This window comes from Streptomyces sp. NPDC053474 (assembly GCF_044544845.1).
Taxonomy (GTDB): Bacteria; Actinomycetota; Actinomycetes; order Streptomycetales; family Streptomycetaceae; genus Streptomyces.
This window is the reverse complement of record NZ_JBITXV010000009.1, coordinates 168532-225226: the sequence shown is the minus strand read 5'-3', so window position 1 is coordinate 225226 and position 56695 is coordinate 168532. Positions and strand designations below refer to the sequence as shown.

Genomic DNA, 56695 nt, shown 5'->3' with positions numbered 1-56695 from the left:
GACCGCGCTCGCGGCCCGCCACCGGCCCGGGATCTCCGCCTACACGATCGGGTTCCGCGCCGAGGACGCCAGGTTCGAGGCGATGCCGGACGACCTGCGCTACGCCCGGCAGGTGGCGCGGCGGTTCGGCGTCGATCTGCACGAGATCGAGATCGCTCCGAACGTGCTCGACCTGCTGCCGCGGATGACGTACCACCTGGACGAGCCGATCGGCGACCCGGCCGCGATCAACACGTTCCTGATCTGCTCGGCCGCCCGGGAGGCCGGGGTCAAGGTGATGCTCTCGGGGATGGGGGCCGACGAGCTGTTCGCCGGGTACCGCAAGCACCTGGCCAACCTGATCGCGCTGCGCTACCAGCGGGTCCCGCGGCCGCTGCGGCGCGGGGTGTCCAGGGCCGTGGACCGGCTGCCGGTGGCCACGGCACGGCGGGGGTACCGGTCGGTGCGGTTCGCGAAGCGGTTCCTGTCCTTCGCGGAGCTGCCGGAGGAGACCGCGTTCCGGCGCAGCTACACCATGTACGACCAGGACGAGCTGCTGGCCCTGGTCGATCCGGACCTGGCGGGAACGGTCGACGACGTGCTGACCGAGCACGCGGACGTCTACCGGGACAACGACCTCGACGACTTCGTCAACCGCATGTGCCTGGGCGACGCCCGGATGTTCCTGCCGGGCCTGAACCTCACGTACACGGACCGCTCCAGCATGGCCGCGTCGACCGAGGTGCGGGTGCCGTACGTGGACGTCGAGGTGGTCAGGGCGGCGTTCGCCGTGCCCGGCGAGCGCAAGATCGTCGGGCGGCAGGGCAAGGCCGTGCTCAAGGAGGCGGCCACCTCGATCCTGCCCCGGGAGATCGTCTACCGGCCCAAGGGCCTGTTCAGCGCCCCGCTGAGGGCCTGGATGAGCAGGGACCTGGCGCCGCTGGTGCGCGAGGTGGTGCACGACGGCGAGCTGGTCCGCTCCGGGCTGCTGCGCCGGGACGCGCTGGCGCGCATGGTCGCCGAGGACGCCGCGGGGCAGCGGGACTTCTCCAAGCATCTGTGGCATGTGCTGACCCTCGAGTACTGGTATCGCGACGCGACCTCTGGGTCCGGCCAGAGCACTCGGTTAACGGCTTAGGAATTCAGAGGAGTTCGGGTGAAACAAGTGGTACAGAACTACAAGAGCGGCGAGCTGGCGGTGCTCGACGTGCCGGTGCCGGGGTGCAAGCCGGGTGGGGTGCTCGTGCGCAGCGCCTTCTCGCTGATCTCCACCGGGACCGAGCTCATGAAGGTGTCCGAGGCCGGCATGTCGATGCTCGGCAAGGCCCGTTCCCGGCCCGACCAGGTGGCCAAGGTCATGCAGAGCGTGGCCACCAACGGGGTGCCCGCCACCTACCGCAAGGTGATGGGCAAGCTGGACTCCTACACGCCGCTCGGCTACTCGCTGTGCGGGGTGGTCGAGCAGGTGGGTTCCGGGATCGACGACGTGAAGGTCGGCGACGTCGTGGCCTGCGCGGGCAACGAGCACGCGCTGCACGCCGAGCTGAACTGGGTGCCCAAGAACCTCTACACCCCCGTGCCGGACGGCCTCGCGCCGCGCCATGCCGCCTTCGGCACCGTCGGGTCCATCGCGATGCAGGGGGTGCGCCGCGGCGAGCCGCACCTCGGCGACGTGGCCCTCGTCATCGGGCTCGGTCTGATCGGGCAGCTGGTGGTGCAGCTCCTCGCCGCCTCGGGGGTCCGCGTCGTCGGGGTCGACCCCGACCCGGCGCGCTGCGAGCTCGCCGAGCGTCTGGGCGCCGCGGCCTGCGGGGATCCCGGGGCCGCGGCCGTGGAAGCGGCCGTCGCCGAGCTCACCGACGGGCACGGCGTGGACCAGGTGTACCTGGCCGCCGGTGGCGGCAGCAACCAGCCCGTCGAGCTGGCCGCCCGGCTGTGCCGGGACCGCGGCCGGGTCGTCGACATCGGCAAGTGCCGCCTCGACCTGCCGTGGAACGCGTACTACGAGAAGGAGCTCGACGTCCGGTTCTCCCGCAGTTACGGTCCCGGGCGCTACGACCCGGAGTACGAGCTGGAGGGGCGCGACTATCCGATCGGCTATGTGCGCTGGACCGAGCGCCGCAATCTTGCGTGCTTCCTCGATCTCGTCGCGCGCGGCAGCGTCGACGTGGAGCCCCTGGTCTCCCACGTCGCCGACTTCGACGACGCCGTCGAGACGTACCAGCGGCTGAAGGACGGCGAACTCAAGGCCGTGGCCGTGCTGTTCCGGTACCCCAACGCGCACGCGACGGAGGTGGAGGCACCAGCGGTGGCCGTGCCCGCGGTGCCCGTGCGCCAGGGCCGGGCACGGGCCGCCGGTTCGCCGGTGAAGCTGGCGTTCGTCGGCGCGGGGAACTACGCGACGTCGATGCTCCTTCCGCACCTGACGCGGCGCGAGGGCGTCGAGCTGTCGACCGTCGTCACCACGACGGCGCTGTCGGCGGCCAACGCGCGGCGCAAGTTCGGCTTTGCCGATGCGACGACCGATCTGGACGCCGTGCTCGGCGACAAGTCCATCGACGCGGTGTTCGTGGTCACCCGGCACAGCTCGCACGCCGAACTGACCCGCAAGGCGCTGCACGCGGGCAAGGCGGTGTTCGTGGAGAAGCCCCTGGCCCTCACCGAGGACGAGCTGGCCGGGGTGCTCGCGGCGGTGGAGGAGTCCGGCAACGACCGGCTGCAGGTGGGGTTCAACCGCCGCTTCGCGCCGCTGCTCCAGGAGGCCAAGGAGCGGTTCGGCGCCCGGACCGGCCCGGCGAGCCTGCGCTACCTGGTGAACGCGGGCCGCCTCCAGCACGGCAGCTGGTACCTCAAGGAGGGCACCGAGGGCTCGCGGTTCGCCGGTGAGGGCGGGCACTTCATCGACACGGCGAGCTGGCTCCTGGGAGCCGACCCGGTCTCGGTGTACTCCGTCGCCGCGTCGGGCAACGAGGACCTCCAGGTGGTGCTGCGCTACCCGGACGGGTCCACCGCCACCATCAGCTACGTCACCACCGGTTCGGCCGCCTTCCCCAAGGAGACGCTGGACCTGGTGGCGGACGGCAAGGTGCTGCAGCTCGACGACTTCGTGCGGGCCTCGGTCTACGGGCGCAAGAAGTGGGTCTCCTCGCGGCTGCCCAAGGCCCGGGACAAGGGCCAGAACGCCGAGCTGGCCGCGTTCGTCAAGGCCGTGCGGACCGGCGGGCCGATGCCGGTGCCGCTTCAGTCCCTCGTCGCCACCACGGCGGCCACCCTCGCCGTGCGGGCGGGCCTGGCCGGTGGCGCCCCGGTGACGTTGGCGAGGACGCGATGACGGTGAGCTCGGGGAGCGCGGGCTGGTACCTGCGCCGCCTCTCCCGGATGGGGCCGCGGGAGGTCGGCGGCCGGGCGGGCGACGCGGTGCGCAGGCGGCGGTGGCGGTCGGCACGGCCGCGCTGCCCGCGCGTGACCGGCGCCCGGTTCACCGCGGCACTGCCCGCGGGGACGCTGGCCTCGGTGGCGCCGGACGCCGCGAAGCGTCTGGTCGCCGAGGCCGACCGGCTGCTCGACGGGCACGCCACGTACTTCGGGGTGGACCGCGACGACCTGGTCGACCCGGACTGGTGGTACGACCCGAAGACCGGGCGCCGGGCCCCGTGGGGCTACGCCTTCGACGTGCCGTACCGCGACGAGGAAGCGGCCGGGGACATCAAGCAGATCTGGGAGCCGTCCCGGCATCAGTACCTCACCGTGCTCGCCGCCGCCTACGCGGTCACCGGGGACGAGCGGTACGCCGAGCGCGTGGCCGCGCACCTGCGGTCGTGGTGGGCGGCCAACCCGCCGCTGCGCGGGGTGCACTGGGTGAGCGGCATCGAGCTGGGCATCCGGCTGCTCTCCTGGGTGTGGGTCCGGCGGCTGCTCGACGGCTGGGCCGGCGCGGCCGGGCTCTTCGAGGACAACCCGGTGGCGCAGAACCAGATCTGGCACCACCAGCGCTGGCTCGCCGCCTTTCCCAGCCGGGGTTCCTCGGCGAACAACCACGTCATCGCCGAGGCCGCCGGGCAGTTCGCCGCTGCCTGCGCGTTCGGGTGGTTCCCCACGTCGGCACGGTGGCGGGCCGACGCGCTGCGCTCGCTGGAGCAGCAGCTGCGCGCCAACACCTTCCCCTCCGGCCTCAACCGCGAGCTGGCCACCGAGTACCACGGGCTCGTCCTGGAGCTGGGCCTGGCCGCGGTGGCCGAGGCGGACGCCGCCGACGTGCCGGTGCCCGCGTCGATCCGCCTGGTGCTGCTGCGGATGACCGACGCGCTCGCGGCCGTCGTGGACAACCGGCTGCGGCCGCCGCGCCAGGGGGACGCCGACGACGGACACGGTCTGGTCGTCGACGGCGCGGGCACCCACCGCTGGGGCTCGCTCCTGGCCACCGGGGACGCCGTGTTCGGGCGGCTCGCCTGGTGGCCGGAGGTGACCGGCACCGATGTGCGCACCCCGCTGCTCGCCGCACTCATCCGGCCGTACCCGGGCACGGGAACCGCGCGCCCGGCGAGCCGCCCCGCCCACTTCGCCGACGCGGGCATGACCATCCTGCGCGGCCCGGAGGAGATCTGGTGCCGCTGCGACGGCGGTCCGCACGGCTTCCTGTCCATCGCCGCGCACGCCCACGCGGACGCCCTGTCCGTGGAGGTCCGGCACGACGGGGTCGACGTGCTCGCCGACCCGGGGACGTACTGCTACCACGGGGAGCCCGCGTGGCGGCGGTACTTCCGCTCGACCCTCGGCCACAACACCCTGGAGCTGGACGGCACTGACCAGTCCGTCTCCGGCGGCCCGTTCCTGTGGACCCGGCACGCCCGCACGCGCGTGCTGGCCACGGACCCGTCCGACGAGGCCGTGGCGCGCTGGTGCGCCGAGCACGACGGGTACGAGGGCTCCGTGCACCGCCGCCGGGTGGAGCTGTCGGCCGCGAGCCAGGAGCTGACGGTGGTCGACGAGGTGCGCGGACCGCGCCGGGCCGTGCGCCTGGCGTTCCACCTCGGTCCGGCGATCGCCGCCGACCTGGTGGGGAACTGGGCGCTGCTGACCTGGACGCGGGACGGCGAGGAGCGCTCCGCGGTGCTCGACCTGCCCGGGGAGCTGTCCTGGCGGGCGCACCGCGGCGAGAGCGAGCCGCCGCTCGGCTGGTACTCCCCCGGCTTCGGGCGCAAGGAGCCCGCCACCACGCTGGTCGGCACCGGATTCACCGACGGCGCGGAGGGGTTCACCACCGTGCTCAGGTTCCGCGGCTAGGGGGCATGTGGTGATCAAGAGGCGGCCCTTGGCGTCGGCGGCGGCAGCGCTGGCGCTGGCCCTGCTCGCGACGACCGGCTGCGACAGCGACAGTGGCAGCGACAGCACGTCCGGCTCGCGGGCGAAGGCGTCCGCCGCGAAGCCGTCCACGCCCGTCGCCCGGGTGTGCGCCAAGCCCGCGGCCGGGCCGACGAAGGCTCCCGCGGGCGCGGTGACGGTCGACCCGGCGGTGGTCGGTGACCTGGCGGCGAAGACGAAGAGCAACCCGCCGCACACGACGTTCTGGCTGCGCCCGGGCAGGCACCGCCTTGAGCGGGACCGCTACGCCCAGGTCATGGCCAAGAAGGGCAACCGCTACCTCGGCGCGCCGGGCGCGGTGCTCGACGGACGGAAGGTCAACCAGTACGCGTTCAGCGGTACGGCCCGCGACGTCACCATCCGCCATCTGACCGTGGAGCACTTCGTCGCGCCCAACAACGAGGGCGTGGTCAACCACGACATGGCCGACGGGTGGGTCATCGAGCACGCGAGGATCCAGTACAACTCCGGTGCCGGGCTGATGGCCGGTGCCCGCCAGCGGGTCCGCGCCAGCTGTCTGCGCGGCAACGGGCAGTACGGGATGAACGCGTACAAGACCGGTGACTCCATCAAGGGCCTGGTGGTCGAGGGCAACGAGGTGGTGGGCAACAACACCGACGACTGGGAGCGGCGCAAGCCCGGCTGCGGCTGCACCGGAGGCATCAAGTTCTGGGCCGTCAACGGCGCCGACGTCCGCGGCAATTGGGTGCACGACAACCGCGGCGCCGGGTTGTGGGCGGACAACAACAACAACGACTTCCGCATCGAGAACAACGTCCTCGAAGCCAACGACGGTGCCGCGCTGATGTACGAGACCAGCTATAACGCGGTCATCCGGAACAACACGATCCGGCGCAACAACTGGGTCGAGGGCCGTAAGTACGCCGAGCGCGACGACGACTTCCCGTATGCCACGATCTATGTGTCGGAGGCCGGTGGCGAGCCGCGGATCAGGGCCCGCACGAACAAGATAGAGATCTACCGGAACGTCCTGGAGGACAACTGGTCCGGGATCACCCTGTGGGAGAACGCCGACCGGTTCTGCAACAGCCCGGCCAACACCTCGACCGGCTACTGCACCTTGCTGGTGAAGGACACCAAGCGCTGCGCGAAGCCGGGGATCGCCACCGCGCCGCTGTACGCCGACTGCCGGTGGAAGACCCAGCGGGTGGACATCCACGACAACCGCTTCGTCCTGGACACCTCCGTCGTCAAGTGCACGGAGGAGTGCGGCCGCATGGCGGTCCTCGCCAACTACGGCACGTATCCGAAGTGGTCGCCGTACAAGGGCAAGCGGGTCGCCGACGCGATCACCCACAAGCAGCGCAACCGCTGGCACGACAACGTCTACCGCGGGCCGTGGAGCTTCGTGGCGGGCGATCCGAGCCGGAAGCTGGAGCCGGGGCAGTGGCAGAGCGCGCCGTACCAGCAGGACACCGGCAGCACCTTCGACGCCCAGGCCGGTGGTTGAGATGGGCGGGGACCTGATGCGCGGCGGGCCGGACGCGCGGCCCGAGGGGGAACAGCGCCCTGAGGCGACGCCGAAGGCCGTCGGGATCGTCTGGGCGCTGCTCGGACTCAACACGCTCGGCTCCGCCGGGGCGAAGACCATCCTGCCGCTGCCCCGCTCCCTCATCCAGATGGCCACCATGGGCGCGCTGGTCTCCGCCTTCGCGCTGGCGCTCGCGCTCAACCTCCGGCTGCGCATCCGGCCGAGCGCCTTCGTGTTCCTGCTCACCCTGCTCCTCGTGCCGAGCGTGATCTCCAGCGCGGATCTGGAGGGCGGGTTCGGCGCGCTGTTCCGCTGCTTCCGGTTCGCGCTCTTCGTCGGCACGCTGTGGCTGCTCAGCCGCTGGTGGGACGGCGGCATGACGTTCGTCCGCCATCACATCCGGATGTACTTCGCGGTGCTCGTCCTGGTGGCCGCGGGCCTGGTCGTCGCCCCGGGCACGGCGAGGCCGGAGTACTACGGCGGGCGCCTCGTCGGCGCGTTGTGGCCGCTCACCCCGCCGCAGATCGGGCAGTACGCCGCAGTGATCATCGGGCTCACCGTGCTGCTCACCCTCGGCCGTCTGACGACCGGGGCCAGCGCGGCGATGATCATCGTGCCGTCGCTCGTCCTGCTCGCGCTGACCCACACCCGCACGGCCACGCTCGGTCTGATCGTCGGGTTGGTGCTCGCGATCGGCTCGCTCGTCCTGACCAGTGCCGCCGCCCGCCGGTTCTTCGCCTGGACGGTGGTGTGCGCGACGGTGGCCACGGTGGCGTTGAGCTCCGCGCTGCAGGCGTGGTTCATGCGCGGGCAGAGCAAGGAGGGCCTCTCCAACCTCACCGGGCGGGCCAAGGTCTGGGACGCCCTGCTCGCCGCGCCCCGGACGACCGGGGAGAAGGTGTTCGGCACGGGCCTGGGCGACAAGTCCTTCGGCGGCCTCCCGATCGACAACAGCTGGCTGGCCGTCTACCACGAGCAGGGCCTGATCGGCATCACTTTGGTGGCGGCGTTCATCGGCGTCCTCGGCGGGGTCGCGCTGCTGCGGCCGCCGTCGGTGCCGAGGGCCTGCGCGATCTTCCTGATCAGCTACTGCGCGATGTCCTCGTACACCGAGGCCGGACTCGGTGACGCCTCGCCGTATCTGCTGCATCTGGCCCTGGCCGCCTCGCTGTTGGTGCCGGGCGCCGCTGCGCCGCCCCTCGCGACGGCCGAGGTTCCCGGTCCGAGGGCCGAAGTCCCTCGACGACGCATCCCGCGATGGGCCCGGAGGTAAGGGTGAGCATGCACGTCCTTGTAGTACACAACCGTTACTCGTCGGCGCAGCCGAGCGGCGAGAACAGGGTCGTCGACGAGGAGGTGGGGCTGCTGCGCGCGGCCGGTCACCGGGTCGACGTGTTCGAGCGGCGCAGCGACACCATCGCCGACCGGTCCCTGCTCGCCAAGGCCGCGGTGCCGCTGCTCGTGCCCTGGAACCCGAAGGTCCGCTCGGAGCTCGGCGCCCGGCTCCGCGCCTCGCGCCCCGACGTGGTGCACGTCCACAACGTCTTTCCGCTCCTGTCGCCCGCGGTCCTCGCCGCCTGCGCCGACGCCGGTGTGCCGACCGTCGCCACCCTGCACAACTACACCCAGGTCTGCCCGCCCGGCACGCTCCAGCGAGACGGCCGGGTGTGCACCGAGTGCGCCGGGACGAGGATGGCGCTGCCCGCCGTCCGGCACGGCTGCTACCGCGACTCGCGGCTCGCGACGGTGCCGCTCGCGGTCAGCCTGTCGGTCAACCGGCGGCGCTGGTGGTCCGGCGTGGAGCGGTTCTTCTGCATCTCCGCGGCGCAGCGCGACGTCTTGGTGCGCACCGGCATGCCGCCGGAGCGCCTCGCGGTGAAGCACAACTTCGTGCCCGACCCGGGCGGCTGCCGCACGGGCGACGGGGAGCACGTGCTCTTCCTCGGGCGGCTCGCGGAGGCCAAGGGCGTGCGGCTGCTCATGTCCGCGTGGGACGAGGTCGCGGCGCGCGGCGGTGTGGGTGTGCCGCTCGTGCTCGCGGGCTCGGGGCCGCTGGAGCCGGAGGTGACCGCCTGGGCGTCGGGCCGTGACGACGTGCGCTACGTCGGCCTGTACGACCCACAGGAGTGCCGGGAGGCCGTCGCGCGGTCGGTCGCCGTGGTGGCGCCCTCGATGTCCATGGAGACGTTCGGCCTGGTGGTCGCGGAGGCGATGGCGGCGGGCGTCCCGGCCGTCGCCGCCGGTCACGGCGCCTTCGTCGAACTCGTCGAGGACGGGGTGACCGGCCTCCTTCACCGGCCGGGCGAGGCCGCCTCGCTCGCGGAGAGCATCCGCCGGGTCGCGGCCGACGCGGGCCGCAACCACGAGATGGGCCAGGCGGCCCGGCGCCGTTACGAGAAGGACTTCAGTCCTGCCGTCGGCCTGGAGCGCCTGGTGGAGGGGTACCGCGCCGCGATCGCGGGGCGGTCGGGCGGCGGCGACAGCGCGCCGCCGTCAGGAAACACGAGCACTGGCTCGCGGCGGGGCATCCGCGCGAGCAGGGATGGGGGCAGTAGATGACACGATGCCGACTCTGCGGCTCGGCGGCGCTGGCCAGCGTCGTCGATCTGGGGGCGACCCCGCCGTGCGAGAGCTTCCTCGCCGCGGACCAGCTGGACGAGCCGGAGCCCGCGTACCCGCTGCACCTGCGGGTCTGCACCGACTGCTGGCTCGCGCAGATCCCCGCGCTGATCACGCCGGAGGAGACGTTCAAGGAGTACGCGTACTTCTCCTCCTTCTCGACCTCCTGGGTGGAGCACGCGCGCGCGTTCGTCGCCGATGCCGTGCGGCGGGTGGGGCTCGACGCCGAAGGCTCCGACGCCTTCGTGGTCGAGGTGGCGAGCAACGACGGGTACCTGCTGAAGCACGTGGTGGACCGGGGGATCCGCTGCCTCGGCATCGAGCCGTCGGTGAACGTCGGCGCCACGGCGCGGGACGCGGGCGTGCCCACGCTCACGGAGTTCCTGTCCCCCGAGACCGGCGCGGCCGTGCGCGCCGAGCACGGCCCGGCGGACCTGGTCGTGGCCAACAACGTGTACGCGCACATCCCCGACGTGGTCGGGTTCACGCAGGGGCTGCGCGCCCTGGTCGCCGACGACGGCTGGGTCTCCATCGAGGTGCAGCACCTGCTGACCCTGATCGAGGAGAACCAGTACGACACGATCTACCACGAGCACTTCCAGTACTACACGGTGGCGTCCGCGATCAGGGCCCTCGCCAGCGGCGGACTCGCGCTCGTGGACGTGGAGCTGCTGCCCACGCACGGCGGCTCCATCCGGCTGTGGGCCCGGCCGACGGAGGTGGCCGGTGAGCCGTCCCGCCAGGTGTCCGACGTGCTGGCCCGGGAGAAGGCCGCCGGGCTCCAGGAGCTGTCCGGGTACACCGAGTTCGGCGCGCGGGTGGCCAAGGTGCGCCGGGACCTGCTCAGGTTCCTCATCGAGGCGGCCGAGCGCGGCGAGACGGTGGTCGGCTACGGCGCCCCGGGCAAGGGCAACACGCTCCTGAACCACTGCGGCATCCGGCCCGACCTGCTCGCGTACACGGTCGACCGCAACCCCTACAAGCACGGCAGGTTCACCCCCGGCACCCGCGTCCCGATCCTGTCGCCCGAGCGGATCGCCGCCGACAAGCCGGACTACGTCCTCGTCCTGCCGTGGAACCTGCGGGCCGAGCTGGTCGAGCAGCTGTCCTACGTGCACGACTGGGGCGGCCGCCTGGTCTTCCCCATCCCGGAACTGAGCATCGTCGAGGCCACGTCGTCGAAAGAGGGCACAGCATGAAGGTCGTACTGTTCTGCGGCGGTTACGGGATGCGGATGCGCAGCGGCGCCTCCGACGACGTGCCCAAGCCGATGGCGATGGTCGGCCCGAGACCGCTGATCTGGCACGTCATGCGCTACTACGCGCACTTCGGGCACACGGAGTTCATCCTGTGCCTGGGGTATGGGGCGCAGCACATCAAGGACTTCTTCCTCACCTACGAGGAGACGGCGTCCAACGACTTCGTGCTGCGGGGCGGGAAGACCGAGCTGCTCTCCACGGACATATCCGACTGGACGATCACGTTCGCGCAGACCGGCGTCGAGTCGCCGATCGGGGAGCGCCTGCGCCGGGTGCGCCACCACCTGGACGGCGACGAGATGTTCCTCGCCAACTACGCGGACGTGCTCACCGACGCTCCCCTGCCGCAGATGATCGACTCCTTCGCCCGGCGCGACGCCGGTGCGTCGATGATGGTGGTGCCGCCGCAGTCCTCGTTCCACTGCGTGGAACTGGGCGAGAACGGCATGGTCGGGGGCATCACGGCGGTGAGCGACATGCCGCTGTGGGAGAACGGCGGCTACTTCGTGCTGCGCCAGGAGGTCTTCGACCACATCCCCGAGAACGGGGACCTGGTCGCCGACGGCTGCGCCCAACTGGCCAAGCAGGGCAGGCTCGTGGCGCACCAGCACCGCGGCTTCTGGAAGCCGACCGACACCGTGAAGGAGCGGGCCGCGCTGGACGCCGCCTACGCCCGGGGCGACCGGCCGTGGGCCGTGTGGGAGCGGGACAGCTCAGGGGCCGTCACGCTCGGCGGCGGGGTCGGCGCCGAAGCGAGGACCGCGTGATCCGGCTCGGCGCCGGGCGCCTGGACCGGATCGCGGCGGTGGGCGCGCACTGCGACGACATCGCCATCGGCGCGGGCGGCACCCTCCTGACCCTGTGCCTCGCGCGGCCGGGCCTGCGCGTCGACGCCCTGGTGCTCTCCGGCGGCGGCAGCGAGCGCGAGCAGGAGGAGCGGGCCGCGCTCGCCGCCTTCTGCCCGGGCGCCGACCTGCGCCTGACCGTGCTCAAGCTGCCGGACGGCCGGATGCCCGTGCACTGGGAGGAGGCCAAGGCCGCGGTCGAGGAGCTGCGCGGGCAGACCGACCCGGACCTGGTCCTGGCCCCGCGCACCGACGACGCGCACCAGGACCACCGGGGCCTGGCGCAGTTGATGCCCACCGCGTTCCGCGACCACCTGGTCCTCGGCTACGAGATCGTCAAGTGGGACGGCGACCTCGGCCGCCCGGCGGCGTACCAGCCGCTGACGACGGAGGTCGCCGAGCGGAAGGTGCGGCTGCTCCAGGACCACTACCCCTCGCAGCGGCACCGGCCCTGGTACGACCGCGAGGCCTTCCTCGGCCTCGCACGGATCCGCGGCATCGAATGCCACGCGCGCTACGCCGAGGCGTTCGCCGTCACCAAACTCACTCTGAACCTGGGGAACTGAACCATGCGCGTACTTCTGACCGGGCACCAGGGCTACCTGGGCACCGTCATGGCCCCGGTCCTCACGGCCGCCGGGCACGAGGTCGTCGGCCTCGACTCCGGCCTGTTCGCGGACTGCGTCCTCGGCCCGGCGCCCGCGGACCCGCAGGGGCACCGGGTGGACCTGCGTGACGTCACGGCCGAGCACGTGGCCGGGGTGGACGCCGTGATCCACCTGGCCGCGCTCTCCAACGACCCGCTGGGCTCGCTCGCGCCGGAGCTGACGTACGACATCAACCACCACGCCTCCGTGCGCCTGGCCGAGCTGGCCCGCGACGCCGGAGTGCGGCGCTTCCTGTACGCGTCGACGTGCTCGGTGTACGGCGCCGCGGGCGGTGGCGACCTGGTGACCGAGGACGCCCCGCTGCGCCCGGTGACGCCGTACGCGGAGTCCAAGGTGCGGGTGGAGGACGACCTGCACGCGCTCGCCGACGGCGACTTCACCCCGGTGTACATGCGCAACGCCACCGCCTTCGGCTACTCGCCCCGGCTGCGCGCCGACATCGTGCTGAACAACCTGGTGGGTCACGCGCTGCTGTCCGGCGAGGTCCTGGTGCTCTCCGACGGCACCCCCTGGCGGCCGCTGGTGCACGCCGCCGACATCGCCCGGGCGTTCGCGGCCGCGCTGACCGCGCCGCGCGAGGCGGTGCACGACCAGGCGTTCAACATCGGCAGCGAGGTCAACAACGTCACGGTCGCCGAGATCGCCGAGCAGGTCGCCGACGCGGTGGCGGGGGCGAAGGTGAACATCACCGGGGAGAACGGCGCCGACCCGCGCTCGTACCGCGTGGACTTCTCCCGGTTCCGCGCCGCGATCCCCGGCTTCGACTGCGCGTGGACGGTGCGCCGGGGCGCGCTCGAACTCGCCGAGGCCTACCGGCAGCACGGGCTGACCCGCGAGGACTTCGAGCAGCGCTTCACCCGGCTCGCCGTGCTGCGCGCGGCGTCCGACGCCGGTGCCGTCGACGACACCCTGCGGCGGCGCCGGTGACCACCACGCTCGGCGAACGGATGCACGCCCTGGTGGAGCGGATGTACCCGCTGTGCCGGAGCATCACCGGCGACGGCGTGCGCGCCACCCTGGACATCGTCGGGGAGTACATCCCGCTCCAGGTGCACGAGGTGCCGACCGGGACGCGGGTGCTCGACTGGACGGTGCCGCAGGAGTGGAACATCCGGGACGCGTACGTGGCCGACAGCTCGGGCAAGCGGGTCGTCGACTTCGCCGCGTCCAGCCTGCACGTGCTCGGCTACAGCGTGCCGGTGTCGAGGACCTTGCCCCTGGCCGAACTGCGCGCGCACCTGCACACCCTGCCGGACCACCCGTCCTGGGTGCCGTACCGCACCAGTTACTACAAGCCGCAGTGGGGCTTCTGCCTGGCGCAGGAGACCCTGGACGCGCTCCCGGACGGCGACTACGAGGTGTGCGTCGACTCCACACTGGCCGACGGCCACCTCACCTACGCCGAGCACGTGGTCCCCGGGCAGGTCGCCGACGAGGTGATCGTCTCCTGTCACGTCTGCCACCCGTCGCTGGCCAACGACAACCTGGCGGGCATCGCGGTGGCGACGTTCCTGGCCCGGGCCCTCGCCGAGACGACGCCGTACTACACCTACCGGTTCGTCTTCGCGCCCGGCACCATCGGGGCGATCACCTGGCTGGCCCGCAATCAGGAGCGGATCGACCAGGTCAAGCACGGCCTCGTCCTGGCCTGCGCCGGTGACCGGGGGGACCTGACGTACAAGCAGAGCAGGCGCGGCGACGCGGAGATCGACCGGGTGCTGCGGCACGTGCTCGCGACGTCCGAACGCCCGCACCGCGTCACCGAGTTCACGCCGTACGGCTACGACGAGCGGCAGTACTGCTCGCCCGGGTTCAACCTCGGTGTGGGCTCGCTCAGCCGGACCCCGTACGCCGGGTACCCCGAGTACCACACCTCGGCGGACAACCCGGACTTCGTCTGCCCGGAGGCGATGGAGGACACCCTCGCCGTCTGCCGCGAGGCGTTCACGGTCCTCGACCGCAACCGGCGGTACGTCAACCTCAGCCCGTACGGCGAACCGCAGCTCGGCCGACGGGGGTTGTACGACGCGCTCGGCGGCCTCAGCGACACCAAGCAGGCCCAGATGGCCATGCTGTGGGTGCTCAGCCTCTCCGACGGCGAGCACAGTCTGCTCGACGTCGCGGAGCGGTCCGGGCTGCCGTTCAGCGCCGTCGCGGCCGCCGCCGACGCCCTGGGCGCCGCCGAACTGATCAAGGCGTGACGCCGATGGCCACCGGGAGGGAGAAGCAGACGACGGCGGCGGCCCGGCCGACCGCGAGGCGGGCCATGGCCGGTCGGCTGTCCTGGGGCCTGGCCGACCAGGCGGTCTGCAGCATGACCAACTTCGCGGTGGGCATCTATGTGGCCCGCGCCCTTGGCCTGTCGGCGTTCGGCGTGTTCAGCCTGGCCTGGGTGACCTACGGCGTGGTGCTCGGCGTCTCCCGCGGACTTGCCACCGACCCGCTGGTGGTGCGCTTCAGCGGCGTGTCGACCGCGTCCTGGCGCGCGGCCGCGGCCCAGTCGTCGGGTACCGCGCTCGGCGTCGGCGGCGCGGTCGGCGCGGTGTCCCTGGTGGTCGGGCTGGGCGTCGGCGGCCGCGTGGGGCCCGCGTTCGCCGCCCTCGGCGTGGTGCTGCCGGGGCTGCTCCTGCAAGACGCCTGGCGGTACTCGTTCTTCGCCGCGGGCACCGGGCGGAAAGCGTTCGTCAACGACCTCCTGGGCGGCGTCGCGCTCGTCCCCGCGCTCCTGGTCGCGGCCCGTGTGGACAGCGTGGCGGCCTTCGTGCTCGCCTGGGGCACCGCCGCCGCGGTGGCCGCCGCGTACGGCTGCCTCCAGTCCGGCATCCGGCCCCAGCCAGCCGGGGCGCGCGCATGGCTGCGCGAGCAGCGCGACCTCGGCTACCGCTACCTCGTCGAGAACGTCGGCGTCAGCGGCGCGTCCCAGCTGCGGGCGTACGGGCTCGGCGCGATCGTCGGCGTCAGCGCGGTGGGGGTGGTCCGGGGTGCCGAACTCCTGCTCGGCCCGTTCCTGGCCATGCTCATGGGCCTTTCCCTGGTCACGGTCCCGGAGGCGGCACGCGTGCTGCGGCAGGCCCCGCACCGCCTCGGCACGTTCTGCCTCATGCTGTCCGGCGCCCTGGCCGGTGCCGCACTGCTGTGGGGCGTGGCACTGCTCCTGGTGCCGGACCGGGGCGGCGAGCTCGTGCTCGGCGACGTCTGGGGTGCCGCCTCGGACCTCATCGTGCCGGCCGCGCTCGGCGTCGCGGGCAGCAGCCTCGGCATCGGCGCGGCCGCCGGACTGCGCGCCCTCGCCGCCGCCCGGCGCAGCCTGCGCGCCCAGCTCTCCGCCTCCACCTGCTACGTCGGCGGCGGACTCGGCGGTGCCGCCCTGGGCGGCGCGGTCGGCTCGGCCTGGGGCGTCGCCGCCGCGACCGTCATCAGCTCAGCCGTGTGGTGGCTCCAGCTGAGGTCCGCCCTGCGCGAGCGCCACCACTCCCCCATCCCCGAAGTGAGGACGTCATGACCGCCCATCCCCGGTTGAGCATCGGCCTGCCCGTGTACAACGGCGAGGAGTACCTCGCCGAGGCGCTCGATGCCCTGCTCGGCCAGACCTACGAGGACTTCGAGCTGGTCATCTCCGACAACGCCTCGACCGACGGGACCCAGGAGATCTGCCGCGAGTACGCCGCGCGGGACTCCCGCGTCCGCTATCTGCGGCTGCCCCGGAACATCGGCGCGGCGCCGAACCACAACTACGTGTTCACCCAGTGCCGCGGCGAGCTGTTCAAGTGGGCCTCGCACGACGACCTGTACGCCCGTGATCTGCTGCGGCGCTGCGTGGAGGCCCTGGACGAGCGCCCCGAGGTGATCCTCGCGCACGCCGACCAGGCCGTCATCGACGAGGAAGGGCGGGTGAAGGTCCCGTACGCGTACACGCTCGCCACCGACTCGCCGCGCGCGCCGGAGCGGTTCCGCAGCATGCTCTTCGAGCCCGGCGGCGACGACTTCTACGGGGTGATGCGGGCCGACGTGCTGCGCCGGGTCAGGCCGCACGACAGCTACCACCACGCGGACCGCACGTTCGTCGCCGAGATCGGCCTGCGCGGGCCCTTCCACCAGGTGCCGGAGCTGCTGTACTTCCGCCGCGACCACCCCACCCGCGCCGAGCGGGCGAACCCCTCCAAGCGCTCCCGGTGCGTCAACCTGGACCCGCGCCGGGCGGGTCCGCTGCACCCGACGCCGCGGCTGCTCGCCGAGTACGTGTGGGGCTTCGTCGCGGCGATCCGGCGGACGCCGCTGTCCGCGGCCGACCGGCGCGCGTGCTACGGCCACCTGGCCGCGTGGGCGGCCAGCCGGGCCCGGCCGGGTGCCGGGGAGCGGGTCGAGGACCGCGCCCCGGTCGATCCGGCGAAGCTCGACGTCTCCCTCGACGCCCTCGTCGCCGGGCGTGCGGGGAAGCGGCCGTGACCGCGGTGCGGGTGGGGGTGTTCGGCCTGCTCGGCTCCGGCAACCTCGGCAACGACGGGTCGTTGGAGGCCGTGCTCGGCCATCTGCGCGCCGCGCACCCGGAGGCGGTCGTGGACGCGCTGTGCGGCGGACCCGAGGCGGTCACGGCCCGGTACGGGATCCCCGCGACGCGGCTGCACTGGTACCGCGGGGAGTACCGGACCGCGTCGCGTGCGGGCGCGATCGCGGGCAAGGGCCTGGGCAAACTCGTCGACGCCGTCCGCACCGCCGCCTGGGTGCGCAAGCACGACGTGGTGATCGTGCCGGGCATGGGCGTCCTGGAGGCCACGCTGCCGCTGCGGCCCTGGGGCTTTCCGTACGCGCTCTTCCTGCTCTGCGCGAGTGGCCGACTGCTGCGGACCCGGGTCGCTCTGGTCGGCGTCGGGGCCGCCCCGATCGCCGACCGGCCGACCCGGGCGCTGGTGCGCTGGTCGGCGCGCCTTGCCGCGTACCGGTCGTACCGGGACGCGATGTCCCGCGACGCGATGCGTCAGATGGGCGTGGACACCGCGCGCGACGGGGTCTACCCGGACCTCGCGTTCGCCCTGCCGACGCCGCCCGCGGGCACGCCGTCGGGCACGGTCTGCGTCGGCGTCATGGCCTTCCACGGCGGCAACGACGACCGCGCCCGCGCCGAGGAGATCCACCGGCGCTACCTCGACGGGGTGACCCGGTTCGTCCGCACCCTCGTCGAGGACGGCAGGCCGGTCCGGCTGCTCACCGGAGACGGGGTCGACGCGACGGTGGTCACCGCGATCCGCGCCGCGGTGGACTCGCCGCTGGTCACCGCCGCGGAGGCGACCTCGCTCGCGGACCTGATGAAGGAGACGGCGGCCGCCGACGCCGTGGTGGCGACCCGCTATCACAACCTGGTCTGCGCGCTGAAGGCGGGCACACCGACGCTCGCGCTCAGCTACGCGGCGAAGAGCGACGCCCTCATGGACCGGATGGGCCTCGGCGCGTACTGCCACCCGGCCCGCGAGGTCGACGCCGACCGGCTCCTCGAACAGTTCCGGGCGCTGGAGAAGCAGTCCGCGGAGCTGCGCGGGACCCTCACCGAGCGGAACCGGCTCGCCGCCCGTCAACTCCAGGACCAGTTCGCCGAGTTGAGCACGGTCCTGTTCCCCGCGACCGACCACGCCCACGCTCCACGGGAGACCCCATGAAAGCAACCGAAGTCCCGGAGATCGACGGCGCGTTCCTGTTCGAGCCGACGCCGTACGCCGACGAACGCGGCTTCTTCTGCCGCACCTTCGACGCCGACGTGGTCCGCTCGGTGGGCCTCGACCCGAACGCGTTCATCCAGGACAGCGTGTCCCGTTCGGTCCGTGGCGTGCTGCGCGGCATGCACCTGCGCTCCGGGCGGGGCGAGGCCAAGCTGGTGCGGTGCTCGTACGGGAAGATCTTCGACGTCGTCGTGGACCTGCGGGCCGACTCGCCGACCTATCTCAACGTGGCCACCTTCGAGCTGTCCGGCGAGACGCAGGCGACCCTGTACGTCCCGGCGGGGTGCGCGCACGGCTTCCAGGCGCTGACCGAGACCGCCGACACCTCGTACCGGATCGACCGCCCGCACGATCCCGCCGAGGACGTGACGATCGCCTTCGACGACCCGGAGCTCGACATTCCGTGGCCGCTGCCGGTCACCCTGATGTCCCAGCGGGACCGGGAGGCGCCGAGCCTCGCCGAGGCCCTGAAGAACAGTGCGAAGTGAGGTCGGCGTGGACACCCAACACACCGAAGGGGCCGGGGAGTTCACCCTGCCCCGGTCACGCAGCGCGAACGAGCGGCTGCACGCGCTGATCCCCGGGGGCGCGCACACCTACGCCAAGGGCGACGACCAGTACCCCGAGGGCCTGGCCCCGGTCATCAGCCACGGCCGTGGCGCCCACGTGTGGGACGTCGACGGCAACCGCTACGTCGAGTACGGCTCGGGGCTGCGCTCCGTCAGCCTCGGCCACGCCCACCCGCGCGTGACCGAGGCGGTGCGGCGCGAGCTCGACCGGGGCAGCAACTTCACGCGGCCGTCCATCGTGGAGGTCGAGGCCGCGGAGCGCTTCTTGGCCACGGTGCCGACCGCCGAGATGGTGAAGTTCGCGAAGAACGGCTCCGACGCCACCACCGCCGCGGTCCGCCTCGCCCGCGCGGTCACCGGGCGCTCCCGCGTCGCCCGCTGCGGGGACCATCCGTTCTTCTCCGTCGACGACTGGTTCATCGGCACCACGCCGATGTCGGCGGGTATTCCGGAGGTGACCACGGAACTCACGGTCTCCTTCCCCTACGGTGACCTGGCCGCGACGGAGGAGCTGCTCACCCGGTACGAGGGCGAGATCGCCTGCCTGATCCTCGAACCCGCGGGGCACACCGAGCCTCCGACGGGCTATCTGGCAGGCCTGCGCGAGCTGGCCGACCGGCACGGCTGCGTTCTGGTCTTCGACGAGATGATCACTGGTTTCCGCTGGTCCGAGGCGGGCGCCCAGGGTCTGTACGGCGTCGTCCCCGACCTCTCCACGTTCGGCAAGGCGCTGGGCAACGGCTTCGCCGTCTCCGCCCTCGCCGGGCGCCGCGCGCTGATGGAGCGGGGCGGCCTGCGCCACGGTGGCGAGCGGGTGTTCCTGCTGTCCACCACGCACGGCGCGGAGACGCACTCCCTGGCCGCCGCGATGGCCGTGCAGGCCACCTACGCGGAGGAGGGCATCACCGCGCGGCTGCACGCCCTCGGCGAGCGGTTGGCCGCCGGTGTGCGCGACGCCGCCGCCGGGATGGGCGTGGGCGACCACCTCGTCGTCCGGGGCCGGGCCAGCAACCTGGTCTTCGCCACCCTCGACGAGAGGGGGCAGCCGTCGCAGGAGTACCGCACCCTGTTCCTGCGCCGACTCCTCGCGGGCGGGGTCCTCGCCCCGTCGTTCGTGGTGAGCAGTGCGCTCGGCGAAGCCGACATCGACCACACCGTCGACGTGGTGGCCGATGCGTGCGCGGTGTACCGAAAGGCCCTGGACGCGGGCGATCCCACGCCCTGGCTCGGCGGGCGACCGGTGAAGCCGGTGTTCCGCCGCCTGGTGTGACACGGCGTCAGAGCTGCTCCTGCCGACCGGCGTCGGCCGGTCGGTCGGCCGTCCGGTCGGCGGTCCGGTCGACCAGCCACGCGGTCGCCGGGACCACCACCAGGGCGGTGCACCAGCCGCCGAGGACGTCGGTCGGGTAGTGCGCGCTGAGGGAGACCTGGGCCCAGCCCATGGCGGCACCGGCGACCAGCGCCGCGGCGAGCACCAGGAGCGTGCCCAAAGCCCTGCCGAGGCCCAGCCTGCCGACCGCGACCAGCGCAAGGACGAGGGCGAGCGTGGTCAGGAAGGCGGTGTGTCCGCTCGGGTAGGACAGGCTGCCGCCGTGGATGGTGCGTCCCGCCAGGTGCTTGCCCAGCGTCGTCGTCGCGACGGCCAGGAAGGCCGCGGCGAGGGCGAGCACGGCCGCACGGGGGTGCCGCAGCAGCAGGCAGCCCGTCACGGCGGCCACGACGAGGAGCGCGGCTCCGGCGGGTTCCCCCAGGAAGTCCGTGGCCAGGGCGACGCGCCGCCACGGCGGCCCCACGCTGTCCGCCGTCGGATCCATGATCCAGGTGTCGACCGCGCCGGACTGGCTGTGGTCGGCGTACATGGCCCCGATCACGACGGCCACGAGTGCGGCGAGCGCCGCGATCAGCGCGAGCCCGGCACGCAGCGGTGGGGGCAGCACCGGTGGTGTCGACCGGCCGTTCACCCGCTCACCGCGTCCGGTACGTGGCGGCGGTCGAGCCGTTCCCGTTCCGCTCCGGCCAGGCGATCCAACGCGAGCCCCCCGTCGTGTCCGACTCAACCTCCAGCGGCCGTGACCGCACCCGCCGCGGACCTGGACGACTCCGCTGGAGCGTCCGGCCGCGCGGCCCCAACTCACCGGTCCGGCCGTCGTCTTGGCCACCCTAACAATCCGGTCGCGGCACACCGCCGTTTCCCCGGACCTCGGCGGCGAGCGATCGGCCGGACGCGGCCTTGGGGACCAATGGAACAGCCAGTATCGGTGAGAACGATCATGGTCACGTCGACGTGATCCAATAGCACAAGCGATCTGTTCTGTGCGGGTGTTCGGGGAAAGGTCCACGGCCGCGTGTGCCGGGTGGTTACGTCCGCTGCATGCCGGTGGAATTCTTAACTGACGAGCAGGCTGAGGCGTACGGGAAGTTCGCCGAGGAGCCGACGAAGCCCGAGCTGGAACGCTTCTTCTTCCTGGATGACGTGGACCGGGATCTGATCGCGCTGCGGCGTACGCAGCATCATCAGCTTGGGTTCGCGCTTCAGATGTGCACTGTGCGCTATGTGGGGCTGTTCCTGGGCGAGGACCCGCTGGATGTGCCGTGGACGGTGGTGGAGCACCTGGCCGAGCAGCTGGGGATCGAGGGCGCCTCGTGTGTGAAGCGGTACGCCGATCGGCGTCAGACGGTGTACGACCACGCGTGGGAGATTCGGGACGCGTACGGCTACCACCTGTACGAGGACCACGAGTGGGGGCGGAAGTTCCGGGCGTTCCTGCACGGGCGGGCGTGGACGGCGCACGCGGAGGGGCCGAAGGCTTTGTTCGATCATTCGGTGGGCTGGCTGCGCAAGAACCGGGTGCTGCTGCCGGGGGTGTCGGCGCTGGCCCGGCAGGTCGCTGAGGTCCGCGGCATGGCGGAGGACCGGTTGCATTCGGTGGTCGCCAAGGAGGTGAGGCGGGCGGATGCGGCCCTGCCCGGGGAGCTGGTGGCGACGTTGAAGACCCCGGAGGGCAAGCGGTACTCGGAGCTGGAGCGGATGCGCCGGCCGCCCACGCGGACCACGGGCACCGCGCTGAAGGCCGCGTTGCAGCGGGTCGATGACATCGCCGCCTTCCAGCTGGGGCGGGTGAAGCTCGACAAGATCCCGCCGAACCGGCTCTCGGCGCTGGCCCGGTACGGGCTGGGCACCAAGGCGCCGAAGCTGGAGCGGACCCCGGAGCCGAAGCGGACGGCGATGCTGGCCGCGGTGATGCGGCACCTGGAGGCGAAGGCGATCGACGACGCCCTGGACCTCTTCGAGATCCTGATGGCGACGAGGCTGATCAGTACGGCGAAGCGGTCCACGGACAAACAGCGGCTGTCGACGCTGCCGCAGCTGGAGAAGGCGTCGCGGATCGTGGCCAGGGCGGCGCGGGTGTTGCTCGGTGAGCTGGAGCTCATCGAGGAGACCGGCGCGGATGTGGACGTGGCCGCGCTGTGGCGGGCCTTGGAGGAGGTCGCGCCGCGGGCGGCGGTGTCCAGCGCGGCGAGCGTGGTGGTGAGCCTGGTCCCGGAGGACGACGACACGGCCGAGACGGCGCTGCGCGGGGCGCTGGCGCTGCGCTACAACACCGTCAAGCCGTTCCTTGCGCTGCTGGGCGAGTCGAAGGCGCTGGATGCGGCGACCGGCGGCAAGCGCATCCTGACCGGGGTGAAGAGGCTGCCCGCCCTGTCGCGCCGCAGGGTGGAGGAGAAGCCGCTGCTGCCCCGGGAGATCGACGACAAGCTGGTGCCGCCGCACTGGCGCATGGCCGTGTACGCGAACGCCGAGCTGCCCCAGGGGGCCGTCGACCGCGACGCGTACGTGGTGTGCGTGCTGGAACAGCTCTTCCGTGCGCTCAAGCGCCGTGACATCTTCGCCAGGCCGTCGCACCGCTGGTCCGACCCGCGCGCCCGCCTCCTTTCGGGCAAGGGCTGGGAGGCGGTGCGCGAGGACGTCCTGGCGGGGCTGAGCCTGACCGAGGACGCCGATCAGCACCTGGCGGAACTGATCGCGGTGCTGGACGCGACGTGGAAGCAGATGGCCGAGCGCCTTCAGGAAGCTGGCGCGGACGCGAAGATCAGCATCGAGGTGCAGGCGAACGGCCGGGCGAAGCTGAACGTGGAGAAGCTGAACGCGCTCGGCGAGCCGAGGTCGCTGAAGTGGCTGCGGGAGCGGGTCAAGAAGATGCCCCCGAAGATCGACCTGCCGGACCTGTTGTTCGAGGTGCACGCCTGGACGGGGTTCCTGGATGCCTTCGTGCACCTGGGCGACGGCAAGACCCGTATGAACGACCTCACCACCTCGATGGTCGGGCTGCTGGTGTCGGAGGCGTGCAACATCGGCATGACCCCGGTCGTCAACCCGAACTACGAGGCCCTCACCCGCTCCCGCCTCGTCCACGTCGACCAGTACTACCTGCGGGCCGACACCATCGCCGCGGCGAACGCCGCCCTGATCGAGGCCCAGGCGAAGGTGCCGATCGTGCAGTTCTGGGGCCAGGGACTGCTCGCCTCCGTCGACGGCCTGCGCTTCGTCGTCCCCGTCCGCACCATCAACGCCGCCCCCAGCCCCAAGTACTTCGCGAAGAAGAAGGGCATCACCTGGCTGAATGCGATCAATGACCAGGTCATCGGCATCGGGCAGATGGTCGTCCCGGGTACCCCGCGCGACTCCCTGTTCATCCTGGACGCGCTGTTGAACCTGGACGGCGGGGTGAAGCCGGAGATGGTCGCCACCGACTGCGCCTCCTACTCCGACATGGTCTTCGGCATCTTCAAGCTGCTCGGCTACCGCTTCTCCCCGCGCTTCAAGGACCTTGAGGACCAGCGGTTCTGGAAGGCGTCGATGCCCGGCACCGAGGCGGCGGGCGGGTACGGGCTACTGGAGGAGATCGCCCGGAACAAGGTCAACGTGAAGAAGGTGCTCACGCACTGGCCGGACATGCTCCGCGTGGCCGGCTCCCTGGTCACCAACCAGGTCCGCGCCTACGACCTGCTGCGGATGTTCGGCCGCGAGGGACACCCCACCCCGCTGGGCGCCGCGTTCGCCGAGTACGGGCGGATCGCCAAGACCCTGCACCTGCTCGCGGTCGTCGACCCCATGGACGACACCTACCGCAGGCAGATGCACAAGCAGCTCACCGTCCAGGAGTCCCGCCACAAGCTCGCCCGCGACATCTGCCACGGCAAGAAGGGCACCATCCACCAGGCGTACCGGGATGGGATGGAGGACCAGCTCGGCGCGCTCGGCCTGGTCCTGAACGCCGTGGTGCTCTGGACGACGCGGTACATCGACGCCGCCGTCGCCCAGCTGCGGGCCGAGGGCCACGACATCAAGGACGAGGACATCGCACGGCTGTCCCCGCTCAAGCACAAGAACCTCAACTGCCTGGGCCGCTACAACTTCCGGGCCTCCCCGCCGACGGACGGCCTGCGACCGCTGCGCGACCCGGACGCACCCGACCTCGACGACGATGACGACGGCGCGGAGGACTGAACCGGGCCTGACCAGCAGTGGGTACCAGCGCGGTGTCGTCCTGGGCGACAGCCCGGGCCAGCGCGTGGCAGGAGTACACGAACCAGCAGTCGTACTCCTGCCAGTCCCAGTCGCTGGTGTCGAAGGCGAAGCCGTCGAACTCGAATCAGTGGAACTTTGCGGTCACCCGGTCGGCCATGAGAGTCACCTCTTCGATCGTCCCCTCGCCGGTTGAGCCGTCGAGGTTCCGACCGGACAACTTCACCGGGAACGCGTTGGCGATGTTCCAGGTCAGGAGAAGGTTCGCCCCAGTGTCGTCCGTCAGGGAGATCGTGCAGTTCTTCTTGTCGACCTTGTTCTCGCTGACCGAGAAGAGCCAGGCCCACAGCTGGCTGTCCTTCGGGATCACTCCCTTGCGCAGGGTGACGGTCACGGCCTCCGGCTGGCCAGGCAGCTGGAAGAGACCGCTGGCGCCGTCCTTGTACTCGATCTTTTGGACGCCGGTCTCAAGTCCCGAAACCGAGCTGAATGTGCCGTCGGTCGCGCCCCCGTCGATGTCGAGAACGAACCGGTAGACCGGGACCGGGTACGTCGCGTTGATGTACTCCGCACTTGCACTCATGCCGTGCTCCTGTCAATGAATGTGTGGGCACCGACATACTCGCGACTCCGGGCGGGCTTGGCTGGCAGAACGCCGAAAGATCATCTGCTCCGGCTGCTCGCGTGCTACGGGGTGTCTGACAAATCGTGAAGCACGGTTCCGGAGGCCGGGGGGACGAGCGAGGGCGGGGGCGGGGTTCTGCAGGGAGACTGTTGGTTCGCAGGTCCCCTCCCCATACGGGGAATGGGCTGAACGCCAGTTTCATGCATTCGCTTGTGATCTTCCGTCGTTCAGTAAGTGGCGCCCTGACCAGGGACGCCGACTGGCCGTATACATCGGGAGATGACGTGAAACTGAGGAACGCCACCCGCGTCGCCATCACCGCTCTGGCCCTGCTCGCTCTCGGCGGCCCCGCCGTCGCGACGGCAGAAGCCGCAGAGGCGCCTGCGTGCGCTGCGGAACAGGTGACCTACCTCGACGCCGAGGACACCGCACACGCCGCCCACGACAAGCTGGGCAATTCCGAGGCCGCGCTGAAGGGGCCTCAGGAGGATCAGGCCAAGCTGGACAAGGCTGTCATGCGCGGGCGAGAGCTCGTCGCGGCCTTTGAGCTCGATGGTAGGTCACCCGAGGAAGTCAGCAAGGCCGTGCAGGAGGCGGAGGCCGCTGCCACCCGGCATGACCCGGAAGGCACTGCGAACGCCATCAAGCGAGCTGCCGAATGGACAAAGGACTTCATCGCAAAGTCGCCCAGGAAGGACGACCTCGTCAAGATCGAAGCGGCGGCAAACCGTGCTCGGGAGGCCGCCGACGAGGCCCGAGGCGCTGTCAAGGCCAAGGAGCTGGGCACCCTGAAGAGCCAGTTCGACCAGGCCCAGAAGGACGACGAAAATGCCGATAAGGCCCTGACCGGAGCCCGCGCGAAGCTCAAAGAGTGCTTGCGCAAGGCCATCGACACGAAGTGAGCGACGGCCGTGCGGTCATGGCGGACAAGGCGTACTCATCCCGGGCAATCCGCCAGGTCCTGCGCAGGCGAGGCATCCGGGTACTGATCCCGGAACGGGCCGGCCATCAGGCCAAGAGGCCCCCACCCGCCCGCCGACTGCATGCCGGGGAGCGGGGGCGCGGTGCGCGTAGTGGCGGCGGTGTCTTGTCGACCAGACTTGCGGACACCGGCGCCTCACGGTGGCCGCGGCTTCGGGGTGGTCGAGAGGTGAGGTCAGCTGACGGTCAGCTGCTCGACTGTGGCGGTTGAGCCATCCCATTTGCCCGCGATGCACCTGTTGGAGGCGTTGATAACCTCGGACTGGCTGTGACTGCCTGCGACGGTGAGGTGTCGGCCCTTGAACTGCCCGCTGGTGATCACTGCGTCCGCGCTCCATCCGCCGAGCCCCAGCTGGAAGGTGCCCGACAGGTCACTCGTGGAGACACCCTCGCTGGTGGTCCAGGTAATCCGCGCCGTAGCACTCGCGTTGGGAATGCCGAGGGTCGGGATACAACCGCCATTACCTTGTGCGTCAAGGGACAGATCGGCCTTGAGGACGTCGGAGCCCTGGCAGTTGGTGCTTTGCGCCGTCACGTGCACGCTCTGGAGCCTGTCTCCGATGAGGGTGAGCCCCGGCTTGATCGATGTGCTGGAGGTGCCGCCCGCACAGCTCACGCCGTCGCCCGGTGCGGCCTGAGCCGCAGGAGAGACGGCCATCCCCAGCACCACAGCCAGCACTGCCGCTGCGGCTCCCATGCTGGGCGCACGTCGTAAACCTCGCATGATCACTCCTTATCCGACTGATCCCGGCGTCTGACCGGGCAGGAGCATCCATGCTCACGTTAAACACAGGAAAACCACACGTATGAGGGCTTGACGTTCCAGTTCGCTCCCTCGTAAAAGAGCTCCCGAAGCCCAGCCAGCTACCGACGGGTTACTTGTTCCCTGGCGTCCGGGCTAGGGCTTCGGGGCCGTGGTAGCTGGCGAACATCTGACCACCGTACGGTGGTGACGCCAGGTGTCGGGTGGAGTCTCATCTGAAGTTGCCCGAGCCGCGGATCACGTCAGTCCGTAGTCGTGGTGACGCAGCGCCATTCGCAGAAATGGTCATCTCTGCGAGTTCTGCGACAGCGACCCAAGCGATCGGGTTTCCGCAGGTCACGATTCGCAGAAGTCCTCTCAGAACTCGGAGGTTCTGCGAGACACCTTCTGCAACACTGATCGCGAGGATCTGACGCCCGATCAAGCCGCAGACGCGGTAGAACGCAACGACTGCCCCAAGTGCGAAGTGCCCGCCGGGAGCCCGTGCCGAACGCGCGGCGGGAAGACCGCGCCGAAGTACCACACCCCGCGCTTCGTCCTCATCGCCGCCCTGCGCGAGGAACTCGAAGTGGCCGTCCCCGCCGACCGCTCGCCCGGCCGCCCCTGGAAGCAGGGACCGGCCCCGGCCACGGTGGCCGCCCAGCGCGACGCCAAGCCCGTCCGCATCGGGTACGCCCGCACATCGACCGCCCGCCAGGAGCTGGCCAGCCAGCTCGAAGCCCTCCACGCGGCCGACTGCCACAAGGTGTTCCACGAGCAGATCAGCACCGCATCAAGGTGCGGCCCGAACTGGAGAAGGCCCTCGCGCTGGCCCGCCAGTTCAAGGAGGCCGCCCCCGACACCCCGGTCATCTTCACCGTCCACGAGCTCAAGCGCCTCGCCCGCAACGCGGCCGAGCTGATGACGCTCTCCAGCGAGCTGCAGGCCGCCGGCATCCAGCTCGAACTCCTCACCGGCCCGCTCACTGGGATCTACGACCCCAACGGCATGGGCGCCATGTTCTTCGCCGTACTCGCCGTCGCCGGACAGATCGAGCGCAACTACATCCGGGAGAAGACCCTGGAGGGCCAGGTCGCCGCCGCGAAGAAGGGCAACCACGGCGGACGGCCCAAGGTCATCGACGATGACTCCCTCACCTTCGCCCTGGCGCTGAAGGACAAGGGCGTCCCCGTCCCCGAGATCGCGAAGAAGCTCACCATCAAGACCGGCAAGAACGCGGGCAAGCCGCCCTCGGTCGCCTCGCTGTACCGCGCGTTCGCCGAGGCCGAGCAGGAAACGACCGCAGGCTGACCTGCGGCTACCCCACCGCGCCAGAGGGCCCCGGCGGCGACGCCAGGACCCTCTCACTGTTCAAGATCAATCTCACCGATACTGGCTGTTCCATTGGTCCCCAAGGCCGGGACGGTCGCTTGCCGGTCGGCCCTGTGCTGGTGAGGCTGGGAGGAGACCAGTCGTCACCAGTAGCCCACGGGGGTCGAGTCGATGAGTCTCACCGTGCTGCACAGTGCCGTCGTAGAGCCGGAGCACCGTTTCGAGTGGTGGCGCGAGCTGATCAGCCAGGACGTCGCGCCCACCCGGATCACCACCGACCACGCCGAGGACTTCCCGGCCACCGCGGGCGTGGCGCGACTCGGCGCCGTGCGGCTCACCGTCATGTCGTTTCCCGCCATCAGGTCGGAGCGCACCCCCGCGCTCATCCGGTACTCCGACCCCGAGGACTACCAGCTCACGCTGATCCGGGGTACCGAGATGTGGATCACCCAGGATCGCAACGAGGCCAGGATGGCGGCCGGTGACCTGGTGCTGTGGAGCACCTCGCTGCCGTTCGACGGAAGGGGCCTGGCGGGTTCGCACGGCGGCATCTCCAAGGCCATCATCCTGCACCTGCCGCGCATCGGGCTGCCCCTTCCCACGGCCAAGGTGGACCGGCTCCTCGCGAACGCCGTGCCCGGCCGCACCGGCATGGCGGGGATCCTCGCCCGCCACCTCCTCAGCGTCGCCGAGGACGCGGCCCGTCTTGAGGAGTCCGCCGCGGCCCGGGTGGGCATCGCGACCTGGGAACTCGCCACCGCGTTCCTGGGCGACTGGGCCGACGCCCGCGACCGGGTGCCGCCCGAGTCCGGCGACCGGATGCGGCTCGCCCGCATCGACGCCTTCATCGACGCCAACCTCTGCGACCCGCGCCTGACCCCGGCGGCGATCGCCGCGCACCACCACCTGTCCGTACGCACCCTGCACTGGCTGTTCCGCCACCGCGAGGAGACGGTGGCGGCCACCATCCGGCACCGCCGCCTGGCCCGGTGCCGCGCCGACCTCGTGGCCGACCGCTACGCGGCCGTGCCCATCCACACCATCGCGGCCCGCTGGGGCTTCACCAGTGCGGCGGCCTTCAGCCGGGTCTTCAGGAGGGAGTACGGGATCAGTCCCCGGGAGTTCCGCTCGATGGCGGGCGGTGCGGGCGGCGAGGGCGAGGAGTGACGACGCGATCGCCTGGCGACTCGGTCATGTCATCGTCGGCGTGCTCGCCGCGCTCGACCAGCTCGACGTCTGGCTGGCCGGGGTGCGCGGCCTCGGCAACGCCGGGGGCTCAGGGTCCCGATCGGTTGGCCGCATGGGATGACTTCCTCGCGCGGGTCGGCGCACCGGAGGAGCAGCGCACCACGAGATCGGCCATCGAGGACCCGGACGGGCACGGTCCGCGGCTGTTCTTCCAGCAGATGCCGGAGGGCAAGAACGAGTTCTGCCTGGACTGACGCGGCTCAGCTGTAGTCGCCGAGCCGCGGTCGGCCTTGGCCGGGGCAGGTTGAATGACGCCCAGGGCGTCGTCCCCCTGCCCTTGGTCAGGGCCCGGAGCGGGAAAGGTGCTCAGCTCGCGCCGGAGGCGCTGGAGCTCGTCCAGCTCGCTGCCCAGCACCTTGAGGACGGCCTCACCGCACTACGACGTTGTCCGCGGCCGAAGTCGACGGTCCGGTGGTGGTGTTGCCGTAGTACGCCCAGCGCCACGCGCCTGTCTTGGACGCCTTCACGGTCGTCTTGAGAGCACCCGAGCCGTTGGCGTGCACCTTCTTCACCGTGGTGTAGGAGGTGGCTCCGCTGGGCTTGAACTGCAGGCTCACCAGGCGGCTTCCATAGGAGGTGTACTTCTTCGTCTCCCAGTTGGCCCGCGTGACCTTGCCGGTCACGGTGAGGGGCTTGCCCTTGGCCACCGGCTCGGGTGCGGCGTTCACACTCAGGCGGGAGTTGCGCTTGACGTAGGCGGTCAGGCCCGCGTTGTCCGTGTCACCGCCGCCGCCCTTGAAGGACACCTCGGCCGCGACCTTCCAGGCTCCGGCCTCGCTGTTGCGCATGTCCCACTCAGTGGGGTCGAAGTACATCGTCTCGTTGAAGTCGCAGACGCCCGAGCGCACCTCGTGGCAGTCGCTCGTTTCGATGGCGTGCCACAGTTGGTTCGCGGTGTTACCGCGGTACAGGAACACCGCCGACCACTTCCACTTGCGGGTGGTCGCCATGCGGAAGGAGGTGGGCACCGCGACCTCGGACAGCCCGATCACGATCGGCTTGCCGCCGTTCACCTGGACGCGGGTGAAGGAGGCCCCGCCCTCGGCCGCCCCGGCAGGCACCGCGGCCAGGCCCGTGCACACCGCCGCCGCGCCACCGGCCACGACAGCTCTCCAGATGTTCTTGCCCACCTGATCTCCGATCTCTGTACGTCTGTGCTGAAAGGCGCCGGAGATTCCTTCTCCGACGCCTTTCAGACCGCCAGGATCCGTATGGGGTTGTGCACCCGTAGATCACGATCGGGCGTCAGTGGATCTTCGCCCCGTGCGTCTGATCAGCTCTCACGCGGCCGAACCTGATCTTCGTCCTCAGCGCTGGCCATCAGCCGGGGCGTCGAAGGTGATCCAGGTATCGGGTGGCAGGTCTGGGCGACCGGCTACCGGCCTGCGTTCCTCAGTCCATGCGTCGCCAGCGATCTCCGTAGCGACGCGACGCCAGAAGGCGACTGCGGCAATGTTGCTCTCTTGGAAGGCGACTTCCCACGGCCCCGGGTGCTTCGCCACGACTTCTTGAACTGCTCGCAGCCCGATCCCTGACCTGCGCGCCCCACGGACCACGAAGAAGCTGTTCAGCACGCGCGTCGGAGCAGTCAGGCTGCGGACGAACGCGAGGCCAACAGGGGATGCGCCACTGGTCAAGAGATAGGGAGCCCAGTCGGCCTGCGTGAGGGCGGCGTGGAGCCAATCGCTCCGGAAGGTGCCGTCGGGGTTGGGCAGAACACTGTTGAACTCCGACATGTCATGTCGGAACAACAACCAGAGGCGCTCCAGTACTGGCTGGTCGGTCGCATCGGCGAGGCGCGCAGATATATCGGTCATGAATCTCCTTCGTGTTGCGTGAAACCGTGGTGCTTGGGCCTTCATGGGATTGCGCGACTGCGACGGGCTCGCAGTGGCGGTCCGGTGAGTCCGGGGGTGAGCCCGGGCATGAAAAAAGCCTCCCTAGCGGAGGCGGAGCCCAGCCAGGAAAGCTTGAGTACTGACAGGCAACGTATCACTGTTCCCGATGTGCCCCCGTCCTATGAGGTCGAGGCCGGTGACAGCGGGGCTGGAGCGTCCACGGCAGAGTGGTGCGGGCCTGGCAGGGGCATCAGCCCTACCTTCAGGCACCTCTGACTTCCCATCAGGCGGCCATGCGTGGCATGAGCTCCGTATACGCCCCGGTGTACGTCCCGGAAGGCTCGTTCGGAGTGCTGGACCACGGAGAGGTCCCCGCGCACACCGCGGACTGGTCCAACGGCCTCGTCGCCGTGATGAGGACCGGCGTCCTGATCGCTACCGGCATCCGCACCGGCCCCGTCCGCGTCCGGGCCATCAGCTGCGCGCCGCCGCCCCCTGGCCTGGACGAGGCCGACCAGTCGTGGGAGGAGATCACCGAAGTCACCGTCCAGGCACCCCATGCAGGACTGCGCGTGGAGCACCTGCACGACGGAGCCGTTGACGACCTACCCCTGCTGAGTGCGCAGGGTCCCGGACCGTACCGGCTGCGCGTCTTCGCGCGCGGCCGTGACATCGCCCGCGGCAAAGTACGCCACGAACCCACCGAGGACTACCTCCTCTCCGCGCGAGTAGAGGTGTTCCGACCCGCGCGAGCCCCAGATAGTCGGCCTTCTCGTGCTCTCCGCGCGAGCGGAGGTGGCCTCAACAACCTCAGCGACTCCGCGCGTTGGATCGCATCACACCCGCGTGAACGGCGGCGTTTCGGCGTTGCCCTCATCCGAGGTGCCGGATCCGAAGCTCTTCCTGCCAACACAAGCCAAGAAGGTCCAACCAAGGCCCGCGATCCGGACCAGTACCGGTCCTCGACCTGAACCCGCCGCCTCACCGGCGAAGCCACCCTGAACTGGCGCGGAACCTGACCCAGGACCACACATCAACCACCGGACCAATCAATCAGTCAGTCCCGTAGCACCCCACCCATACGCGGAACATGCCCAGTTCACTGCCTTCTGCAACAGGCCTTAGGGCAAAATGGGTGCGCTGCCCGAAATCGCGCGGGCCGGAAAGGTCTTCTACCGGATCAGCTTTGCGCCCGGGTGGTCGGCTCTGGTGTGGCCGATACTCGGCGAACTGCGGGCCACAAGCACGAGTTGGGGCGACTATCCCCGGGCTTACACCCCGCTTACGCCACGGTCGGTACTGAACGGCAGTCCGGGTGTAGTGTGCCTGCGGGATGGTGTCGGGGGTGCAGTCTCTCTTGAATAGTTTCCTTCCATCGTCCGGGCGTCCACGCGCTGCCACGAGTGCGCGCGGCGAGTTCTCATCTGATGGTGCGGACCAGCCGTGCCCTGCTGCACCTCCTCAGCAATTTCATTTATGAACCTTCAAGGCACGATTACTATCGGGCATATATTGCGTTCGTTGAGTGACGGTGCTGATTGAACGGAGTCGTGAGAACTAAAGTGTTGAGGGGCGAACGGGCAGCGCAACATCCGCTGAAGGTGCTCAGGGCGTCGGCCGGGTTTTCCCACCCCCGCTACGCGGAAGCCATAGCCAGGACACATGTGGCTCTGGGCTTCGGCAACATGGCGGCTAGGCGCGAGAAGATATCCCGGTGGGAATCCGGCCGCGTCGAACCAGAACTCACCGCCCAGTTCGCCATCGCGCACCTCCATCGGGTACCGCGCGAGCTCGTTGAACGTCTGGGCTGGCCGCACTGGCTTCACACAGCGATCGGCGAATCCCCATCCACGGGTCAGCAGTGGACTGCACAGAGCACGGCATCGGCCCTGAGTGAGACGGTGCGATCAGCGTATGGCCAGCCCCGTCGATACCTCACCTTACGCGGCAGGTCCCTCAGCACCCTCACGACGATGATCAGCACGACACTTCGCCACCCACCCGTGCCGCCAGAGAGAACGGGGGGGCGTACCGTGACGAATGAGCGTACAGCGGCCCTCCTAGAGGCGCGTGTTGAGGCCCTGGAGTACATGCAGCAGCAGCTCGACGCACCCCTATTGCGACAGGCCGCGCTGACTGAACTGCAGCTCCTGGCCGAACTCCTCAACGACACCGGCTACGACCGCGAGACCGGTGTCCTCCTGCACCACCTGGCAGCCCGGACAGCTGGGCTGTGCGCCGAACACGCCGCGGCCTTTGGCGACAGCGCCGCTGCGGAAAGATTCAACGTGACCAGCATCCAGATGAGCACCACGGTCGGCTGTGCCCAGATGGCGGCCTACTACACCACCTCGCTCGCCAGCATGCACCTCGAGGTAGGCAGTGCCGAGGATTCCCTCCAGTTGGTGGAGTCGGCACGCCACACCGTGTCCAATCCTCCGCCTTGCCTGGTCGCGCTCTGGTCCGCCTGCGAGGCACAGGCCTGGGCCCTGCTCGGCCGTGAAAACGCGGCTGTCCGCGCTCTGGAGGCCGCCTTCGCCTCCTACCGCGCCACACCTGCGGCCGCGGAACCAGCGATGCGCTTCGCCTCCAACCGGTGGCTCACGCCGCGATGGCTGGACGGTACAGCCGGCATGACCTGGTTCCACCTCGGTGAGCCGCGCCGGGCGCTTCCCTATTTCGCCTCATTGCTCGAAGGGCCCCTGACAGTCAGCCCCGCAGGCCCCAGCCACACTGCTCGTGAGCTGCTGTACGCTGCCAAGGCCCATCTGGCCGCGGGCAACCCGGATGAGGCTGTGCGCGGCGCGGAGCGCGCCATGGGGGTGCTCAGTGCGCTGCCGGCTCACCTCCTCCACCAGTTGCGCCGCACGTTCTCCTCTCACCAGGCCGTCCCCTCGGTTCAAGCACTCCTCGCCAGGATCGCGGAGGGGGATGAGACCTGTGCGGCACCGCACGCAGAAGCGTTCTGATGCTCGCCAGTGACCCGAGGAGCTTAGGGGTGCCTTCTCTGACGGTTCGTCTCCTGCCGACACCAGGGCCGATTAGTGTCTTCACACGTCGTCCGCCCCTGAGCGGTGCGGCCCCGATGGCGAGACGTTGGAGGAAGACCGCCGTGAGTCGTCAGCAGTACGGTCCGACCGTTCCAGGGCCTCATAAAGCGGCGCGTTATCCGCTGTTACCTGCACACCGGGCACGGCCCCTCGAGCCCTCTGTCGTGCAGGCGATCGAGTCGAGAATCACCTCCCTGGCCATGCTGGATGACAGCATGGGCTCAGGACGTCTTCTCCACAGAGCGGCGAGCGAGATCTCCATGATCTCCCATCTGCTGGCCCGGGACAGGGCCTCTGACCCGCCGAGCACCAGGGCTCTGCAGACCCTCGCAGCGTATGCGGCCGCCGCAGGGGCATGGATGTCCTTCGACGCGGGTCGGCACTCCGTCGCGGACTCCTACTACCGCTTCGGCCTGAGGGCCACTGCCAGCGCCAACTTCGGCTATCTGCAGGCATATCTGCAGACCATGCTCGCCATGCAGCTCTGTGAGCTAGGCCAGACCTCAGAGGTCGCTACCTTGCTGCGGGCCGCCGAGGTTGCTGCGCGCCCCGGAGGAGCCGCCCGCGTCACAGCGCTGAGGCAGGCGGCCCATGCCCTCGTCCAGGCGCACCGGGGTGATCCCTTTGCCTGTCTGCGCGCCCTGGACGACGCGCGCACCACCCTGCAGTCAGAAGCGGAAGTCGACCCAGTGGTTCTCACCTATTGGGTCACTGATGCCTGGATCGAGATCTGCGCAGGCACAGCGTTGCTGCGGCTGGGACAGCCTCGCGAGGCGATCAACCACTTCCGCCTACTGGACTCTGGGGGTTTCCCGGTTCACCAGTATCCGCGCGATGCCGCCATCTATTTCAGCCGAGCAGCAACAGCGCAGCTGGGGGCGGGGCATGTCGATGCGGCTGTGACCTACGCCCATCGAGCGCTGGATCTGCTGGAAGGGATCTGCTCCGCCCGTGCAACCGAAGCGGTCACGCGCGTGGGTCGTGCGTTGTCACGAGGACAACAATCTGTGACCGTCCGGGAGTTCACCGTCCGCCTTCGCGAGCAGAGCAGTCCACCGCGTCTTGCTGACGGCTCACGCAGCGAAGGCAGCCCCGAGGGCTGAGAGCGGTTAGCTGGGCCCGCTGGATCTTCACGCCCGGCCAGAGCCCTGTAGAGGTTGTCCCGTAATTGGTGTGGCAGTTGAAGCGTTGTTTGTTCACGGGTGGGGTGATCCTCGACCACCTCGCGCCGTTGCTGGCGATCTCACCGGGCCGCCGCACACGGGAAGGCACCGTGTACATCGTCGACGGCACCCTGGTGCCTGCCCGGGACCGGAGCATCGCAGCCTCGAGCAAGAACCATCGCTACGCGACGAACCTCCAGGTGGTCATCGACGCCAACAGCCGCCTGGTCGTGGCGATCGGTGACCCGCTGCCCGGCAGCCGTAACGACTGCCGGACCTTCAGCGAGTCCGCAGTGGACCGGTCGTGCCGCGGTGTCCCGGCAGAGCTGGGATCGCAGTCGTGCGTGCCTAGAGTTGTCCCGTATGCGAGCTGAGTTATCCGCTGAGGGCCATGTTGTGCAGGTGTGCAATGCCGAGCATGGCCAGGTGAACGCCGTTTCCCTTGAGGGGGCAGTCCCGCAGGACTTTCCAGGTCTTCAGACGGGCCAGGGCGTGCTCAACACGCGCCCTGGCCCGACGGTGGACCGCGGTCTCGGCCTGCTGTTGCAGACTCAGATGCTCCTGACCTCGCCGTTTACGGTGCGGGATGAGTAGTGCAGTGCCCTGGTAGCCGCCGTCGGCGAGCCCCGCACCGGCGTGCCGTCGGTGGCCAGCGGACCTGCTTGCACCGCTACAACGGCATCCGCTCGTCGGGACTGGCCCGACCGCGCCTGAGGTTTCCCGCTGGCCAGGGTCAGCAGTGAGGCGAGTTCCGCGTCCTGCGCGAGGAGCGCGATGACGTCGGCGATGCCGCGCAGAGCATGGCCGCTCCGTCGCAGGGTGCAGATGACGCGCAGGCGGGCGACGTGTTCGTCGCTGTACCACGCGACGCGTCCCTGCCGGCTTGGCGATGGAACGAGTCCGAGCTGACGGTAGTAGCGCAGCGTCCGCACCGTGATATCCACGGCCGCAGCGGCCCCGGCCGCGCTGTATGTGCGTGCGCGGGGCTGCACGGCTTGACCGCCGCCGTCCCACCGTGTCCGGGTGGCCACGCTGCTGTCTCGTGTCATGGCCTTCCTCGCCGTCGGTGAGGGTGCGGAGTTCACTGTCCATGTATCGGCGGCGATAGGAAGTGATGGCACGCCGGAATCCCGGGAGGCTATCACCGCCGGGTCGTTCAGCGATGAAAACTGTGGCGGAAGCACTCCGAAGCACGGGAAAGCATTCCGAAGCACGGGGAGATGGGCTGGACGAAGATATTGGCGGACACCTAGATTCATTCACCGACAGCGCAACGCTCCCACCCGTCATATCCGGGGACAAACAGAGGAAGCGGCATGACATCGGTTGACGCCTCACCTCCTTCCACACCGCAGAGCACGGCTGGCGGAGGCACACATAACGAGCTCACCGAGCTGGTGAAGGCAGCAGGGCTGCTCGACAGGAGTTGGACCTACTTCAGACTGAAGATCGCCTTCACTTTCCTTGCCCTTGCTGCCGGCTGGACTGCCTTCGCGTGGGCAGGCAATACATGGTGGCAGCTGGCAGTGGCGGTCTACCTGGCCTTCTGGTTCGGCCAGACCGGCCTGGTCATGCACGACATCGGGCACCGCCAGGTATGGCGGACCCGGGGCCGGACCCAGGCCATGGGTTATTTCCACGCCAATCTTCTGGTCGGCATCAGTTTCGGCTGGTGGGTGGGACACCACACGCGCCACCATAATCACCCCAACCACCTCACCTTAGATCCCGATGTCGTCCGGCGACGGGTCATCTTTCACCCCAGCCAGAGCAAAAGCCGCAGCGGCAAGTTCGCCCGTTTCGTCATCCGGCATCAGTCATGGCTGCTGTACGTTCTTCCCCTCATGGACTGGTTTCGTGTCCACCTCTCGGGGTTCGCGGCCGCCATCGAAGGAAACCTGAAGCAACGCCGCGTGCTCGACCTGACGCTCCTCACTGTCCACTTGGCAGCTTATGGCACAGCCGTTTTCTGTGTGCTTCCGCCGGTCAAGGCGATCGCCTTCATCTTCGTCCACCAGGCATTGTTCAGTCTCTATCTGGGGCTGATCTTCGCTCCGAACCACAAGGGGCTTGCAGTGCGCGACGGCGAGCAGGAGCCCGACTGGCTGCCCCGGCAGGTCCTGACCTCCCGGAATATTCGGCCGGGCATGCTGACGGACTTTCTCTATGGCGGCCTCAATTACCAGATCGAGCACCACCTGTTCCCGGGGATGCCGCGCCCCCACCTGCGCCGCGCTCAGCCCCTGGTCAAGCACTACTGCCTGACACACGGCCTGTCCTACCACGAGGTGTCCCTGGCCACTGCCTATGAGGAGATATCACGCCACCTCGCCGCAGTGACCAGTGAGGTGCGCAGTGCCGAGTTAGGCGGGGGCGAGAGGTGAATACCCGCTACGACCCCTCTGGCGGCCGGACTGCCGTGCTGTGCGGCCTCGGAACGTGGCTGCCGCCCGGGGTGGTCACCAATGACGACCTGGCCCAGCAGCTGAACACCTCCGACGAGTGGATCCGTGTGCGCACCGGGATACGGCAACGGCACATCGCCGACCCGTCCATGGCGACCTCGGATCTCGCGGTCGAAGCAGCGGCACGTGCACTGCAATCGGCCGACACATCGTCAGTGGACGCTGTCATCCTGGCCACCACCACACCCGACCACATCTGCCCCGCCACAGCTCCTCTGGTGGCTTCCCGGCTGGGCCTGGCAGCTGCCGCCGCCTTCGACGTCGCGGCCGTGTGCACGGGTTTCCTGTACGCCCTGGCTGCGGCGACCGGGCTCATCTCGGCGGGTCTGGCCGACTCAGCCCTGGTCATCGGTGCCGAAACCTATTCGGCCATCCTCGATCCTGAGGACCGCTCCACTCGAGCGATCTTCGGGGACGGAGCCGGCGCCGTGGTCCTGCGGGCAGGCGTTGCCGGTGAGGACGGTGCGCTGGGACCGTTCGACCTCGGAAGCGACGGCAGCAGTGCCGACTTGATCATGGTGCCTTCAGGCGGGTCGCGGCAGCCCTTCTCCCCCCGCGCGCCGCAGACCAGCGACCCCTACTTCCGTATGCAGGGCACTGCGGTCTTCCGCACCGCAGCCGAAGCGATGGCCAGCTCCGCGCGGACCGTTCTCGACCGGACCGGCTGGCCCGACAGCCAGCCGGACCTGCTTGTGGCTCACCAGGCCAACTTGCGCATCGTGAATGCCGTCGCCGACCGGCTGCGTCTGCCGCGTGAGCGCTGTGCGGTCAACATCGACCGTGTCGGAAACACCGCGGGTGCCTCCCTTCCGCTCGCCCTGGCGCACGCTGTTGACGCAGGCCAGCTGCGGCCAGGCACACGCGTGCTGTTGACGGCCTTCGGCGGCGGTCTCACCTGGGGATCGTGCGCACTGCGTTGGCCTCGCATCACCCCCGGCTGACCCCCCGCCCTCTCGTGGCACCGTCCACCACCTGCAGTGAAGGAACCTGAGATGAACCCGGTAGGCAACCGGATGGCCGACTTCCTGGCCCAGTGGATCGGCCTCGAGCCCTCCAGCACCACCCCGCACAGGCCTCCCCCTGAGCCCGCAGCGGCACAGCCCCAGCCCTCCGCTTCCTCCAACGCACTGGCCTCAGGGGACGCCCGGTGACAGCCCCAAGCACCCGTGATCCGCGCGCACTTCTGCGTGACTGCGCCGATCACCCCAGCGCCTTCCTGGCAATGAACCACGGCACCCGCCACCACCTAGGCGTCCGCGCCCCCGGGGTCATCGCCTACCGCATGCGCGGCCGTCGAGCGGTCCAACTGGGCGGCCCCTTCGCCGCACCAGAGCACCGCGGCACGCTCCTGGACGAATTCCGCGACGCCCTGCCCCGGCCTGGTCGGCCGCTGACCGTCGCCCAGCTCCGCGCGGACGACGTGAGCCTCTACGAGGCGCGCGGCTTCACGGTCAACCAGTTCGGCAGTACCTACGCAATCGACCTGCAGTGCTTCACCGTGCGCGGCAAGGCCCTCGCCAAGATCCGTCAGAACACGTCGCGAGCCCGCCGCGAGGGCGTGACGGTCGAGGAGGCTTCAGTGGACTCCGCCACCACGGTGATGCTGGATGCCATCGACATGGCCTGGCTGCGTGACAAGGGCCGCCACGTCAAGAAACTCGATTTTCTGGTCGGCGAACGCGGCGGGGCGGGCGAGCGCTACCGGCGCACGTTCCTTGCGCGGCACCACGGCAAGGTCGTCGCCTACCTCACCTACTCCCCGGCCTACGGACGCCGGCCAGGTTGGCTCTACGACCTCACCCGCCGGGCCCCTGACGCTCCCGTGGGCACCGTGGAGCTGCTCAACCTCACGGCGCTGCTCCGCTTCCAGGACGAGGGTGCCCCTTGGCTGCACCTGGGCCTGACGCCCCTGGCAGGACTGGACCCCCGGCACGAGCCGTCCAGTTCCAGCCGCGTCCTCAACTCCGCCATCACCACGCTGGCCAAGCGGGGACAGGCGTTGTACCCGGCACGGACGCAGGAAGCATTCAAGCTGAAGTGGGCCCCTCATGTGATCGAGCCCGAGTACCTCGCCTTTGAGGGCGGCGCGTCGGTGCCGTCCGTATGGAATCTCCTGCGGATCACCCGTGCCGTATGACCGCTGTTGGCGCTTGATCCACCACCGCCCGGCTGTCTGTGCAGTCGGTCCCCATCTAGCGAAGGAGGATGGCGGATGACCACCGCTGCCCCATCCGAAGTTGACCTCGACAGTGCTCCCGGCGTGCTGGAGGGGGCTCGCACCATCGAGCTCACCGCGGAACAGTGCGATCTGCCGTACTGGCTTGAGCACGTCGCCGGCGGCATGCTGCGCACGCTGCGTGAGGATGACCGGTACGACCTCGCACCGACACGCACACTCCTGACTCCCGGTGCGCTGCGCGAAGCGCTGGTGACCGAGTTCTCCTTCCGGCATCTCGCGGAGGAGAAGGCGGCCAGGGCGCTGGGAGAGCTCGTCGCGCGCGCTCCCGACACCGCGAGCCTGGAGTTCTTCTCCACCCAGCTGGTGGACGAGGCACGCCATGCCCGCGCCTTCCGGGAACACCTGCTGCGCCTGGGTATCGACGGCCCTGACGTGGCGGCCACCATCGAGCGCGTGGCACGCGCCGACAGCGAGGCCATCCTCGATCCGCTCGAGCGGTTCGCCCTGGACGTCGTCCGCGGCGAGGGTGACTTCTACGGCGGTGTCGTCACCCTGACCGTCCTGGTGGAGGGCGTCCTCGCGCCTGCTGCCGAGCTCAGCGAGCGCAAGTGGCGGCCCTGGGACCCCGCGGCGGCACTCGTCGAACGCGCAGCGAACATCGACGAGATCCGGCATCTGGCCGTGGGCAGCGCCATCGTGCGCCGCCACGTCGCGGACAACCCCGCTGAGCGCAAGCGCCTGGCGGAACTCGTCGCCACGGGCCGCGCACTGTGGGAGGGCCTGCCCATGGTCGACATGCTGCTGCGGCGCGAGCTGCTCTTCCAGGAGGGCCTGAGCGAACACGCCGCGCTGATCGGGGATTACGAGGTATGGCCGGGGCGTCGGCTCGTGGACACCGATCCGCAGGAGCGCCTGGAGACAGCGCAGCGCTGGTCGCACGAGACCCAGCAGGCACGGCTGAAATACATGCTGCTCGCGGACGGCTCCCGGTGAGTGCTCCGAAGCGGCCTTCGCACAGCCCGCCCGAGCCGGTGCGCGTGGCCCTGGACCACAGCGGAGTACGCCTTGCCGGCTTCGCCTATCAGCCCGCAGGACCGCCCCGGGCCACGCTGGTCCTCTTCCCAGCCCTGGGGGTGCCGGCTTCGTACTACGCCGCGTTCTGCCGTGGGTTGGGTGAGCACGGCCTCGCGGTGCTTGCGGTGGACCTGCGCGGCCAAGGCGACAGCGGCCCCCCGGCCGGGCGCACCACCCGCTATGGCTACCACGACCTCGCCTCGCGTGACTGGCCGGCGGCGGTGGCGGCCGCGCGCCGCCGTTTCGGTGCCCTGCCGGTGTGCACCCTGGGCCACAGCATCGGCGGTCAGATCTCCCTCCTGCATGCGTCGTTGGCACCCGAGACGGTCAGCGGCGTCGCCCTGGTGGCGGCAGGCTCTGTCGATCACCGAGGATTTCGCGGCTCCCGCCGCCTCGCCGTGCTCGCGGGAACCCAGTGCGTGGCGGCGGCCGCCTCCGTGTGGGGGTACTGGCCGGGGCACCGGCTGGGCTTTGGAGGCCGCCAGTCGGCTCGGCTGATGCGCGACTGGGCTCGTCTGGGCCGCACGGGACGGTTCGCGCCATCCGGTGCGGACGTGAACTACGAACAGCTTCTGGCCCGGGTGACGTCACCGGTCCTTGCCCTGTCCGTGGAAGGGGACCGCCTCGCCCCGCCCACAGCGGTGGACCGGTTGTGCGAGAAGGCGCCCGGCGCACGCCTGAGGCGCAGCCATTACGCCCCGCCCGACGGCAGCTCACTGGACCACTTCCGGTGGACGCGTCATGGCGTAGCGATCGCAGCGCAGGTCCGCGCATGGATGGAGACGGATGTGATCCGACCGTGAACCACCCGCACCCGATGACCACGTCCGCTGTGACGGCCCTGCGCGGCCTCATCCGCGACAAGGGCTACGACCTCCACCGTGAACAGCTGCGCCGCATCTTCTCCGCGGACATCTTTCACCGCTCCGCGCAGGTGAGCCCCCACGAGCGTGCCGCTCTGACCTATCAGCGGATGCGGCACATCAGCGACGGGCTGGCAGCGCGAGGTCCGCTGGTGGAGGACCGGACCCGTCTGCGGGCTGTCCTTGAGTGGTCGGCTCTCGCGGACCCGCCTTTGTTCTACGCGATGTTCCTGCACCACTTCGCGACCGTGGGGGCGGTGCTCGACTTCGGCCGGGAACGTGATGACCTCGAAGGCCCCCTGGCGGAGCTGGCATCGTTGCGCTCCATCGGGGCGTTGTGCATGACCGAGGCGGGACGCGGCAACAGCAACATCGCCGTGCGCACTCAGGCGGTCTACGACCCAGCCAGCCGCCAGTTCGTGCTCAGCACCCCCGATGCGGCGGCAGTGAAGTTCCCCTCGAATGTCGGGGTCGACGGCCTCAGCAGGCTCTGCATCGTCACCGCGCAGCTGATCGTCGGCGGGAAGGAGCGCGGTCAGTTCTGCTTCCTCGTCCGTCTGCGCAACGAAGTGGGACCGGCTGCGGGAGTGCGGATCGTCCCCAAATCCCCCACGCAGCCCCTGGCGCTGGACTGTGCGAGCGTGTCCTTCGACGCCGTCCGCCTTCCGTTCAGCAGCTGGCTGAGCGACTCCGCGTCGCTGAGCGAAAGCGGCGAGTTCCACGATCCGCTCGAGCAGGATCAGCGTGTGCGCCGCACGGTGAGCATCATGCGGTTTTCCTGGGAGTCCGCGATCACGGCACTGGCCGGCATCACCCGGGCGAGCGCGTCGCTGGCCGTGCAGCACGCTCACCGGCGCCGCACCAGCGGGCCGATGGCAGCCGATCTTCCGGTGATCCGGTACCGCAATCAGCAGCGGGCCCTGTTCAGCGCGCTGGCGGGCGGGTATGTGGCGGGTTTCATCGCCAAGAACCTGCCTGCGGTTCCCCTCACAGCGCAGCATGACGAAGGGGCTCTGCGCCAGACCTACCTGATGAAGGTGCTGGTCGACCGCCTCGCTGAACGCGTCACGGCGCGCAGCCGCACGGCTTGCGGAGCGCACGGCTTCTACGGTGAGAACCGGTTCCTGGACTACCAGGTGCTCGCGCACTCCTTCAACGCGGCGGCGGCCGACAACCAGATCCTGCTGCTCGACGCCGCCTATGCCCTGCTCGTCGGAGGCGACTACACGCCACCGGTCGACGATGTTGTGTCGGCGGTCGGCCGGAGCCTGACCGAGCCGGCCCTGTGGAGCGCGCTGGCCCGGTCCCGCGAGCGCCGCCTGTTCGAAGCGCTGACGAGCTCCCTGACTGAGGTGCCGGGGCATGAGGGAGATCTCTTCGCGTTCTGGAACAGCCGTCTGGCTCCGGCGGAGGAGCTGGCTGAGGCGCATGCGGCGCGGCTGGCAGCGGAGTCGGTACAGGCGTCGGTGGAGTCGGTGACCGATCCGGACCTGCGGCGCTGTCTGCAGCAGTTGTGTGCGATCCACTTCCTTGAGGAGATCGCCGTTCATGACGGCTGGTACCTCAGCGAGGGCCTTTTGAGCGCGCAGGAGGTGCGGCACATCCCCGCTCTCCTGGACGAGTTGTGCCAGCAGGTCGCTCCGCACGCACTCGGCCTCTGCGAGGCGTTGGACGTGCCCTTCGAGGCTGTGGGTGCGCCGATGAGCCGCCCGGATCATGCCTACGCCGATGCGCTCCAGCCGTTCGGTTCGCCGCTCTAGTCCACTCGGTGTCACAGGACAGAACCCTCAACCACACGCCTATAAATACACAGGAGTGAACAGTCATGTCTGCAAACCCGCAGCGCACACCATTGGCGGGAACGGGCGGAGATTTCCCGTCCCCGGTGGTGTCGTACCCGTCCCACGTCGGCGGGCAGGATGTGCCGGGGGACCGGTGGGTCTATGTGCTGGATTCGGCCGCTCTCATGGACGACGTGTTCGGCAGCCTGACGCTCAAGCGGAAGCTGGAACGGGGCGAGGAGATCCCCGATGTGCTGCCTGCTAGCGTGGTGGGGCGCGTGGCCCGGGCTGACCGGGACACGGTGCAACAGTCCCTGGAGGCCGCCTCTGATGCGGCGGCGCAGTGGGCGCGATTCCCCCTGGAGGTCCGTCTCGACGAGATGGGCGCGCTGCTGCACCGCAGCATCGCGGACCACGCCGCGGACATCGTCGACGTGCTGGTCCAGGAGGGCCACCCTCTCGCTCTGGCCCGCTGGCAGGTCTCCGGCATGCTCCACGGCGTCTCACCCGAAACCATCAGCTTCTACCGTTCACAGATGGTCCAGGAATACCCCCACGGCTCCCGGCGCCTGCTCGTGCGGCGCTGCGCGGACGGTGTCGTCTGCCTCAATCCCCCCCACAACGCGCCCCTGTCCAGCGCCATGCTGGGCGCCACCTCCCTGATGGCGGGCAATGCCCTGGTGGTGCGGGCACCGCGCAGCGCCCCGCTGGGCGTGATGTTTGCGATGCGGGAGGTGGTACGGCCGGTCCTGGACAAGCTCGGCGCCCCGCCCGGCACACTCAACGTCGTGTGCGGGGAACCGGCGCCCATGCTGGATGCCTGGCTGAAGAGTCCCCTGGTCAACGACGTGCTCTACTTCGGCGACAGCGACCGGGGCCTGGATTTTCAAAACCGGTGCGTTCAGGCTGGCAAGAAGCCGATCCTCGAACTGGCGGGCAATGACGCCGTGGTGGTGTGGAAGGACGCCGATCTTGAACTTGCCGCCGAGGCTCTGACGGAGAGCTTCTTCGGCTCGGGCCAGCTGTGCATGGTGCCCAACCAGGTACTGGTCCATCCTGCCGTCGCCGACGAGCTGCTGCACACCCTGGTCCGCCACATCGGTCACATCCGGCCCGGTCTGGCGTGCGAGGAAGATGTGCTGCTCTCTCCGGTGCTGCGCAACGAGAAGTTCTTCGACTGCCTCGCTGACGCCAAGGGCAAGGGTGCGGAAGTGGTGTGCGGCGGGCATGCCATGCAGGCGGATGAGACGCGGGACGCGGCGGGCATGTTCCTGGAACCGACCGTGGTGCTGGTCCGCGGACTTGACCGGGCCCGCGAGGTGCAGGCGGTGCGTCACGAGACCTTCTTCCCGCTCCTGCCGGTCATCGTGCCCGACCCGGCCCCCGACTCCGTGCTGCTGGAGCAGTTCACGGCATTCGTCAACAGCAACGCTTACGGCCTGCGCAACTCGGTATGGGCGCAGGACCCCGACGTGGTCGCCCACTTCGTCGAGGAGATCCGCCAGGGCGGCCTTCTTAAGGTCAACGACTCGCACCTGGGTTTCTTGCCTTTCCTGCCCTCGCACGGAGGCACGGGCCTGACCGGCGGTGTCTTCGGCGAAGCCAACTACCCCATTCTGCGGACCTCCCATCTGCAGGGCGTCAGCATCGCCAACGGGATCCGGCCGCGCGCCGCGGTCTTCGGCACCTAGCAGGCCGAGCGGCAAGGGCATCCCAGCCGACCCGCCTGCCCCCCTGTGCCCCACCCCCTGGTCAATGTAAGGAAGTGAGGATCTGACATGCGTCCCCTCGATGATGCCCGGCAGACATGCGAGACGTTTCTGCCCGGTCTGCTCAAGGAACTGGGCACCGTGCCCCTGACCTTGCTGGAGTCCAGTGACAGTCCAGCCATCGACGCCTTCCGTCGGCACAACGGGCCGGCCCTCGTCATCCCCAAGCAGTACGGCGGCCTGGGAGCCGATCCGCTGCAGGCACTTGCCACCACCCGCGCTCTGGCCTGCGCGGCCCCTTCACTGGCGGTGGGGACCACCATGCACCACTTCTCCGCCGCCACCCTGTTCAACCTCGCCGACAGCGATCCGGGCGGCTTGTCGTCCCTCTTCGTCCAGACGGTGGCCGAGGAACATCTACTGATCGCCTCCGGCTTCTCCGAGGGCAACCCCGGCCAGGGCATCTTCAGCCCCACCATGAAGGCCAAGCCGTGCGAGGGCGGCTACGTCCTGAACGGGACGAAGAAGCCGTGCAGCCTGTCCCGCTCGATGGACATGCTGACCGCGAGCGTGGCCATACCCCGCGACGACGGCGGCCGCGACCTGGCGGTGGCGCTCATCCCCCGTGACAGCGAGGGTCTGAGTGTTCACCCCTTCTGGTCCAGTTGGGCCCTCGCGGGCGCGGAGAGCGACGAAGTGCGCGTCACCGACGTCTTCGTCCAGGACGAACTCCTGGTCCGCACGGAACTGGAGGAGGAGCGCCTCAGCTCACTGCAGGCCGTCGGCCTGATCTGGTTCGAGCTGCTCATCAGCGCCTCCTACCTGGGCATCGCCAGTGCGCTGGCCGAACGCGTCTGGCAGGGCGAGCGCGGCGGGGCAGCCGAGCGGGCCCAGCTGTTCGCCCGCCTGGAGTCAGCCACGATCCTCCTGGAATCGGTGGCACGCATGGTCATCGCCGGTGAAGCCGACGACGCAGCACTCACCAAGAGCCTGATCGCCCGCTACACCGTCCAGGACATCCTCGGCGAAACCAGTCGCAAGGCCGCCGAACTGCTGGGCGGCATGGCCTTCATCAAGTCCCCCGACGTGGCGTACCTGACCGCGGCCTGCACGGCGCTGTCCTTCCACCCTCCCTCCCGCAGCGCGTTCACCGAGCCCCTGCTCGACTACGTCGCCAAGCGCCCTGTCGGGCTGTCGTAAAAAGGAGCCGTCCCCATGTCACCCGACGAGTCCGCCCCCACCAGCAGCCCCGACATCCCGTCGACCCTGCACGCGTACCGTGCCGCCCTCTCCCCCGAACCGCTCACACATCTGTATCGGACCCGGCTCAGCAGCGGCCGTGCGATGCTGGGCGAACTCTTCGGCGGCCACATCGAGGTGGCATCCCAGGGCGCCTGGGTCACCACGAGCAGCGGACGGCGCTTCTTGAACTGCGGCGGCTACGGCGTGTTCCTGACCGGAGCACGCCACCCCACAGTCATGCGCTACGTGACCGAACAGCTCCACACCCACCCTGTCGCCACCCGCCTCTTCCTGGAACCGCACGCAGCGCTGGCCGCGGACGCCCTGGTCTCGGTCGCCCCCGCAGGCATGGAACGCGTGCACTTCGCCGGCTCCGGCACCGAAGCCGTCGAAGCCGCCATCAAGATGGCCCGCCTGAACGGCAAGACCCAGCTCATCGCCATGGAAAACGGCTACCACGGCAAAACCATGGGCGCGCTCAGCCTCACCGGCCGACCCGTCTTCCAGGACCCCTTCCGCCCACTGCTGCCCGCCGTCACCCACGTGCCCTACGCCGACGCCCCCGCCCTTGAGCGCGCCCTGGCCGCAACAGGAGACGGACAGGCGTGCGTCTTCGTCGAACCCGTGCAGGGTGAGGCAGGGGTCATCATCCCCCCGGCCGGCTATCTCAGCGCGGTCGAGGAACTGTGCCGGCGCTACAACGCGTTCCTGGTCCTCGACGAGATCCAGACGGGTCTGGGCCGACTGGGCGAGTGGTGGGGAGCGGACACCGAAGTCGTCCGCCCCGACGCGCTGCTGGTCGGCAAAGTCCTCAGTGGCGCCGTCGTCCCCGTCTCCGCCGTGATCGCCACACCCGAGGCCTTCGCCCCCCTGGACCGCGACCCCTACCTGCACACCTCGACGTTCTCCGGCGCTCCCCTGGCCATGGCCGCCGTACGCGGCGCCATCGCGGCCATCAAGGAAGACGACCTCGTCGAACGCGCCTGCACCATCGGCGCCGGACTCCTCGACGAGTTGCGCCACATCGTCAGCGGCCACTTCGGCAGCGCCGTCGCGGAGGTCCGCGGCCGCGGTCTGCTGCTGGGCATCGAGTTCACCGACCCGGCCCTGGTGGGCGATCTGCTCGTGGAGCTGACAGCCCACGGCGTCATCGCCAACCACTCACTGAACTCCCAAACCGTCCTGCGCCTCACCCCGCCGGCCGTCCTCACCCAGGACGACCTCGACTTCCTGTACACCTCGATGGACCGCGCGTGCTGCGCCCTGGCCCACCGCTACAACCCCCGCACCGAAGGGAACCCGTCCTATGCGTAGCGTGCACCTTGCCGTCCGCGTCCCTGCCCTCACTCCTGAAGCGGCCTTCAGCCGCGTCCAGGATTTCGAGCGCTACCCAGGCTTGGCCGACGCGGTCCTCCATGTCAGCGTCTGCGGCACGTCAGGCGTCACCAGCCGATCCACGTGGGAAGTGGCTTTCCGTAACGGGGTGCTGCGCTGGACCGAAGCCGACGAGACTGACCCCCAGGCGCTGACCATCGCCTTCCGCCAGGCAGAGGGGGACTTCGCCGAGTTCAGCGGCAGCTGGAGCGTGGCCGCCGACGCCGACGGCTGTGCCGTCACCTTCGACTGCACCTTCGACTTCGGTATCCCCAGTCTGGCCGGGGTCCTTGAGCCGATCGCCGAGCGCGTCCTGAAAGAGACGATCCTCCAGATCCTGCACGGCCTGTTCGGCCCCGTCCTATCCGTCAAGGACGAGGCGCCCGGTGCGCCGACGCTGTCCAGCCTCGCGGGACAGCACTGATGGACACCCGCAATCTGTTCGAGACACGTACCACCTACAGGCTCCTGCGGCTGGAGTACGGCCTGGGACTCATCGTCACCGCCGCAGCCTTCATCGACCACATCAGCGAAGTCCGCTGGATCCCCGCCGTCGTCCTGTTCGCCTACATCGACGTCATCGGCTACCTGCCCGGCCTCATCACCTATCACCGCACACCCGGTCGGCATGTCCCCAAGGTGTACTACGTCCTCTACAACACCATGCACAGCCTGGCCGTCCAAGGGCTGGTCGTGCTGGCCTGGATATGGTGGCTGGGCTTCGAATGGGCCCTCCTCGTGGTGCCCCTGCATTTGTTCGGCGACCGCGCCCTGCTCGGGAATTTCCTCAAACCCTTCGCGGTCAGTTTCGAGCCGGAGGCCCACCCCGCCTACACGGGGCTGCGCAAGGCACTCGAAACCTACTCGAAAGCCACAGGAAAGCACCGGCAGCCGGAGGTAGCCGCATGAGCGCCCCCATCGGCCCCGCCTGGTCGGCGGAGGCCCGCGCCACGCCCCGGACACCCCTCACCTCCCACTTCACCTCGGGCGTAGCCGTACTCAGCCACGGTGATCTCAAACGGCCGCGCGGAGTCACTGTCAGCACCGTGACGCTCGCCTCCGTCACCCCGCCCCTGGTCTCCGTCGCGCTGCGCCGTACCAGCAGGGCCTTGGCGGAGCTGCTTGATGCCCGCACCTTCGTCGTCAACCACCTGTCGGCCGACCAGTCCAGCCTGGCCAGGCATTTCGCCCGGCGCGACAGAAACGCACTGGACAGCTTCCCCGGCGCCAGCACGGTGTGGGGCGGACGCTCAGCCGGCGGCACCCCGCTACTGAGCGCCGCAGCAAGCTGGCTGGACTGCCAGGTCGAGCGGAGCCTCCCGGTCGGCGACCACATCCTGCTCCTGGCCCGCGTTCTTGACGCAGCCGTCGGCACGGGCAAACCGCTCCTGCACTGCGCCGGCCAGCTCCTGGCCCCGCTGTGCGATCCCCCTGCCAGTCCTCCGCTCACCCGCCCGGCCGTCAGCTCTGCCACCGGAGACGCACGGCATAACGCCTCTGCGACGTGACGCTTTCCCCCTCCTCGACACTAGGGACCACAGTGCCCAAGGACGCCTCCTCGCACCCGCCAGCACCGGACTTCACCCTGCCCGGCGGGCGCCTCGTGAACGGCCATTTCGAGCGGCAGACCTACTCGCTGTCCGCACACCGCGGCCGACCTCTGGTTCTGGCCTTCTATCCCGGCGACAACACCCCCGTTTGCACACGCCAGATGTGTTCCTACACCCACCACCTCGAGCAGTTCGCGGCTCTGGACGCCGAGGTATGGGGTATCAGCCCGCAGGATGTCGACAGCCACGAGAATTTCGCGCGCAGCAAGAAGATCACGCTGCCGCTCCTTGCCGACACCGACCGGGCAGTCGCCCGCTCCTTCGGTGTCGCTGCCCCTCTCGTCGGCGTGCGCCGCTCCGTATTCGTGATCGATGCCGCCGGAAGTCTCAGCTGGCAGCACACCGCACTCCTCGGGGCCACCTTTCAGCCTGTCGCCGCGCTCGTGACACAGCTTTCCCTGCTCAAGACCCGATCACGCTGACCGGGAGCGCGCCCCGCACCCAGCAGTGTCCTACACCTGTACCTTCGGAGGCAGCGACGTCATGCATGCACAGCGGAACACCACCTCGCACCGCAACCGGCCCGTCCTTGAACGCGACCGCGAAACCACCGCGCGGCGGCTCCTGGTCGCCTCCGCGCGGCACTCGTCCGACCCCGACACCGAACTCGACTGGACAGCCCCGTTCGAGGACAGCAAATGGTACGTCGCACCTGAGCTGATCTCGCTCTACAAAACCCCCCTGTGGGAGCGGATGAGCGAAGAGCAGCGCATGGAGCTCTCCCGCCACGAACGGGCCTCGATCACCTGCTCGGGCATCTGGTTCGAACAGATCCTCATGCACCTGCTGCTACGGCACCTCGACGGCTTCCCCTGTACCAGCGATCATGTCCGGTACGCATACACCGAGATCGCCGACGAATGCCGCCATTCCATGATGTTCGGCCGCCTGGTCCGCAAACTCGAAACGCCCGTCTACGGAGCCGGCCCGCGCGACCGCGCACAGGGGTGGCTCCTCAAAACCCTCGCCACCAGTCCCGCCGCACTGGCCGCCGCCCTGCTCGTCGAGGAACTCCTGGACTGGCTGGAGCGCAAGACCGCCGAAGATGAGCGGGTACAGCCTCTCGTGCGGAACGTGATACGCATCCACATCATCGAAGAAGCCCGCCACGTCCGGTACGCGCGCGAAGAGCTGCGCCGTCAGATGCGACAGGCAACAGCCGCCGAACGCGCCTACGTTCAGTTTCTCACCGGGCAGATGGCACGCGTGGTCGCCCGGACACTGATCAGCCCCTCCGTCTACAACGCCGTCGGCCTGGACCCGCGTACCGCTGTCAAGGAAGCCCGTCGCTGCCCCCACCGCCAAGACGTCCTCCACAGCGCCATGAAACGGCTCATCACCTTCTTCGAAGAGGTCGGCGTCATCCACAACCCGGCGGCCCGCAGCCTGTGGTACAGCTCGGGCTTGATGCCACGGCCCGGGGCGCGTGTGAAAGTCGGATCGTCCGCCGCTCTGTAGCAAGTCAGAGACGGGGCCCTGCCCGAAGGTACGACCGGCTCACCTCCACCATCGCCGTGCATCGGCTCCCGCAGGCCTGGGTCGACCAGGTCCGCCCTGGCGGCGGGATGGTGACCCCGCTCGACAGCGCCTTCCAGTGCGACGGCCTCGCCCGCCTCACTGTCGACGGGCACGGGCGACGGGCTCCTTCGTCGGGGCGGCGTCGAGGAACCAGCAGTAGTTCGCCGACCCCAGGTGCAGGGCGGCAGCCCGTTTGGCCACAGGTTGGCAGTTCCTGATCGCTGCGTTTCACCGTGGGAGCCGTCACGCCGGTACGCGGCTCGCACGCGGCCCCGGTCGTGAGAGCGCCGAGGCGCTTCAGGCATCGGCGGCGGGGGTGAGTAGGGTGATCATTGGTACTGCCGTGACGGTGGCCAGCACCATGGGCTGGACCGGCGGCACCGGCTCGTAGGGAAGACGGCGGCGTGCGGACGCCGCCACCAAGGGGGATGTGGATGCGCAAGATCACGGCTGCGATGGCACTGGGCCTGTCCGTCATGCTGCTGTCGGGCTGCGGCAAGAGCGACTCGAAGCCCGGTGACAGCAAGGGTTCGGGGCAGCAGAGCAGCGGCAGGACACAGCCGGAGAAGGGCAAGGAGAAGGCGCCCGAGGCCACCGGTGTCGACGGGACGTGGAAGCCCATCAACAAGAGTCCGATCGCCACGATGACGATCAGCGGGAACAAGGTCACCACCACGGGCAAACTCGCCTGTCCCGGGACGCTCAAGCCCGGCAAGAAGAAGTCAGCCATCGCCCTGGACTGCACGTCGAAGGACCCGGAGCGCTCGCGCGGCACCTTGGAGCTCGCCAAGGACGGCAGCCACATCTACATCGAGTGGGACGGCGCCGCCTGGGGCGGCATGATCGACTCGCTGCGCCGGGCCTGAGCCCGGGGGTTCGCGCCGCCTCCTGGCCGCGCGGGCCGCCGTCCGGAGACTACTCGGGCCAGTCGGACTGCTTGATGACCTCGACGAAGTCGCCGCGCCGGAAGCCGGGGACGTAGTGGGCGAGCACGTCGGCCTTGACGTTGCCGAAGGTGGTCTCCGGGCGGTCCTTGATGCCTTCGGTGAACGCGGCCAGGATCCGGTTCTTGAAGTCCGGGCGGGGGTGGGCGGCGACTATGGCCGTGCGCTGCTCGTCGGTGAGCGTGTGGTAGCCGAGGCCCAGGACGTCGAGTTCCACACCGCGGGTGACCAGGGCGACTTCGGGAGCCATGTGCAGCGGGATCTCCGGTGTGGTGTGCAGGGCGATCGCCGTCCAGACGCGGTCGGCCGCCTCGGCGGCGAGCCCGTGAGCGGTCAGGAACCGGCGGGCCTCGTCGGCGCCGTCAATCTCGAAGCGCTGATCGGTACGCCGAAAGCGCTCGGTCAGCCCGAGGTCGTGGAACATCGCCCCCACGTAGAGGAGTTCCGGGTCGAAGGCAAGCCCCTGCTCCCGGCCGCGCAGCGCCCCGAACAGGAACACGCGCCGGGAGTGGTCGAACAGCAGCGGCGGGGCGGCCTCACGGACCAGCTCCGTCGCCCCGCGCGCCAGGGCGCTGTCCGGGATCCGCACACCCGCGATCTCTTGCCTCGTCATGACTGCCTCTCCTGATGTCCGGGTCGGTGATCTCCTCCAGATTCGCCGGATGCCCTACCCTGGCGCCATGTCCTCAGTGCCCTGTGAACCACAGATTCAGACATGACCCCCCGCGTGGGCTTCGTGGTGTTCGACGGGGTGACCCTGCTCGACGTCAGCGGTCCTCTGGAGGTCCTGCACCAGGCGTCCCGGCTCGGGCACGCCTACGCGCCGGTGCTGATCTCCCCGCACGGCGGCGACGTCACGACGGCCTCCGGGCCGACGCTGGCCGCCACCATCCCGGTGGCCGACGCCGGGCCCCTCGACACCGTCGTGGTCGCCGGAGCCGACCACCTCGCCGAACCGGGCCCCGAGGACGAACTCCTCGCGGCCGTACGCATGCTCGCCGCCCGGACGGCACGGATCGCCTCCGTGTGCAGCGGCGCCTTCGTCCTGGCCGCCCTCGGGCTGCTCGACGGGCGCAGGGCCACCACCCACTGGCGCCACGCGGCCACCCTCGCCCGCCGCCACCCCCGGGTGCGCGTCGAGCCGGACTCCCTGCACGTGACGGACGGTCCGTACGTCACCTCCGCGGGGATCAGCGCGGGGATCGACCTGGCCCTCGCCCTCGTGGAGGACGACCACGGGGCGGACGCGGCCCGGGCGATCGCCCGTGAGCTGGTCGTGTTCGTGCAGCGCCCGGGCGGGCAGTCGCAGTTCTCCACCGCGCTGGCGACCCCGCCCGCGCGCAGCGAGACGCTGCGCTCGCTGACCGCCTCCGTGCTGGCCGACCCGGCCGCCGAGCACAGCCTGCCCGTCATGGCCGCGTCCGCCGCCGTGAGCACGCGGCACCTGACCCGGCTGTTCCGGAGCGAGCTGCGGACCACTCCCGCCCGCTGGGTCGAACGCGTCCGCCTCGACCGCGCCCAGCAGCTCCTCCTCGATGGGCACAGCATCACCTCGGCGGCACGCCACAGCGGCCTCGGCAGTGACGAGACGCTCCGCCGCGCCTTCGCCCGTCACCTGGGCACGACACCGACCGAGTACCGCAGGCGCTTCACCAGCGCGCGCCGCGCCGACGTCACCGGCTGACGTCCGCACGGCCGTGGCCGTCGGGGGCGGCGGGGCCCTCCCGGCGCCGCGCCACCGCGTTCAGGGAGCGCAGGGCCAGCAGCAGGACGCCGATGTCGTCCAGGTAGACGGGGTCCGGGACCAGGTCCACCGGGGAGATCACGTAGAGCACGGCGCCCCAGAAGACCGCCTTGTGCTCCATCGGGACGCCCGCTTCGCGCAATCGGCGCCGGGTGCGCAGGAGCCGCACGAACAGTACGAGTGCGATGGCTGCCGCCGCCACGAGCACGACCGCCACGAGCACGAGCAGGGCCACTGGCCAGTGGTGAGCACTCATGGGTCGCCTCCGCCTGTCCGGCCCTGCCTCCTGTGGCGCGGGCCGCGTGTCGCACGACGGGTACCCCGACGGCTCACGACCCACGCGAGGGGGCGGGCAGATGGCGGTGCAGCCAGGGAGCCGTGGTGAGGACGGACAGGCCGAAGGCGAGCAGCAGGAGGACGTCGGCCGTGCCCGCGCCGAGGGTGCTGTGCCGCACCCCGTACACCGCGTACAGGTTGGACGCCAGGTCGGCGAGCATCGTGAGGCAGGTGAGGTACAGGCCGTCCCGGCGGGCCTTGAGAAGCAGGACGCCGGAGAGGGAGTCGAGGAGGATCAGCGAGTTCCAGAAGGTGTTGAGCCACATCGGCGCCCAGGCGCGGGAGCGGAAGCCCCCCAGGGCGAACCCGACGACGTGCACGCATGCGCCGTACAGCATGACGGCGCCGATGACGACGGCCACGGCGCGCGGCGCGGGAGGCAGGGCACGCAGCCCCCGGGGCGGGCGCGGCGGACCTGGGGGACACGGCGCGCGGCGGCGCGCCGGGGAGCTGTCCCCGGCGCGCCGCCGCGCCTCGTCGCTTCGCTGGTCCACCTGCGGTGGCTCCTCCTCCTGTCGCTGCCCGACGGCCGGTCGCCGTCGGGCAGACACGTGTCGTCCCTGCTCCCCCGTCACACGGGGTCGGCCTCGCGGACCGGCTCGCGCGCGGGGTCGATGGGTGGGGCCGGGGCCGTCCACCGCTGCTCCTGACGCGTGAAGAGGTATCCGGCCGCCGTGAGGACGACCGCCGCCATCACCACGAGCATCACCTTGAAGTTCACCACAGCGATGAGAGCGGCGCCGCAGGCCATGGCCAGCATCTGCGGCAGGGTCATCATGAGGCTGAACCCGGAGTAGACCCGGCCGACGAGTTCGGGCGCGGTGTGGCGCAGGCCGACCGTGGTCAGGCCGACCACGAGCCACGGCATGCTCGCGCCGCACAGGACCATCCCGGCGCTGACCGCGGCGACCGCAGGGACGGTCTGCAGCAGCGCCCCGGCCGAGAAGGCCACCATGCCGAGGGCGACCAGTCGGCCCTCGCCGACGCGCCGCCCGATGCGGGCCGCCGTGAGCCCGGCCGCGATGGCTCCGGCGCCCTGCCCGGCGAGCAGCACGCCGAGGAAGGACGGGGGCCGTCCGAGGCCGTCGTCGACGACGGCGAGTCCGACCGTCTCGGCCAGGCCCATGGCGACCATCGTCAGCGCGGACGCGATGGTGAGCTGGCGCAGCACGACCGTCCGCGCGAGGTGCCGTACACCTTCGGTGATCTCCCGCCGCCAGCTGTCGCCGCTGCGCCGCGGAGTGACCTCCCGGTGCCGGACCGCCGTCAGGAAGGCGACGGCGGCCAGCATCAGCGCGATGTTGACTCCCACCACGGCGTGCGCGCCGAGTGCCGCGTACAGGCCCGCGCCGGCGAGCGGGGAGATCAGGCGCAGGCCCTGCTTGACCGTCTGTGTCAGCGCGTTGGCGTCGGCGAGCTGGTCCTCGGGCACGAGCACGCGCAGGAAGGCCGCCTGCGCCGGGTCCACGAAGCTGTACGAGAGGCCGTAGAGCAGCATCACCACGTAGATGAGCCAGACCTGCCCGCTGTCCTGGACCAGGAGCAGCGAGGCCACCACGGCGCCCGTACCGAGGTACAGGCCCATGAGGAGCGGACGTCTGCGGTGCCGGTCGGCGGTCATGCCGCCGACCGGTGCGCAGAGCGTGCCCACGATGACCAGGAAGAAGGTGAACGCGGCGGCGGAGTTGCTGCCGGTCAGCTCCTTGACCCAGATGCCCGCCACGAGCCAGAGCATCGTGTCGCCGAGGATCGCGCAGAGCTGTCCCAGGATGAACCACCGGACAGTTCGGTCGGCCAGCAGCCGTCCCATGCGTTGTGCTTCCCTTCTTGGGGGTGGGGGATCGTGCTCACGCGTCGCCGTCGAGGGCCTCGGCGAGGACCGCGCCGATCGCGGCGGCCCCCTCGGCTCCGAACAGGTCGGCGTGGCGGCAGTCGACGGGGTGGTCGGTGATCGCGCCCGCCACATACGGCTGCCAGGCCTCCCGCGCGGTGACCGCGTCGGCCGGGCGGCCGCGCGTCGCGGTCACGAACAGGACGTCGCAGTCGACGCTGCCGGGTGTGTGGTCGCGGATCAGACGGCTGCTGTGCACGGCGGTATCGAGCACGGCTGCCACGGTGGCCTCGTCCAGCTGGAGCCGCCGGGCCTGCTCCCCGCGCAGCAGCGCGAGCACGTCACGGCGGTCCGCGCCGCGCTCGACCAGGTCGCGCACCGCGCTGCCCGCGCCCGGCAGCAGGGCGGCGAGCACCTCCTCCTCGGCCTCCGCGTCGAGGACGGCCGGGTCCTTCACCGCGTCGTCGGCCGGGTAGGAGTCGAGCAGCGCGAGGAACGCGACCTGCTCGCCGTCCTTCTCCAGGAGCCGGGCCATCGCGTGCGCGACGGTGCCGCCGAGGGACCAGCCGAGCAGGTGGTACGGGCCCGTGGGCTGCACGGCCCGGACGCGGGCGGCGTAGTACTCGGCCATCTCCTCGATGGAGGCGGGCCTGGCGTCCGGCTCCGTGATGCCGCGCGCCTGGAGGCCGTACACCGGGCGGTCCGCGTCCACGTGCCCGAGCAGGGCCGCGTAGTTCCAGCTCAGTCCGAGGACGGGGTGCACGCAGAAGAGGGGTGCCGCGCTGCCGGTGGTGCGCAGGGGCAGGAGCACGTCGAGGCCGTTGTCGGCGGCTCCTTCGCCGAGCCGCGCGCCGATCCCGGCGGCGGTCGGGGTCTCGAACAGCGCCCGCAGTCCGATCTCGGTGCCGAACGTCCTGCGCACCGCGCCCATCAGGCGTACGGCGAGCAGCGAGTGTCCCCCGAGCGCGAAGAAGTCGTCGTCGGGGCCGACTTCCGGCACGCCGAGGGCGTCGGCG

Annotated in this window: 51 protein-coding genes and 5 pseudogenes (2 of these 56 running past the window's edge); 43 read left to right on the top strand and 13 right to left on the bottom strand. The window is 70.1% G+C overall.

Annotated features, from left to right (window positions below; genetic code table 11):
* The 11 genes in view from asnB to ACIG3E_RS22700 are tightly spaced (at most 20 nt apart) and all read left to right on the top strand, a layout consistent with a single transcriptional unit that may run on beyond the window.
* A protein-coding gene (gene asnB / locus ACIG3E_RS22750; protein WP_399619306.1) for an asparagine synthase (glutamine-hydrolyzing) crosses the window boundary here: on the top strand, positions 1-1117 show its 3' portion. The gene continues 818 nt to the left of window position 1, outside the view; 1117 of the gene's 1935 nt are visible here — the last part of the coding sequence; its start codon lies off the left edge, out of view; it ends in the stop codon at positions 1115-1117.
* 18 nt (positions 1118-1135) lie between these two features.
* Positions 1136-3310, top strand: coding sequence for a bi-domain-containing oxidoreductase (locus tag ACIG3E_RS22745; protein WP_399619303.1), 2175 nt, complete (start codon positions 1136-1138; stop codon positions 3308-3310).
* Positions 3307-5262: an alginate lyase family protein gene (locus ACIG3E_RS22740; RefSeq protein ID WP_399619301.1), complete on the top strand. Its 1956-nt coding sequence runs from the start codon at positions 3307-3309 to the stop codon at positions 5260-5262. The genes ACIG3E_RS22745 and ACIG3E_RS22740 overlap by 4 nt, the downstream gene beginning before the upstream one ends.
* Before the next feature lie 7 nt (positions 5263-5269).
* On the top strand, positions 5270-6811 hold the full coding sequence (locus ACIG3E_RS22735; RefSeq protein WP_399619299.1) for a right-handed parallel beta-helix repeat-containing protein: 1542 nt from the start codon (positions 5270-5272) through the stop codon (positions 6809-6811).
* 1 nt (position 6812) lies between these two features.
* Positions 6813-8105, top strand: a complete 1293-nt coding sequence (locus ACIG3E_RS22730) for an O-antigen ligase domain-containing protein (RefSeq protein ID WP_399619296.1) — start codon at positions 6813-6815, stop codon at positions 8103-8105.
* An 8-nt stretch (positions 8106-8113) separates the two neighbouring features.
* Positions 8114-9391 (top strand): glycosyltransferase, encoded by a 1278-nt coding sequence (locus ACIG3E_RS22725; protein ID WP_399619294.1) that lies wholly within the window; start codon positions 8114-8116, stop codon positions 9389-9391.
* Positions 9388-10650 (top strand): class I SAM-dependent methyltransferase, encoded by a 1263-nt coding sequence (locus ACIG3E_RS22720; protein WP_399619291.1) that lies wholly within the window; start codon positions 9388-9390, stop codon positions 10648-10650. Before ACIG3E_RS22725 ends, ACIG3E_RS22720 begins: the two co-directional genes overlap by 4 nt.
* Positions 10647-11477: a glucose-1-phosphate cytidylyltransferase gene (locus ACIG3E_RS22715; protein WP_399619288.1), complete on the top strand. Its 831-nt coding sequence runs from the start codon at positions 10647-10649 to the stop codon at positions 11475-11477. Before ACIG3E_RS22720 ends, ACIG3E_RS22715 begins: the two co-directional genes overlap by 4 nt.
* The gene (locus tag ACIG3E_RS22710) at positions 11474-12121 is read left to right on the top strand and encodes a PIG-L deacetylase family protein (protein ID WP_399619285.1); all 648 of its coding nucleotides are present in this window, start codon (positions 11474-11476) and stop codon (positions 12119-12121) included. The genes ACIG3E_RS22715 and ACIG3E_RS22710 overlap by 4 nt, the downstream gene beginning before the upstream one ends.
* Positions 12122-12124: 3 nt before the next feature.
* Positions 12125-13150, top strand: coding sequence for an NAD-dependent epimerase/dehydratase family protein (locus tag ACIG3E_RS22705; RefSeq protein WP_399619282.1), 1026 nt, complete (start codon positions 12125-12127; stop codon positions 13148-13150).
* Between the two features lie 20 nt (positions 13151-13170).
* Positions 13171-14424 carry a DUF4910 domain-containing protein gene (locus ACIG3E_RS22700; RefSeq protein WP_399619847.1) on the top strand — a complete coding sequence of 418 codons (1254 nt, stop codon included), beginning with the start codon at positions 13171-13173 and terminating at the stop codon, positions 14422-14424.
* On the opposite strand, the gene ACIG3E_RS22695 is transcribed toward ACIG3E_RS22700, so the two are convergent.
* The gene (locus ACIG3E_RS22695) at positions 14414-14539 is read right to left on the bottom strand and encodes a hypothetical protein (protein ID WP_399619874.1); all 126 of its coding nucleotides are present in this window, start codon (positions 14537-14539) and stop codon (positions 14414-14416) included. The two genes, ACIG3E_RS22700 and ACIG3E_RS22695, sit on opposite strands and share 11 nt — an antisense overlap.
* Here ACIG3E_RS22695 and ACIG3E_RS22690 point away from each other — a divergent pair.
* From ACIG3E_RS22690 to ACIG3E_RS22670, 5 genes are read left to right on the top strand one after another with little or no spacing between them, the layout of a single operon-like run.
* Positions 14490-15725: a hypothetical protein gene (locus ACIG3E_RS22690; protein WP_399619844.1), complete on the top strand. Its 1236-nt coding sequence runs from the start codon at positions 14490-14492 to the stop codon at positions 15723-15725. The genes ACIG3E_RS22695 and ACIG3E_RS22690 overlap by 50 nt on opposite strands.
* Complete coding sequence (locus tag ACIG3E_RS22685) at positions 15722-16669, top strand: glycosyltransferase family 2 protein (RefSeq protein ID WP_399619278.1); 948 nt, start codon at positions 15722-15724, stop codon at positions 16667-16669. The genes ACIG3E_RS22690 and ACIG3E_RS22685 overlap by 4 nt, the downstream gene beginning before the upstream one ends.
* Entirely contained in the window at positions 16666-17874 is a 1209-nt protein-coding gene (locus tag ACIG3E_RS22680; RefSeq protein WP_399619275.1) for a polysaccharide pyruvyl transferase family protein, read from the top strand. Before ACIG3E_RS22685 ends, ACIG3E_RS22680 begins: the two co-directional genes overlap by 4 nt.
* Complete coding sequence (gene rfbC / locus ACIG3E_RS22675) at positions 17871-18422, top strand: dTDP-4-dehydrorhamnose 3,5-epimerase (RefSeq protein ID WP_399619273.1); 552 nt, start codon at positions 17871-17873, stop codon at positions 18420-18422. Before ACIG3E_RS22680 ends, rfbC begins: the two co-directional genes overlap by 4 nt.
* Before the next feature lie 7 nt (positions 18423-18429).
* On the top strand, positions 18430-19773 hold the full coding sequence (locus ACIG3E_RS22670; protein WP_399619271.1) for a glutamate-1-semialdehyde 2,1-aminomutase: 1344 nt from the start codon (positions 18430-18432) through the stop codon (positions 19771-19773).
* A gap of 7 nt (positions 19774-19780) precedes the next feature.
* Here the strand turns inward: ACIG3E_RS22670 and ACIG3E_RS22665 are convergent, their stop codons facing one another.
* Positions 19781-20464 (bottom strand): phosphatase PAP2 family protein, encoded by a 684-nt coding sequence (locus ACIG3E_RS22665; protein ID WP_399619268.1) that lies wholly within the window; start codon positions 20462-20464, stop codon positions 19781-19783.
* Positions 20465-20874: 410 nt separating this feature from the next.
* Here ACIG3E_RS22665 and ACIG3E_RS22660 point away from each other — a divergent pair, with 410 nt between their 5' ends.
* On the top strand, positions 20875-24012 hold the full coding sequence (locus ACIG3E_RS22660; protein WP_399619265.1) for a Tn3 family transposase: 3138 nt from the start codon (positions 20875-20877) through the stop codon (positions 24010-24012).
* 145 nt (positions 24013-24157) lie between these two features.
* Here the strand turns inward: ACIG3E_RS22660 and ACIG3E_RS22655 are convergent, their stop codons facing one another.
* A complete protein-coding gene (locus tag ACIG3E_RS22655; protein WP_399619263.1) occupies positions 24158-24613 on the bottom strand; it encodes a phage tail protein in 456 nt (151 codons plus the stop codon).
* Between the two features lie 326 nt (positions 24614-24939).
* Between ACIG3E_RS22655 and ACIG3E_RS22650 the strand changes: the two genes are divergently transcribed.
* Positions 24940-25557 carry a hypothetical protein gene (locus ACIG3E_RS22650; RefSeq protein ID WP_399619260.1) on the top strand — a complete coding sequence of 206 codons (618 nt, stop codon included), beginning with the start codon at positions 24940-24942 and terminating at the stop codon, positions 25555-25557.
* An 11-nt stretch (positions 25558-25568) separates the two neighbouring features.
* Positions 25569-25712 (top strand): annotated as a pseudogene (locus ACIG3E_RS22645) (IS5/IS1182 family transposase); the annotation flags it as partial.
* 99 nt (positions 25713-25811) lie between these two features.
* On the opposite strand, the gene ACIG3E_RS22640 reads toward ACIG3E_RS22645, so the two are convergent.
* Positions 25812-26315, bottom strand: a complete 504-nt coding sequence (locus tag ACIG3E_RS22640; RefSeq protein ID WP_399619257.1) for a hypothetical protein — start codon at positions 26313-26315, stop codon at positions 25812-25814.
* 861 nt (positions 26316-27176) lie between these two features.
* Here ACIG3E_RS22640 and ACIG3E_RS22635 point away from each other — a divergent pair.
* The 3 genes and pseudogenes from ACIG3E_RS22635 to ACIG3E_RS22625 all read left to right on the top strand — a co-directional run.
* Positions 27177-27689, top strand: a complete 513-nt coding sequence (locus ACIG3E_RS22635) for a recombinase family protein (RefSeq protein WP_399619254.1) — start codon at positions 27177-27179, stop codon at positions 27687-27689.
* 192 nt (positions 27690-27881) lie between these two features.
* Entirely contained in the window at positions 27882-28877 is a 996-nt protein-coding gene (locus tag ACIG3E_RS22630; RefSeq protein ID WP_399619252.1) for a helix-turn-helix domain-containing protein, read from the top strand.
* A gap of 26 nt (positions 28878-28903) precedes the next feature.
* Positions 28904-29131: pseudogene (locus ACIG3E_RS22625) on the top strand (VOC family protein); the annotation flags it as partial.
* Between the two features lie 195 nt (positions 29132-29326).
* On the opposite strand, the gene ACIG3E_RS22620 reads toward ACIG3E_RS22625, so the two are convergent.
* Both ACIG3E_RS22620 and ACIG3E_RS22615 read right to left on the bottom strand, forming a co-directional pair.
* Positions 29327-30088: a hypothetical protein gene (locus ACIG3E_RS22620; RefSeq protein ID WP_399619249.1), complete on the bottom strand. Its 762-nt coding sequence runs from the start codon at positions 30086-30088 to the stop codon at positions 29327-29329.
* 177 nt (positions 30089-30265) lie between these two features.
* On the bottom strand, positions 30266-30775 hold the full coding sequence (locus ACIG3E_RS22615; RefSeq protein ID WP_399619247.1) for a GNAT family N-acetyltransferase: 510 nt from the start codon (positions 30773-30775) through the stop codon (positions 30266-30268).
* Between the two features lie 323 nt (positions 30776-31098).
* On the opposite strand from ACIG3E_RS22615, the gene ACIG3E_RS22610 reads away from it, so the two are divergent.
* The 4 genes and pseudogenes from ACIG3E_RS22610 to ACIG3E_RS22595 all read left to right on the top strand — a co-directional run.
* Positions 31099-31767 (top strand): hypothetical protein, encoded by a 669-nt coding sequence (locus ACIG3E_RS22610; protein ID WP_399619244.1) that lies wholly within the window; start codon positions 31099-31101, stop codon positions 31765-31767.
* Between the two features lie 1119 nt (positions 31768-32886).
* Entirely contained in the window at positions 32887-33765 is an 879-nt protein-coding gene (locus tag ACIG3E_RS22605; RefSeq protein WP_399619242.1) for a hypothetical protein, read from the top strand.
* Positions 33766-34010: 245 nt separating this feature from the next.
* A complete protein-coding gene (locus ACIG3E_RS22600; RefSeq protein ID WP_399619241.1) occupies positions 34011-34949 on the top strand; it encodes a hypothetical protein in 939 nt (312 codons plus the stop codon).
* 101 nt (positions 34950-35050) lie between these two features.
* Positions 35051-35299: pseudogene (locus ACIG3E_RS22595) on the top strand (transposase); the annotation flags it as partial.
* Positions 35300-35384: 85 nt separating this feature from the next.
* Here the strand turns inward: ACIG3E_RS22595 and ACIG3E_RS22590 are convergent.
* Positions 35385-35633, bottom strand: a pseudogene (locus ACIG3E_RS22590) (transposase); the annotation flags it as partial.
* Entirely contained in the window at positions 35561-36058 is a 498-nt protein-coding gene (locus ACIG3E_RS22585; protein ID WP_399619239.1) for a MerR family transcriptional regulator, read from the bottom strand. The gene ACIG3E_RS22585 and the pseudogene ACIG3E_RS22590, both read right to left, overlap by 73 nt.
* Positions 36059-36325: 267 nt before the next feature.
* Between ACIG3E_RS22585 and ACIG3E_RS22580 the strand changes: the two genes are divergently transcribed.
* The 16 genes and pseudogenes from ACIG3E_RS22580 (at position 36326) to ACIG3E_RS22505 (ending at position 51690) form a co-directional block, all read left to right on the top strand.
* Positions 36326-37393, top strand: coding sequence for a fatty acid desaturase family protein (locus tag ACIG3E_RS22580; RefSeq protein WP_399619236.1), 1068 nt, complete (start codon positions 36326-36328; stop codon positions 37391-37393).
* Positions 37390-38415 (top strand): beta-ketoacyl-ACP synthase III, encoded by a 1026-nt coding sequence (locus ACIG3E_RS22575; protein WP_399619234.1) that lies wholly within the window; start codon positions 37390-37392, stop codon positions 38413-38415. Before ACIG3E_RS22580 ends, ACIG3E_RS22575 begins: the two co-directional genes overlap by 4 nt.
* A 206-nt stretch (positions 38416-38621) precedes the next feature.
* Positions 38622-39611 (top strand): bifunctional lysylphosphatidylglycerol flippase/synthetase MprF, encoded by a 990-nt coding sequence (locus ACIG3E_RS22570; RefSeq protein ID WP_399619231.1) that lies wholly within the window; start codon positions 38622-38624, stop codon positions 39609-39611.
* Positions 39612-39686: 75 nt separating this feature from the next.
* The gene (locus ACIG3E_RS22565; protein ID WP_399619230.1) at positions 39687-40646 is read left to right on the top strand and encodes a VlmB-like protein; all 960 of its coding nucleotides are present in this window, start codon (positions 39687-39689) and stop codon (positions 40644-40646) included.
* Positions 40647-40690: 44 nt separating this feature from the next.
* The gene (locus ACIG3E_RS22560) at positions 40691-41530 is read left to right on the top strand and encodes an alpha/beta fold hydrolase (RefSeq protein ID WP_399619228.1); all 840 of its coding nucleotides are present in this window, start codon (positions 40691-40693) and stop codon (positions 41528-41530) included.
* Positions 41527-43350, top strand: coding sequence for an acyl-CoA dehydrogenase (locus tag ACIG3E_RS22555; RefSeq protein WP_399619226.1), 1824 nt, complete (start codon positions 41527-41529; stop codon positions 43348-43350). The genes ACIG3E_RS22560 and ACIG3E_RS22555 overlap by 4 nt, the downstream gene beginning before the upstream one ends.
* A 65-nt stretch (positions 43351-43415) precedes the next feature.
* Positions 43416-45062: an aldehyde dehydrogenase family protein gene (locus ACIG3E_RS22550; RefSeq protein ID WP_399619224.1), complete on the top strand. Its 1647-nt coding sequence runs from the start codon at positions 43416-43418 to the stop codon at positions 45060-45062.
* An 87-nt stretch (positions 45063-45149) separates the two neighbouring features.
* A complete protein-coding gene (locus tag ACIG3E_RS22545; protein WP_399619222.1) occupies positions 45150-46280 on the top strand; it encodes an acyl-CoA dehydrogenase in 1131 nt (376 codons plus the stop codon).
* A 15-nt stretch (positions 46281-46295) separates the two neighbouring features.
* A complete protein-coding gene (locus tag ACIG3E_RS22540; protein ID WP_399619220.1) occupies positions 46296-47636 on the top strand; it encodes an aspartate aminotransferase family protein in 1341 nt (446 codons plus the stop codon).
* Positions 47629-48120: a type II toxin-antitoxin system RatA family toxin gene (locus ACIG3E_RS22535; RefSeq protein ID WP_399619218.1), complete on the top strand. Its 492-nt coding sequence runs from the start codon at positions 47629-47631 to the stop codon at positions 48118-48120. Before ACIG3E_RS22540 ends, ACIG3E_RS22535 begins: the two co-directional genes overlap by 8 nt.
* Complete coding sequence (locus tag ACIG3E_RS22530) at positions 48120-48605, top strand: hypothetical protein (protein WP_399619216.1); 486 nt, start codon at positions 48120-48122, stop codon at positions 48603-48605. The genes ACIG3E_RS22535 and ACIG3E_RS22530 overlap by 1 nt, the downstream gene beginning before the upstream one ends.
* Positions 48602-49204, top strand: coding sequence for a flavin reductase family protein (locus ACIG3E_RS22525; RefSeq protein WP_399619214.1), 603 nt, complete (start codon positions 48602-48604; stop codon positions 49202-49204). The genes ACIG3E_RS22530 and ACIG3E_RS22525 overlap by 4 nt, the downstream gene beginning before the upstream one ends.
* A gap of 32 nt (positions 49205-49236) precedes the next feature.
* On the top strand, positions 49237-49728 hold the full coding sequence (locus tag ACIG3E_RS22520; RefSeq protein WP_399619212.1) for a peroxiredoxin: 492 nt from the start codon (positions 49237-49239) through the stop codon (positions 49726-49728).
* A gap of 61 nt (positions 49729-49789) precedes the next feature.
* The gene (locus ACIG3E_RS22515) at positions 49790-50764 is read left to right on the top strand and encodes a diiron oxygenase (protein ID WP_399619210.1); all 975 of its coding nucleotides are present in this window, start codon (positions 49790-49792) and stop codon (positions 50762-50764) included.
* A pseudogene (locus ACIG3E_RS22510) lies at positions 50695-50889 on the top strand (protein-L-isoaspartate(D-aspartate) O-methyltransferase); the annotation flags it as partial. The gene ACIG3E_RS22515 and the pseudogene ACIG3E_RS22510, both read left to right, overlap by 70 nt.
* A 369-nt stretch (positions 50890-51258) precedes the next feature.
* Positions 51259-51690: a hypothetical protein gene (locus ACIG3E_RS22505; RefSeq protein ID WP_399619207.1), complete on the top strand. Its 432-nt coding sequence runs from the start codon at positions 51259-51261 to the stop codon at positions 51688-51690.
* 49 nt (positions 51691-51739) lie between these two features.
* Here ACIG3E_RS22505 and ACIG3E_RS22500 read toward each other — a convergent pair whose 3' ends face one another.
* The gene (locus ACIG3E_RS22500) at positions 51740-52381 is read right to left on the bottom strand and encodes an HD domain-containing protein (RefSeq protein WP_399619204.1); all 642 of its coding nucleotides are present in this window, start codon (positions 52379-52381) and stop codon (positions 51740-51742) included.
* Between the two features lie 102 nt (positions 52382-52483).
* On the opposite strand from ACIG3E_RS22500, the gene ACIG3E_RS22495 reads away from it, so the two are divergent.
* Entirely contained in the window at positions 52484-53452 is a 969-nt protein-coding gene (locus ACIG3E_RS22495) for a GlxA family transcriptional regulator (RefSeq protein ID WP_399619202.1), read from the top strand.
* Here ACIG3E_RS22495 and ACIG3E_RS22490 read toward each other — a convergent pair.
* The 4 genes from ACIG3E_RS22490 to ACIG3E_RS22475 form a co-directional block, all read right to left on the bottom strand.
* Complete coding sequence (locus ACIG3E_RS22490; protein WP_399619199.1) at positions 53442-53768, bottom strand: YkvA family protein; 327 nt, start codon at positions 53766-53768, stop codon at positions 53442-53444. The genes ACIG3E_RS22495 and ACIG3E_RS22490 overlap by 11 nt on opposite strands.
* Before the next feature lie 73 nt (positions 53769-53841).
* Positions 53842-54342, bottom strand: coding sequence for a hypothetical protein (locus ACIG3E_RS22485; protein ID WP_399619196.1), 501 nt, complete (start codon positions 54340-54342; stop codon positions 53842-53844).
* 77 nt (positions 54343-54419) lie between these two features.
* A complete protein-coding gene (locus ACIG3E_RS22480; protein ID WP_399619193.1) occupies positions 54420-55658 on the bottom strand; it encodes an MFS transporter in 1239 nt (412 codons plus the stop codon).
* Between the two features lie 37 nt (positions 55659-55695).
* A protein-coding gene (locus tag ACIG3E_RS22475; RefSeq protein ID WP_399619190.1) for an amino acid adenylation domain-containing protein crosses the window boundary here: on the bottom strand, positions 55696-56695 show its 3' portion. It continues 12422 nt past the right edge of the window; 1000 of the gene's 13422 nt are visible here — the last part of the coding sequence; its start codon lies beyond the right edge, outside the window; it ends in the stop codon at positions 55696-55698.

What these genes read in the sequence shown, in the direction of transcription:
- ACIG3E_RS22740 (WP_399619301.1), top strand. Translation starts at nt 3,307, where the DNA reads ATGACGGTGAGCTCGGGGAGCGCGGGCTGGTACCTGCGCCGCCTCTCC.
- ACIG3E_RS22730 (WP_399619296.1), top strand. Translation starts at nt 6,813, where the DNA reads ATGGGCGGGGACCTGATGCGCGGCGGGCCGGACGCGCGGCCCGAGGGG.
- ACIG3E_RS22725 (WP_399619294.1), top strand. Translation starts at nt 8,114, where the DNA reads ATGCACGTCCTTGTAGTACACAACCGTTACTCGTCGGCGCAGCCGAGC.
- ACIG3E_RS22720 (WP_399619291.1), top strand. Translation starts at nt 9,388, where the DNA reads ATGACACGATGCCGACTCTGCGGCTCGGCGGCGCTGGCCAGCGTCGTC.
- ACIG3E_RS22715 (WP_399619288.1), top strand. Translation starts at nt 10,647, where the DNA reads ATGAAGGTCGTACTGTTCTGCGGCGGTTACGGGATGCGGATGCGCAGC.
- ACIG3E_RS22705 (WP_399619282.1), top strand. Translation starts at nt 12,125, where the DNA reads ATGCGCGTACTTCTGACCGGGCACCAGGGCTACCTGGGCACCGTCATG.
- ACIG3E_RS22700 (WP_399619847.1), top strand. Translation starts at nt 13,171, where the DNA reads ATGCACGCCCTGGTGGAGCGGATGTACCCGCTGTGCCGGAGCATCACC.
- ACIG3E_RS22690 (WP_399619844.1), top strand. Translation starts at nt 14,490, where the DNA reads ATGGCCGGTCGGCTGTCCTGGGGCCTGGCCGACCAGGCGGTCTGCAGC.
- ACIG3E_RS22695 (WP_399619874.1), bottom strand. Translation starts at nt 14,539, where the DNA reads ATGCTGCAGACCGCCTGGTCGGCCAGGCCCCAGGACAGCCGACCGGCC.
- ACIG3E_RS22685 (WP_399619278.1), top strand. Translation starts at nt 15,722, where the DNA reads ATGACCGCCCATCCCCGGTTGAGCATCGGCCTGCCCGTGTACAACGGC.
- rfbC (WP_399619273.1), top strand. Translation starts at nt 17,871, where the DNA reads ATGAAAGCAACCGAAGTCCCGGAGATCGACGGCGCGTTCCTGTTCGAG.
- ACIG3E_RS22660 (WP_399619265.1), top strand. Translation starts at nt 20,875, where the DNA reads ATGCCGGTGGAATTCTTAACTGACGAGCAGGCTGAGGCGTACGGGAAG.
- ACIG3E_RS22655 (WP_399619263.1), bottom strand. Translation starts at nt 24,613, where the DNA reads ATGAGTGCAAGTGCGGAGTACATCAACGCGACGTACCCGGTCCCGGTC.
- ACIG3E_RS22630 (WP_399619252.1), top strand. Translation starts at nt 27,882, where the DNA reads ATGAGTCTCACCGTGCTGCACAGTGCCGTCGTAGAGCCGGAGCACCGT.
- ACIG3E_RS22615 (WP_399619247.1), bottom strand. Translation starts at nt 30,775, where the DNA reads ATGACCGATATATCTGCGCGCCTCGCCGATGCGACCGACCAGCCAGTA.
- ACIG3E_RS22610 (WP_399619244.1), top strand. Translation starts at nt 31,099, where the DNA reads ATGAGCTCCGTATACGCCCCGGTGTACGTCCCGGAAGGCTCGTTCGGA.
- ACIG3E_RS22605 (WP_399619242.1), top strand. Translation starts at nt 32,887, where the DNA reads ATGCAGCAGCAGCTCGACGCACCCCTATTGCGACAGGCCGCGCTGACT.
- ACIG3E_RS22585 (WP_399619239.1), bottom strand. Translation starts at nt 36,058, where the DNA reads ATGACACGAGACAGCAGCGTGGCCACCCGGACACGGTGGGACGGCGGC.
- ACIG3E_RS22580 (WP_399619236.1), top strand. Translation starts at nt 36,326, where the DNA reads ATGACATCGGTTGACGCCTCACCTCCTTCCACACCGCAGAGCACGGCT.
- ACIG3E_RS22565 (WP_399619230.1), top strand. Translation starts at nt 39,687, where the DNA reads ATGACCACCGCTGCCCCATCCGAAGTTGACCTCGACAGTGCTCCCGGC.
- ACIG3E_RS22550 (WP_399619224.1), top strand. Translation starts at nt 43,416, where the DNA reads ATGTCTGCAAACCCGCAGCGCACACCATTGGCGGGAACGGGCGGAGAT.
- ACIG3E_RS22545 (WP_399619222.1), top strand. Translation starts at nt 45,150, where the DNA reads ATGCGTCCCCTCGATGATGCCCGGCAGACATGCGAGACGTTTCTGCCC.
- ACIG3E_RS22540 (WP_399619220.1), top strand. Translation starts at nt 46,296, where the DNA reads ATGTCACCCGACGAGTCCGCCCCCACCAGCAGCCCCGACATCCCGTCG.
- ACIG3E_RS22535 (WP_399619218.1), top strand. Translation starts at nt 47,629, where the DNA reads ATGCGTAGCGTGCACCTTGCCGTCCGCGTCCCTGCCCTCACTCCTGAA.
- ACIG3E_RS22530 (WP_399619216.1), top strand. Translation starts at nt 48,120, where the DNA reads ATGGACACCCGCAATCTGTTCGAGACACGTACCACCTACAGGCTCCTG.
- ACIG3E_RS22525 (WP_399619214.1), top strand. Translation starts at nt 48,602, where the DNA reads ATGAGCGCCCCCATCGGCCCCGCCTGGTCGGCGGAGGCCCGCGCCACG.
- ACIG3E_RS22515 (WP_399619210.1), top strand. Translation starts at nt 49,790, where the DNA reads ATGCATGCACAGCGGAACACCACCTCGCACCGCAACCGGCCCGTCCTT.
- ACIG3E_RS22505 (WP_399619207.1), top strand. Translation starts at nt 51,259, where the DNA reads ATGCGCAAGATCACGGCTGCGATGGCACTGGGCCTGTCCGTCATGCTG.
- ACIG3E_RS22500 (WP_399619204.1), bottom strand. Translation starts at nt 52,381, where the DNA reads ATGACGAGGCAAGAGATCGCGGGTGTGCGGATCCCGGACAGCGCCCTG.
- ACIG3E_RS22495 (WP_399619202.1), top strand. Translation starts at nt 52,484, where the DNA reads ATGACCCCCCGCGTGGGCTTCGTGGTGTTCGACGGGGTGACCCTGCTC.
- ACIG3E_RS22490 (WP_399619199.1), bottom strand. Translation starts at nt 53,768, where the DNA reads ATGAGTGCTCACCACTGGCCAGTGGCCCTGCTCGTGCTCGTGGCGGTC.
- ACIG3E_RS22480 (WP_399619193.1), bottom strand. Translation starts at nt 55,658, where the DNA reads ATGGGACGGCTGCTGGCCGACCGAACTGTCCGGTGGTTCATCCTGGGA.